Source organism: Pseudomonas sp. MWU12-2319 (genome assembly GCF_023242525.1).
GTDB classification, from domain to species: Bacteria; Pseudomonadota; Gammaproteobacteria; order Pseudomonadales; family Pseudomonadaceae; genus Aquipseudomonas; species Aquipseudomonas gingeri_D.
Genome location: NZ_JALJES010000004.1, coordinates 334289 through 391959, shown reverse-complemented (window position 1 = coordinate 391959; position 57671 = coordinate 334289). Strand labels below are relative to the sequence as shown.

At 63.5% G+C, this 57671-nt stretch carries 46 protein-coding genes (2 of these 46 running past the window's edge); 20 read left to right on the top strand and 26 right to left on the bottom strand.

Annotation, left to right across the window (positions count from 1 at the left end; genetic code table 11):
* From M5C01_RS09385 to M5C01_RS09375, 3 genes are all read left to right on the top strand, one after another.
* Nucleotides 1-102 carry the 3' portion of a rubredoxin gene (locus M5C01_RS09385; protein ID WP_178129711.1) on the top strand. The gene continues 48 nt to the left of window position 1, outside the view, so the window shows 102 of its 150 coding nt (coding positions 49-150); its start codon lies beyond the left edge, outside the window; it ends in the stop codon at nt 100-102.
* Nucleotides 103-145: 43 nt separating this feature from the next.
* The gene (locus M5C01_RS09380; RefSeq protein WP_152736641.1) at nt 146-1294 is read left to right on the top strand and encodes an FAD-dependent oxidoreductase; all 1149 of its coding nucleotides are present in this window, start codon (nt 146-148) and stop codon (nt 1292-1294) included.
* A gap of 188 nt (nt 1295-1482) precedes the next feature.
* Nucleotides 1483-1758, top strand: coding sequence for an HU family DNA-binding protein (locus M5C01_RS09375; RefSeq protein ID WP_040071769.1), 276 nt, complete (start codon nt 1483-1485; stop codon nt 1756-1758).
* Nucleotides 1759-2072: 314 nt separating this feature from the next.
* Here the strand turns inward: M5C01_RS09375 and M5C01_RS09370 are convergent, their stop codons facing one another.
* From M5C01_RS09370 to M5C01_RS09355, 4 genes are all read right to left on the bottom strand, one after another.
* On the bottom strand, nt 2073-2366 hold the full coding sequence (locus M5C01_RS09370; RefSeq protein ID WP_152736643.1) for a hypothetical protein: 294 nt from the start codon (nt 2364-2366) through the stop codon (nt 2073-2075).
* Nucleotides 2363-2632, bottom strand: coding sequence for a hypothetical protein (locus M5C01_RS09365; protein WP_103499393.1), 270 nt, complete (start codon nt 2630-2632; stop codon nt 2363-2365). Before M5C01_RS09365 ends, M5C01_RS09370 begins: the two co-directional genes overlap by 4 nt.
* A complete protein-coding gene (locus tag M5C01_RS09360) occupies nt 2629-7071 on the bottom strand; it encodes an RHS repeat-associated core domain-containing protein (protein ID WP_248764301.1) in 4443 nt (1480 codons plus the stop codon). Before M5C01_RS09360 ends, M5C01_RS09365 begins: the two co-directional genes overlap by 4 nt.
* Nucleotides 7072-7328: 257 nt before the next feature.
* On the bottom strand, nt 7329-7667 hold the full coding sequence (locus M5C01_RS09355; RefSeq protein ID WP_247263079.1) for a hypothetical protein: 339 nt from the start codon (nt 7665-7667) through the stop codon (nt 7329-7331).
* Nucleotides 7668-7839: 172 nt separating this feature from the next.
* Here M5C01_RS09355 and M5C01_RS09350 point away from each other — a divergent pair, with 172 nt between their 5' ends.
* Nucleotides 7840-8307, top strand: a complete 468-nt coding sequence (locus M5C01_RS09350) for a helix-turn-helix domain-containing protein (RefSeq protein ID WP_152736880.1) — start codon at nt 7840-7842, stop codon at nt 8305-8307.
* Nucleotides 8308-8411: 104 nt separating this feature from the next.
* On the opposite strand, the gene M5C01_RS09345 is transcribed toward M5C01_RS09350, so the two are convergent.
* Complete coding sequence (locus M5C01_RS09345) at nt 8412-8834, bottom strand: hypothetical protein (RefSeq protein ID WP_152736644.1); 423 nt, start codon at nt 8832-8834, stop codon at nt 8412-8414.
* 508 nt (nt 8835-9342) lie between these two features.
* On the opposite strand from M5C01_RS09345, the gene M5C01_RS09340 reads away from it, so the two are divergent.
* Nucleotides 9343-9816: a type II toxin-antitoxin system antitoxin SocA domain-containing protein gene (locus M5C01_RS09340; protein WP_152736645.1), complete on the top strand. Its 474-nt coding sequence runs from the start codon at nt 9343-9345 to the stop codon at nt 9814-9816.
* Nucleotides 9809-10321, top strand: coding sequence for a hypothetical protein (locus M5C01_RS09335; protein WP_152736646.1), 513 nt, complete (start codon nt 9809-9811; stop codon nt 10319-10321). The genes M5C01_RS09340 and M5C01_RS09335 overlap by 8 nt, the downstream gene beginning before the upstream one ends.
* A gap of 145 nt (nt 10322-10466) precedes the next feature.
* Here the strand turns inward: M5C01_RS09335 and M5C01_RS09330 are convergent, their stop codons facing one another.
* From M5C01_RS09330 to tssA, 12 genes are all read right to left on the bottom strand, one after another.
* Nucleotides 10467-11078, bottom strand: a complete 612-nt coding sequence (locus M5C01_RS09330; protein WP_152736647.1) for a DUF1629 domain-containing protein — start codon at nt 11076-11078, stop codon at nt 10467-10469.
* A 12-nt stretch (nt 11079-11090) separates the two neighbouring features.
* Entirely contained in the window at nt 11091-15536 is a 4446-nt protein-coding gene (locus M5C01_RS09325) for an RHS repeat-associated core domain-containing protein (RefSeq protein ID WP_152736648.1), read from the bottom strand.
* A gap of 12 nt (nt 15537-15548) precedes the next feature.
* A complete protein-coding gene (locus M5C01_RS09320) occupies nt 15549-15983 on the bottom strand; it encodes a DcrB-related protein (protein WP_152736649.1) in 435 nt (144 codons plus the stop codon).
* Between the two features lie 15 nt (nt 15984-15998).
* Nucleotides 15999-17930, bottom strand: coding sequence for a type VI secretion system tip protein VgrG (locus M5C01_RS09315; protein WP_152736650.1), 1932 nt, complete (start codon nt 17928-17930; stop codon nt 15999-16001).
* A 138-nt stretch (nt 17931-18068) separates the two neighbouring features.
* Nucleotides 18069-20744 carry a type VI secretion system ATPase TssH gene (tssH, locus tag M5C01_RS09310; protein ID WP_152736651.1) on the bottom strand — a complete coding sequence of 892 codons (2676 nt, stop codon included), beginning with the start codon at nt 20742-20744 and terminating at the stop codon, nt 18069-18071.
* On the bottom strand, nt 20737-21789 hold the full coding sequence (tssG, locus tag M5C01_RS09305; protein WP_152736652.1) for a type VI secretion system baseplate subunit TssG: 1053 nt from the start codon (nt 21787-21789) through the stop codon (nt 20737-20739). Before tssG ends, tssH begins: the two co-directional genes overlap by 8 nt.
* Entirely contained in the window at nt 21753-23612 is a 1860-nt protein-coding gene (tssF, locus tag M5C01_RS09300) for a type VI secretion system baseplate subunit TssF (RefSeq protein WP_152736653.1), read from the bottom strand. Before tssF ends, tssG begins: the two co-directional genes overlap by 37 nt.
* A complete protein-coding gene (tssE, locus tag M5C01_RS09295) occupies nt 23609-24124 on the bottom strand; it encodes a type VI secretion system baseplate subunit TssE (RefSeq protein ID WP_100940046.1) in 516 nt (171 codons plus the stop codon). The genes tssF and tssE overlap by 4 nt, the downstream gene beginning before the upstream one ends.
* Nucleotides 24125-24279: 155 nt before the next feature.
* Complete coding sequence (locus tag M5C01_RS09290; protein WP_103495522.1) at nt 24280-24768, bottom strand: type VI secretion system tube protein Hcp; 489 nt, start codon at nt 24766-24768, stop codon at nt 24280-24282.
* Between the two features lie 81 nt (nt 24769-24849).
* Complete coding sequence (tssC, locus tag M5C01_RS09285; RefSeq protein WP_103495521.1) at nt 24850-26343, bottom strand: type VI secretion system contractile sheath large subunit; 1494 nt, start codon at nt 26341-26343, stop codon at nt 24850-24852.
* Nucleotides 26344-26358: 15 nt separating this feature from the next.
* Nucleotides 26359-26874: a type VI secretion system contractile sheath small subunit gene (gene tssB / locus M5C01_RS09280; RefSeq protein ID WP_103495520.1), complete on the bottom strand. Its 516-nt coding sequence runs from the start codon at nt 26872-26874 to the stop codon at nt 26359-26361.
* A gap of 81 nt (nt 26875-26955) precedes the next feature.
* Nucleotides 26956-27984: a type VI secretion system protein TssA gene (tssA, locus tag M5C01_RS09275; protein ID WP_178129699.1), complete on the bottom strand. Its 1029-nt coding sequence runs from the start codon at nt 27982-27984 to the stop codon at nt 26956-26958.
* 392 nt (nt 27985-28376) lie between these two features.
* On the opposite strand from tssA, the gene tagH reads away from it, so the two are divergent.
* From tagH to M5C01_RS09210, 13 genes are all read left to right on the top strand, one after another.
* Entirely contained in the window at nt 28377-29783 is a 1407-nt protein-coding gene (gene tagH, locus M5C01_RS09270; protein WP_152736656.1) for a type VI secretion system-associated FHA domain protein TagH, read from the top strand.
* A gap of 223 nt (nt 29784-30006) precedes the next feature.
* A complete protein-coding gene (tssJ, locus tag M5C01_RS09265) occupies nt 30007-30516 on the top strand; it encodes a type VI secretion system lipoprotein TssJ (RefSeq protein WP_152736657.1) in 510 nt (169 codons plus the stop codon).
* Between the two features lie 15 nt (nt 30517-30531).
* Nucleotides 30532-31866 (top strand): type VI secretion system baseplate subunit TssK, encoded by a 1335-nt coding sequence (gene tssK, locus M5C01_RS09260; RefSeq protein ID WP_152736658.1) that lies wholly within the window; start codon nt 30532-30534, stop codon nt 31864-31866.
* Nucleotides 31867-31872: 6 nt separating this feature from the next.
* The gene (locus M5C01_RS09255; protein WP_103495515.1) at nt 31873-33192 is read left to right on the top strand and encodes a DotU family type VI secretion system protein; all 1320 of its coding nucleotides are present in this window, start codon (nt 31873-31875) and stop codon (nt 33190-33192) included.
* A complete protein-coding gene (gene tssM / locus M5C01_RS09250; protein ID WP_178129700.1) occupies nt 33189-36692 on the top strand; it encodes a type VI secretion system membrane subunit TssM in 3504 nt (1167 codons plus the stop codon). The genes M5C01_RS09255 and tssM overlap by 4 nt, the downstream gene beginning before the upstream one ends.
* Nucleotides 36689-37342, top strand: a complete 654-nt coding sequence (tagF, locus tag M5C01_RS09245; RefSeq protein ID WP_152736659.1) for a type VI secretion system-associated protein TagF — start codon at nt 36689-36691, stop codon at nt 37340-37342. Before tssM ends, tagF begins: the two co-directional genes overlap by 4 nt.
* Nucleotides 37343-38071 carry a protein phosphatase 2C domain-containing protein gene (locus M5C01_RS09240; protein ID WP_103495512.1) on the top strand — a complete coding sequence of 243 codons (729 nt, stop codon included), beginning with the start codon at nt 37343-37345 and terminating at the stop codon, nt 38069-38071.
* Nucleotides 38072-38085: 14 nt separating this feature from the next.
* Entirely contained in the window at nt 38086-41148 is a 3063-nt protein-coding gene (locus M5C01_RS09235) for a serine/threonine-protein kinase (protein WP_152736660.1), read from the top strand.
* Nucleotides 41148-41864, top strand: a complete 717-nt coding sequence (locus tag M5C01_RS09230; RefSeq protein WP_103495510.1) for an ABC transporter ATP-binding protein — start codon at nt 41148-41150, stop codon at nt 41862-41864. Before M5C01_RS09235 ends, M5C01_RS09230 begins: the two co-directional genes overlap by 1 nt.
* On the top strand, nt 41861-43066 hold the full coding sequence (locus M5C01_RS09225) for an ABC transporter permease (protein ID WP_152736661.1): 1206 nt from the start codon (nt 41861-41863) through the stop codon (nt 43064-43066). The genes M5C01_RS09230 and M5C01_RS09225 overlap by 4 nt, the downstream gene beginning before the upstream one ends.
* Complete coding sequence (locus M5C01_RS09220; protein ID WP_152736662.1) at nt 43059-44786, top strand: SUMF1/EgtB/PvdO family nonheme iron enzyme; 1728 nt, start codon at nt 43059-43061, stop codon at nt 44784-44786. Before M5C01_RS09225 ends, M5C01_RS09220 begins: the two co-directional genes overlap by 8 nt.
* A gap of 85 nt (nt 44787-44871) precedes the next feature.
* Nucleotides 44872-45813, top strand: a complete 942-nt coding sequence (tagQ, locus tag M5C01_RS09215; protein WP_103495507.1) for a type VI secretion system-associated lipoprotein TagQ — start codon at nt 44872-44874, stop codon at nt 45811-45813.
* A gap of 140 nt (nt 45814-45953) precedes the next feature.
* Complete coding sequence (locus M5C01_RS09210) at nt 45954-46331, top strand: SCP2 sterol-binding domain-containing protein (protein WP_103495506.1); 378 nt, start codon at nt 45954-45956, stop codon at nt 46329-46331.
* Between the two features lie 218 nt (nt 46332-46549).
* Here the strand turns inward: M5C01_RS09210 and M5C01_RS09205 are convergent, their stop codons facing one another.
* From M5C01_RS09205 to exbB, 6 genes are all read right to left on the bottom strand, one after another.
* Nucleotides 46550-47950, bottom strand: coding sequence for an aminoacyl-tRNA deacylase and HDOD domain-containing protein (locus M5C01_RS09205; RefSeq protein ID WP_152736663.1), 1401 nt, complete (start codon nt 47948-47950; stop codon nt 46550-46552).
* 78 nt (nt 47951-48028) lie between these two features.
* The gene (gene recG, locus M5C01_RS09200; protein ID WP_178129712.1) at nt 48029-50104 is read right to left on the bottom strand and encodes an ATP-dependent DNA helicase RecG; all 2076 of its coding nucleotides are present in this window, start codon (nt 50102-50104) and stop codon (nt 48029-48031) included.
* A 5-nt stretch (nt 50105-50109) separates the two neighbouring features.
* The gene (locus M5C01_RS09195; RefSeq protein WP_103499764.1) at nt 50110-51030 is read right to left on the bottom strand and encodes a hydrogen peroxide-inducible genes activator; all 921 of its coding nucleotides are present in this window, start codon (nt 51028-51030) and stop codon (nt 50110-50112) included.
* A gap of 562 nt (nt 51031-51592) precedes the next feature.
* Nucleotides 51593-52342: an energy transducer TonB gene (locus M5C01_RS09190; RefSeq protein WP_152736665.1), complete on the bottom strand. Its 750-nt coding sequence runs from the start codon at nt 52340-52342 to the stop codon at nt 51593-51595.
* Nucleotides 52339-52764 (bottom strand): TonB system transport protein ExbD, encoded by a 426-nt coding sequence (gene exbD, locus M5C01_RS09185; RefSeq protein ID WP_100942193.1) that lies wholly within the window; start codon nt 52762-52764, stop codon nt 52339-52341. The genes M5C01_RS09190 and exbD overlap by 4 nt, the downstream gene beginning before the upstream one ends.
* A 6-nt stretch (nt 52765-52770) precedes the next feature.
* Nucleotides 52771-53757 carry a tonB-system energizer ExbB gene (gene exbB, locus M5C01_RS09180; RefSeq protein ID WP_152736666.1) on the bottom strand — a complete coding sequence of 329 codons (987 nt, stop codon included), beginning with the start codon at nt 53755-53757 and terminating at the stop codon, nt 52771-52773.
* A 192-nt stretch (nt 53758-53949) separates the two neighbouring features.
* Here exbB and M5C01_RS09175 point away from each other — a divergent pair, with 192 nt between their 5' ends.
* Nucleotides 53950-54807 carry an NAD-dependent epimerase/dehydratase family protein gene (locus tag M5C01_RS09175; RefSeq protein WP_152736667.1) on the top strand — a complete coding sequence of 286 codons (858 nt, stop codon included), beginning with the start codon at nt 53950-53952 and terminating at the stop codon, nt 54805-54807.
* 2 nt (nt 54808-54809) lie between these two features.
* On the opposite strand, the gene M5C01_RS09170 is transcribed toward M5C01_RS09175, so the two are convergent.
* The 3 genes from M5C01_RS09170 to spoT form a co-directional block, all read right to left on the bottom strand.
* The gene (locus M5C01_RS09170; RefSeq protein ID WP_103499219.1) at nt 54810-55544 is read right to left on the bottom strand and encodes a hypothetical protein; all 735 of its coding nucleotides are present in this window, start codon (nt 55542-55544) and stop codon (nt 54810-54812) included.
* Between the two features lie 86 nt (nt 55545-55630).
* Nucleotides 55631-56011 (bottom strand): RidA family protein, encoded by a 381-nt coding sequence (locus tag M5C01_RS09165; RefSeq protein WP_040071713.1) that lies wholly within the window; start codon nt 56009-56011, stop codon nt 55631-55633.
* Nucleotides 56012-56048: 37 nt separating this feature from the next.
* Nucleotides 56049-57671, bottom strand: partial view of a bifunctional GTP diphosphokinase/guanosine-3',5'-bis pyrophosphate 3'-pyrophosphohydrolase gene (spoT, locus tag M5C01_RS09160; RefSeq protein ID WP_103499220.1) — the 3' portion only. It continues 483 nt past the right edge of the window; 1623 of the gene's 2106 nt are visible here — the last part of the coding sequence; the start codon falls outside the window, past its right edge — the gene reads right to left on this strand; it ends in the stop codon at nt 56049-56051.

Here is a 57671-nt window from a genome sequence, read left to right as displayed (position 1 = left end):
GGCATTGTTGCCGGCACCCGCTGGGAAGACGTACCCGCCGACTGGCTGTGCCCGGACTGCGGCGTCGGCAAAATGGATTTCGAAATGATCGAAATCGGTTGATTGATCACTTTTTAAACCAATAACAATGGATCTGGAGAAAGGAATGAGCGCACCTGTCGTGATCGTCGGTACCGGGCTGGCCGGTTACAACCTGGCCCGGGAGTTTCGCAAACTCGACAGCGAAACCCCGCTGCTGCTGATCACCGCCGACGACGGGCGTTCCTACTCCAAGCCCATGCTGTCCACCGGCTTCGGCAAGAACAAGGACGCCGATGGCCTGAGCATGGCCGAGCCCGGGGCCATGGCCGAACAACTCAAGGCCGAGATCCGCACCCACACCCGCATCAGCGGCATCGACCCGGGCCACAAACGCCTGTGGATCGGCGAGGAAGCGGTGAACTACCGTGACCTGATCCTGGCCTGGGGCGCGGAAACCGTGCGGGTGCCGGTGGAAGGCGATGCCCCCGAGGCGATCTTCCCGATCAACGACCTGGAAGACTACGCGCGTTTCCGTGCGGCGGCGGCGGGCAAGCAGCGTGTGCTGCTGCTGGGGGCCGGGTTGATCGGCTGTGAGTTCGCCAATGACCTGATCCTTGGCGGTTACCAGGTGGAACTGGTCGCGCCGTGCGAACAGGTCATGCCGACGTTGCTGCACCCGGCGGCGGCCGCCGCTGTGCAGGCGGGCCTGGAAAGCCTTGGTGCGCGTTTTCACCTGGGCCCGGTGCTGACCCGCCTGCAACGCAGCGGCGATCACCTGGAGGCGCATCTGTCGGACGGCGCCACCGTGGCCTGCGACGTGGTGGTCTCGGCCATCGGCCTGCGTCCGCGCATCGACCTGGCCGCCGCCGCCGGCTTGCAGGTCAATCGCGGGGTGGTGGTCGATCGCTACCTGAAAACCTCCCACGCCAATATCTACGCCCTGGGCGATTGCGCCGAGGTCGATGGCCTGAATCTGCTGTACGTCATGCCGCTGATGAGCTGCGCCCGGGCGCTGGCCCAGACCCTGGCCGGCAATGCCACCGCAGTGAGCTACGGCGCGATGCCGATCACCGTTAAGACGCCGGTGTGCCCGCTGGTGGTGTCGCCACCGCCCCGTGGCAGCGAAGGCGTGTGGACGGTCGAAGGGCAGGGCGCCGACATCAAGGCCCTGTGCCGCGACACCAGCGGTCGGCTGCTGGGTTATGCCCTGACCGGTGGCGCGGTGATGGAAAAACTGGCCCTGAACAAGGAACTTCCGCCGTTGCTGGCGTAAATACCGGTCCTTCTGTCGTAAACACCCGCTTCTTGCCCCTACAAAGGTCGTAACGAGACTGGCGCGGGACCTTGCCTCGTGCCATCCTCACTCCCGTCTGCCGCAGAGTAGAGCCTGCGGCGCCTTGGGCGCTGTTCCGGAAGAACAGCACGGACATAACAACAAAAAACCGTCAAAGAGGCTTCATTATGCGTAAACCAGAACTCGCCGCTGCAATTGCTGAAAAAGCGGACCTCACGAAAGAACAGGCCAGCCGCGTGCTCAACGCCGTCCTCGAAGAAATCACCGGCGCGCTGCACCGCAAAGACAGCGTCACCCTGGTAGGTTTCGGCACCTTTCTGCAGCGCCATCGCGGTGCCCGTACCGGCAAGAACCCGCAAACCGGCGAGCCGGTGAAGATCAAGGCCAGCAATACCGTCGCATTCAAACCGGGCAAGTCGCTCAAAGATAGCGTCAACCCGTAAGCGTCAGGTACCACTCCCGGAGCAACGGGAGGGCTGTAGGAAAAATGGGCACGCCGATGGGATCGGGTGCCCATTTTTCATTCTGGCGGTGCTGTCGCAAGGCCCCCACTGTTCAGTGTCGAATCAACAATCTGCAGACGACCGGATAGCCATGTGGGAGCGGAGCTTGCGCGCGAAGAGGCCGGTGAGAACGCTAAAAGCTTCGCGGGCAAGCTCCGCTCCCACTTCAGGTACGTGTTCCGCCATCAGAATATTGTCGTGCCCAGCCTTTGTGTGCTGGCTTGTCGGGATGCCGCATTGCGGCGATGGCGGTTTCAGGGTTTCGGCAGGGCTGCCAGGCAAGCGTCGGCCGCATCGACCACCCCTTCCAACTGACTCTCCTCGGTGTAGGAGAAGTTGCCGTATTGGGCCATGGCCCGGCAGGTCGAGAGCTGTTCCAGGGCTTCGCGAACATCGCCGGCGGCTCTGAGTTCAGCCGTCTTGTCGATGAAAAACTGAGCGGACTCGTTGCGGCTTTTCTGCAATTGCGCGATCAGCGTGCCTAGGGCGGTGGACAACTGTCGTACCTGGTCGTCGAGGTCATCCTCCTCGTAGAGGGCGACCATCATGGGCGTTTCTGGCGCATGAGCAGTTTTTCGAAGTGAGTAATGAGATCGGTCCATTGTGGATAGGTCATGCCGTCGATGAAAAAGTCTCCCAGCCATTTGGGATGACAACGCATTGTCAGGTTCTTGATCGCTTCGTTGCGCTGACTGTCGTTGCTAGCCGGGTCCAGCACGATGTCTACCAGTGCCTGGATCTCATCGGCTTCGTCTTCATAGCCCGAGCGTCTCAGCAGGTCGCAGAGGGTGTCGTTGCATTCTTTGAGGTTCATAGTCGTTCCGTTGCTCCTGAATATCGTCCGCCGGCCGTAACGACTTGCCATCCGCCGCCGACCTTGTCCGCGCCCCATTGTGGTTGGGGAGCCACTCGGCCTTCCAGCAGGACCTGGTCGCGGGTCAGGGCGACCTGGCCTTCGTGTACCGCGCTGTTGCTGTTGGGCAGCGCCAGGTTCGCGCGTCTGTCCGCTGCGGTCGCGCCCGCCGAGCCACGGGTGACGTAGATTTGCGAAGCAGTGCCGGGTTTGTGCTCGGTGATGGTGAACACATCACCTTTCTTTCCTCGAGTGGCGTAGATCTGCCCCTGGAAGCTATCGACGGTTTCACGCTGGATTTTTTGGTTCAGCCCCCGGCTTTTCAGCAGCTTGCGCGCGGAGTTACGGGTAATCGGCACTTTGCCCGAAGGACCACAGCTTAGTCCAAGGGGGTCGACCCAGGTCAGTGGGTTCGGCGCATAGGCATACAGGTTGAGGCCGCCGGCCAGGCCGATCGGGTCGGGTGTGGTAAAGCGCCCGATATCCGGGTCGTAGAAGCGGAAGGTGTTGTAGTGCAAGCCGGTTTCCCGGTCCAGGTACTGCCCCTGGAAGCGCAGGTTCTGCTCCTCCAGGTAATGGGGCTCGCGTGTTTCGCTGACGGTATTGCCCCAGATCCGGTAGCGCGCCCGCCAGACCACATGGCCGTCGCTTTCCGTCAGTTGTTCGGGCAAGCCGCTCTGGTCATTGTGGTAATAACGGACTTTCTGCAAGGCGCCGCTGCCGTCGACCCGGGCCAGCGGCTCGTGGCCGTCGTCCGCGTAGAGGTAGAGGCTGCTCAGGCTGTGTCGGTGCTCCTGCAGCAGGCGCAGACCGTCCCAGGTGAATCGGGTCTCGCCCAGGGGGTAACCGTGGCTGTCATGCTCGCTCTTGGCGATGCGCCGGCCCAGTGGGTCGTAGCTCATGCGCACCACCGTTTCCCGCGCACCGTCCTGGTTGCGCACCTCGATCAGGCGGTGCTCGGCATCGTAGGCGAAGCGCTGGACCCGATGGCTGCCGCTACGCTTCTCGATCATCCGGCCGAAGGCGTCGTAGCGATAGCGCTTGTCCTGGTAGGTCAGCAGCTTGTTGTGCAGCACCCGGCCGCCTGTGGGGCCGTCCAGCAGATTGGCGGCGGCGTCGTAGGCGAAGGTCTCGTTCTGGCCCTGGACGCTGTCCTGGCTGGCGACGATGCGACCGCTGGCGTCGTGGTGCATCAACTGTCGATGGGTGCCGCCCGGCTGTTGTTCGAGGCGGCCGACCAGGTGATCGGCGGGATCGTAGTCGAAATGTTGCTGCGCCGGCGCGGGCAACGCCGAAGGTTGGCTGATCGGGCGGCGCAGGCGCGAACGCAGACGTCCGGCGCGATCGTATTCGCTGCGGGTATCGAGTTGACCTTGGGTGCGCAGCACCTCGCGGTGCAGGCGGTCACGCTCGAAGTCGCTGATGACCCGACCGTCCAGATTGATCTGGTGCAGATGACCACTGCCGTAATACAGCCGATTGAGCCAGCGACCATCCGGCAACTGCGTCTGGATCAGATTGCCCAATTCGTCGTAGTGATGCTGGAGGCTGCCCGCCGTGCTTTGTTCTTCCAGCAACTGGCCAAGGGCGTCGTAGGCGAAGCCCAGGCTCTGTGCCTGGCCGTCATTATCGGTAAAGGTGACCGCCGTCAGTTGATCCAGCATGTCGTAGCTGTATTCGGTGCGGCCGTCGTCGGTGATTTTCGCTGTCAGGCGCCCGGCAGCGTCGCGTTCGAGGTGATGGACAATCGGTGCGACCGGCGTTGTGGGGACCACCGCCAGGCCGCTGCCATGGGGTGCGGGCAGGGTATCGACGCGAGTGACATCGTTCCGGGCGTTGTAGGTGTAGCGGCGGGCGCTGCCGTCCAGGTCCTGCTGTTCCACCAGGCGGTCGCCGGCATCCCAGGCGAAGCGATAGCTTTCGCCGTTCTCATTGGTCAGCGCCTGTAAGCGTCCATAGGCGTCGTAGCTGAACTGCACCTGCCGACCGCTGGCATCGATGCGCTGGCGCACCTGGCCGCGCCGGTCATAGTGGTAGGCGATGGTCTGTCCGGCGGGGTCGATGTAGCCGATCAACTGGCCGTCGGCGTTGCGCTGGTACTGGTGCGTGCGGCCGTCCGGCAAGTGGCTGCTCAGCAAGCGGCCCTGGGGGTCGTAGTCGTACTGGGTGCGTTCGCCCAGGGCATCGGTGATCGTGCGCAGCAGACCGCGCTCGTCGTAACCCAGGCGTGTCGGGTAGCCGGAGCAGTCGATATGTTCGAGCAGTTGACCGAGGGGGCTCCAGCGCAGGGTTTTGCTTTTGCCGCTGGCGTCGATGATCTCGACGGTCTGGCCCTGGGCGTCGACGCGATAGCGGGTAACGTGACCCAGTGGATTGGTTTCCTGGATGCAGTTGCCACGGTTGTCGTAGCGGAACTGCCAGCTGTTACCCGCCGCGTCGGTTTCCACCAGCGGCAAGGCCCAGTGCTCCAGCCAAAGGGTCGATTCGCTGCGGCCCAGTGGGTCCTGTGTGGTGCACAGGTTGCCGGCTTCGTCGTAGCTGAATTGGTACTGACCGCCCTCGGGGTCGATGGCGCCGAGCAACTGGCGTTCGTCACTCCACTGGAACTGCCAGGTCTGGCCAAGGTTGTCGGTGTATTCGGTGATCTGGTGTTGCGGGTTCCAGCGCCGGGTGCTGGTACGCTTGAGGTTGTCGGTGACGCGGGTGGTCCCGGCGTCCAGGTCGTAGTCGAAGGCATATTCATCGCCTTCGTCGGTCCAGTGACGTACCACCCGCCATTCGCGGCCGTCGATCTGTGCCCATTGGTAGAAGCAGCGCAGGCCGACGGACAGTTGGTGCTCCACCAGCCGCTGGCCGTCATCGTAGGCGAAGCGCCGTTGCGCATGGCCGGTGGCATCCAGTACTTGCGCCAGGTCGCCGCGCAGGTCGTAGGTGTAGCTCACCAGCAATTCGTTCGGGCGATCCGGATACAGGCGCTCGATGTGGCTGACCCGGTTCGGCCATGTGTCGCTATAGATCAGCTGGGCCTGGACGAGATCGAAGGTGTCGCGTAGATGCAGCAGTCGTCCTGACTCGTCGTAGTCGAGATAGATCCGGTTGTCGTTGCGGTCGCCCAGTTGAGTCAGGCGCAAGTGAGCGGGCTCGCCGGGCTGGGCTTCGAAGAGACGATAGAGACCGTCGTCGCTTTCGATCAATAATTGACCATTGCCATGCCGGCGGACGCTCAAGCCTTCACCGGCACTGAACACCGCGCTGCCCAGGGGGATCGAGCCCATGTCGATACGCCGGGCCTGTTCGTCGGTGTAGATCAGCCGTTCGCCGCCCTCGGGGTGTGCTTCGACCTGCACGCTGACTTCATAAGGCACGCACCAACCCGCACCGAACAGCCCGTTTCGACGCTCGTCGCGGCTGTTGTAGAAGCGTTGCCAGTCGAGGCGCAGCAGCCCCGGCAGGGCGAAATCCAGGTCGTCCAGGCCACCCAGTACCTTGGCGCCGGTGGCGGCGTGTACCGGGTTCGGCGAGCCGGCGATGGCGTTGGTCAGCGCGCCGATGGCCTGGCTGGTGACAAAGGAATTGACCCCGGCCAACAGCATGCACGGCAGGTTGCTGAGAAATTTGCCCTTGCTGCCCTTGAGCATCATCAGCGCGGTGATGGCCAGGCCGACGCCCGGAGTCTTGCCGCTACGGATCTCACGCACCACCACCGAACCGCCGCCGATGGTGACGTTGGGTGAGATCAAGCCGGACGAAACGACGGTAGCGTCACAGGTACTGCGGTCGCCACTGCGCACGGCGGGCTGACCGTTGATGCTGACCTTTTCCGACCCTTCGGCGAGAAACTGCGGCGGCATCGGCGGATGCTTCATGCAGGTCACCAGATCCAGCGGCTTGGGCACGGCGCCGGGGGCGGGCGTCGCCACCGTGGGTCGCCACATCTGGGCAAAGAAGCCCTTGGCGATATCCAGGTAGCTGGCTTCAGGGGCGGGTTCCTCGCTGTCCGGTGTACCGGCCGCTTCGACATGGGACGGCACCGCACCGGCGGCGCGGGCGGCGGGAATCGAGTTGATCAGGGTGTTGGTGGAGCCAGTGAGGATGGTGGCCTGCACCGTGGGCGGAAAGAGGCTGTTGCCGATGCCCTCGCACATCTTGCTCAGGCCCTTGTCGGCACCGGTCTTGCTCATCGCCACGCCGACAATGACCCCGACCACGGCGCCCAGCACACAGGCCCCGAGGCCGCCGGTGGCGACGGTGATCCCGGTGGCGGCAACCACGGCTGCGGTGGCCAGTGCGCCGATGGCGACGTTGGCCGCGACCTCGAGCACGCCGCCGAGAATATCGGCCATCATCGAGGTATGGGACAACGCGTCGCCCAGGCGGGCAGCCCAGAGCGGGTCAGACATGAAAGGTCATCAAGACAGGTGGTCCATCATCAGGTCAAGAGCGGTGCGGAGTATGAATGATCTGATGTTGGTGGGAAATTATTCCTACTGCGATTGCGGGGGTGGATCACAGTTGTCGAGCAAATAGCGGGTGCACGCTCTCACAAACGCCGCACCCGCTTTTGTGGGAGCCGGCTTGCCGGCGATGACGTCCGGATAGACGGCGCGAGGCTTGCGGGCCTCATCGCCGGCAAGCCGGCTCCTACAAGGGTTGTATTTCAGCCTGCATTCACCTGAAGCAGCTGCAACGGAGCGTGCCTCTCGCCGGCCTCGATGAGCAGCCCATCGACCTTCTTCAGCGCCGTCAACAAGCTACCCACGCTGCGGGCATTGAGCCGCACGCCATCGGTGAAGGCCTTGTTGATCGAGACCATGACACTGGAAACGCTCTCGTCCGCCTGCGCCTCCAGCAAGTTGTCCCGCAGGTGAGTGATCAGCTCCTTGAAATGTGGATCGTCCAGGGAAAGGGGGGCTTCCAGATCGTGCTTCTTCAGGGTGCTGATCAGCAACCCCAAGGCCACGCTGGCCCGCATCAACGCTCTTTCTCGTGCATCCATTCGCTGTCTCCTGTGTCGAGGTCCGGCTCTAGTGACGACTCAAGGATAGACCACGCTGGGGATGGTGCTTTTGAAGGGGCGGGTGAGCGACGACTGGTCTGGTAGTAGCACTCTGCACCAGAGCGTTTCATTGTTTTTCCGTTGGGGCCGCGCGGGGTTTCGATCATTTAGGATGATGGTTTGGATATTTGAAAAATATCTGATTCTCGTAGAGGGTATTTCCGCCATGTTTGAAAAGCTGAACGATCAGGTAGCAAGCTCTGCTCGGTTGTTATCCGAATGCCATGAAAAAATCAAAGATGACAGTGATCTTAAAGATCGAATGGCGTTGATTGATGAGCTTTACTCACATGCGGACAGCGAAGATCATGCGGCTGCGCGCTTTGCGGAGTTGGTGGCTGATCGTGTGTATGAATATGAGGCCGAAACGGTTCTGCTCCCTTATTCCTCTCAGTCGCAAGCGTTGGCATTTTTGATGGATGAAAGAGGGATTAAGCAAAAGGATCTTTCTGCCATTGCGACTCAAAGTGCGATTTCTGAGATTTTGAACGATAAAAGAAAAATGACTGTTGCGCAGGTAAAGAAATTTTCCGAGTTTTTTAAAGTCCCTGCTGAATTTTTTATGCAGGGTGTTGTTTAGTTTGAGCGAGGTGTTATCCCGATAACGCGCTGAGAAATGACAGGCTGATTGTTACCGGGATTTTCAGAGGGGGCGGATAAGGCTCTGCTTACCGCCTGGGAAGTTTATGAAGGCGACGCAGGATTGGGCGAGGACGAACCCTCCAGCAATGCATCCACCACCGCCCGAGCCACTTCCACCGAATGCAGCATGCCCCAGAACAGCGCTCGTTCGACGGGGTTGGTATGCAGGCTGATTTCGTCGCCATTGAGTTCAGCCGTTTCGAGCAGTCGCGACACGTAGGTCAGCGCATCCTGGGCGTTGATGCCCGGTTGGATGGCAAACAGCGTGGGCTTGCAGGGATCTTCAGGGATGACGGGTTTGGAGGAAGTGACGGCGAGGGCACTGAGTAATCCTGGCGTATTTGCCGGACCCGACTCAGCCTCGCTGGAAGGGACGTCAGAGATTTTACGCAGATATACCGCCTTTTCGACCGTGCTAGGTGCTTGGCGAGTGAGAGGCAGATTGGGGGTAATGTTATTTGTCATTGTTAGGCTCCTTAAACAGCCGCTTTTGCGACGCTGTGTGCCTATTCACAACCGGGCTGCGAACCCCGTATCGCTGAGTTTTCGGCGACAAATAAACGGTAGCTTATCACTGGTGGTGCAGGCGATATCCCTCATACGCTGAAGTGTGTGGGAAATACGAATATTTTTTGTGGGGTGTTTCATCTATTGGCGGCGGGTGGGGCGAGCATGGTGTCGGATTGGTAAGTCTGTACCGCAGACTCCCATTTTTTTATTCGCAAAGTGAGCGTGTGATGAAACTTGCATAGCGAGCGGTACTCATTGCCGTGGCGTGAGTTATCAGGATTCGCCGCCTGTCCAGTGGGGCGTAGCGGTCATTTGTGATTCGCTGAGGAGATGGCGCTAGGGTTTGTAGGATAAGTGCTCCTGGAATGTAGAGCAAAAAATAGAAAGGACTCTCATGAAATTCGGTAGATTGACTCGCTATGGAGTGGGTGAGAATATGTGGTGGTAAACAGGAGGGATGATTATGGCGCTTCACAAAGCTCTGGATGTAGCGAATTGGTTTATAGCGAAGTGCGCTGAGTCGGGCGATCTCATTACACATTTGAAAGTTCAGAAGCTGCTTTATTATGCGGAAGCCTGGACTCAGACGCTTATTGGTAAAGAACTTTTTTCTGAACAAATTCAGGCTTGGGCTCATGGGCCGGTAGTTCCTGAAGTGTTTCAGGAGTTTAAGAAGCACGGATGGAATCCTCTGCCAGCTCCCGAAGATCAAAAAATCCCAGTCGTTTCCGCTGAGGCCGAAGACATACTGGTTCAGGTTTTTGACGCCTACGCTGACCTGCCTGCAAAAACACTTGAGGACATGACTCACAAAGATGCGCCATGGGTTAAAGCTCGAGGTAGTTTGAGCCCGGAGGAGCGCTGCGAGGTCATTATGCCAAAATCTGAAATTTGCGAATTTTTCAGAGCGAAGTATGCGGCGGAAATCGATGGCTAGCAGCAGGTTACCCAAGAATAAAGTAAGCGAGGAAGTAAGAATAATTGAGAAAGAAGACGTTGCTGCTACCACTGCGCTGGAAAGAAAAATATATGACCTTCCCGTCTTTAAGAAAGATGGCGCGCGTGAGGGACCATTAAATAAAAAACCGTACGTGGTTTTAAAGTATTTCCAAAAAGATTGGGAGTGTTTCTCCGCTTGGACAAAAGATGAGCTTGGTCAATTTTCTAATTTTCTGGCAACACTAGGTAGGCATACGTGGGACAGCGTATACAGGAGTGGAGGCAAGGGCCGGAATAAAGCGGGTTTGGGTTATACGCCCTATAAGGTTGAGGACATGAAAGCAGGTGGTCCCCATGTGAAAAAGGTCTTGGCCGGTCTTTCTCCTGAGATCAGCTTGATAGAGCTGCGTGTCAGTCAAAAAATGCGCGTTCATGGGTTTCAATCGCAATCGGCATTTTTTATGGTCTTATTAGACAGGGAACACAAAGTATTTCCAGGATGAATATATCTGGATTTTCTGGATGTTGTACTGAAGAGGGTAGGGAAAGCATGGGTTGTTCAACCAAGCAGGTTCGCCTACCCATTCGGGATTTTCTTTCAGGCACAAGAGCTTATTTTGCAGATGTCACCTGCCTATCGAGTAGCGCTTAGGCCCTATCAATTGAACCCACCTTCCCCGTATCGACCACCTCAGCACCTACCAGGTTAAGCTCTTTAAGTGCAGCAGCTGCGTGAGGCGAGAGAAATATGAATCCCAGCAAGGTGATTTCATCAATACTAAAAAAATCTGTGCTGACGTTTTCTTTGAGCGTCAGGCTGATGATATTTTTGATTTCACCGTTCGCCCGAAAGTTGATTTTCGACTGTGTCTGATCGATCACGTCAACAGCCTCTCTGTCTGCTCGCTGTTGGCGCATGAAAAAATATTTGCGTTGTGCGACCGAAATGCCTTTTGGATTGACGATCTCCAGTTCTGCGACTTCCCATCGAGAGGTCTTGAGGTTCTGGAAGACCTTCAGGAAACGCTCACTGACAATATGCCCTTCAAAGGCTGTGCAGAAATCAAAGTCATAGCGCTTGTCCTTGGTAATCAGCACCAGCTTTTCCGGGAGGGGAGCGAGTGTTTCGTCGGGGCCGGCGTCGTGCCAGTCGGCGTCCATCGAGTCGTCATAGGCGCCAGGGCTGAACGACTCATGAATGACGCCATCGATGAAGGTGGGACAGTTTTTGTCTTTCTTGAATGCAAGGGTGTAGAACATGAAAGCCTCTTGTCAGCAAAGTCGACCGGTACTGGATTTGGTTCGTATTCTTCCTGAAACAGTCTTTTTGCGAAGACTGCTTTGTAGTGATGAAACCTGTTGCTGTGCCTGCGCCTTGGTAATGATTTTTGCGTTATAGCGTGCTTTGATCCTGCCCAGCTTTCTGTCCACCAGGTCCGAATAGTCCTTGTGTGAACCGTTGTGGTAAACCGGCCTGCCCATGGCGCTAGCCTTTGCTTGGCTATCTGGCATCAGCAGACCATTGGGGGCCGTGTCCCGAGTGCCGCCCATACCAATGGAGTTCATGAACTTGTCATGTCGCTTCCATACTGCCACCGGGATGACATGCTGGGCTTGCATGTTGTCACCAACGACGCCTCCCAGAGAGGTATCAAGGACAGAGCTAGGACTCCAGCCCCACGGGTCTGTCCAACCTATTGGGTTGGGTCCATAACTATAGAGGTTCAGGCCACCTGCCAATCCGATCGGATCAGATGTCGTAAACCGCCCCACATCCGGATCATAGAACCGGAACGTGTTGTAGTGCAGCCCCGTCTCCCGGTCCAGGTACTGACCCTGGAAGCGCAGGTTCTGTTCCTCGATGTAATACGGCTCGCGTATCTCCTCAAGGGTGTTGCCCCAGACCCGATACCGGGCTTGCCACACCGTCGCGCCATCGGCCTCCGTCAGTTGCTCGGGCAATCCGCTCAGATAGTTGTGGTAGTAACGCACCTTCTGCAATTCCCCGCTGCCATCGACCCGAGCCAGCGGTTCATAACCGTCGTCGGCATACAGATACAGGCTGGTCTGGCTATTGCGATGTTCCTGTAACAAACGCAGCCCATCCCAGGTAAAACGCGTTTCGCCCAGCGGATAGCCGTTGTTGTCGTGCTCGGTCTTGCCGATACGCCGCCCAAGCGGATCGTAGGTCATGCGCACAATGGTTTCCCGCGCACCGTCCTGATTGCGCACCTCGATCAGCCGGTGTTCCGCGTCATAGGCAAAGCGCTGCACCCGATGACTGCCGCTGCGCTTCTCGATCATTCGCCCAAACCCATCGTAGCGATAACGCTTGTCCTGATAGGTCAGCAGTCTGTTGTGCACCACCAGTCCGGCACTGGCTGACGGTCCGTCCAGCAGGTTGGCGGCGGCGTCGTAGGCGAAGGTTTCGCCTTGGCCCTGCACGCTGTCCTGGCTGGCGATGATCCGGCCCGTGGCGTCGTAATGCAGTAACTGGCGTTGATCGCCCTGTGGCTGGCGGTCGAGGCGGCCGATCAGGTTGTCGCTGGGGTCGTAGTCGAAATGCTTCTGCGCTGGCGCCGGCAAGGCTGATGGCTGGCTGGAAGGGCGGCGCAAGCGTGAGCGCAGGCGTCCAACACGGTCGTATTCGCTGCGGGTGCTGAGCTGGCCCTGGGTGCGCAACACCTCGCGGTGCAGGCGATCACGCTCGAAATCGCTGATAACCCGGCCGTCCAGATTGATCTGGTGCAGATGCCCGCTGCCGTAATACAGCCGGTTGAGCCAGCGCCCATCCGGCAACTGCGTCTGGATCAGATTGCCCAGCTCATCGTAGTGATGCCGCAAGCTACCCGCCGCGCTCTGTTCTTCCTGCAACTGGCCCAGGGCGTCATAGGCAAAGCCGAGCTTTTGTTCATTACCGTCGTTGTCGGTAAAGGTGATGGCGATGAGTTGGTCCTGCGGGTTGTAGGCGTACTCGGTACGCCCATCATCGGTGAGCTTGGCGATCAGCCGACCCACCACATCACGTTCCAACTGGTGGACGATGGGGGCCACCGGCTGCGTCGGTACCAGCGCTAGCCCATTTCCAAACGGTGCCGGAACGTATTCCACGCGGATCGCGTTATCCAGCATGTCATAGGCATAACAGCGGGCGCTGCCGTCGAGATCGCGTTGTTCGATCAGGCGGTCGCCAGCATCCCAGGCAAAGCGATAGCTCTCGCCATTCTCATTGGTCAGCGCCTGTAAACGCCCATAGGCGTCATAGCCGAACTGCACCTGCCGGCCATGGGCATCGATGCGTTGGCGTACCTGGCCGCGACGGTCGTACTGATAACCGGTGCTGTGCCCGGCCGGGTCGACATAACCGGTGAGCTGGCCGCTGCCGTCGCGCAGGTACTGTTCGACGCGACCGTCCGGCAACTGGCTCTGCAACAGACGACCCTGGGCATCGTGCTGATAGGTCACGCGTTCACCGAGGGCATCGGTGACCACCTGCAGATGACCGCGCCGGTCGTAGCTGAAGGTGGTCGGCGAACCCGAGCAGTCGACATGGCGAATCAACTGCCCCAGGTCGTTCCACTGCAAGGTTTTGCTTTTACCGGTGGCGTCAATGATCTCGACCACCTGACCCTGGGCATCGAAACGGTATTGGGTGACTTGCCCCAGCGGATCGGTCTCGTGGGTGCAGTTGCCACGCGGGTCATAGCGGTATTGCCAGCTGTTGCCCGCCGCGTCGGTTTCCACCAGCGGCAACGACCAGTGTTCCAGCCACAAGGTCGACTCGCTGCGCCCCAGCGGATCGACGCTGGCGCTGAGATTGCCCGCTTCGTCGTAGCTGAACTGATGCCGCCCGCCCTGGGGATCGGTGGCGCCGAGCAGTTGGCGCTCGTCGTTCCACTCGAATTGCCAGGTGTGGCCGAGGTTGTCGGTGTATTCGGTGATCTGGTGCTGCGGATTCCAGCGACGGGTACTCCCACGCTTCAAGCCGTCAGTAACACGGGTGATGCCGTTGCTCAGGTCGTAGTCGAATAAATACTCGTCGCCGTCATCGGTCCAGTGCCGAATCACTCGCCACTCAAGGTGCTCGACCTGCGCCCACTGATAGAAACAGCGCAATCCGGTGGGCAACTGGTGCTCGACCATCCGCCGCCCATTATCGTAGGCAAAGCGCCTTTGCACTTGGCCTATAGGATCGCGCACTTCGGCCAGGTCGCCGCTGCCGTCGTAGTCGTAGCTGACCAGCACTTCGCGCTGTTGATCGGCGTACAGGCGTTCGATCTGGCCGACCCGCCGAGGCCATTGAGCGCTGTAGATCAGCACCACTTGCACCAGATCGAAAGTATCGCGCAGCCTAACCAGCCGCCCCGACTCGTCGTAGTCGAGATAGATCCGGTTGTCGTTGCGGTCACCCAACTGGCTCAGGCGCAAGGTCGAAGGATCGGTCAGGGTCGGTTCGAACAGACGATACAAGCCGTCATCGCTCTCGATCAGCAGTTGTCCATTACCGTTGCGCCGCACCGCGAGGCCGTCCCCCGGACTGAACACCGCGCCGCCCAACGGAATCGAGCCCATATCGATACGTCGCGCCTGTTCATCGGTATAGATCAGCCGCTCGCCGCCTTCGGGATGCACCTCGATACGCACGCCGACTTCATAGGGCAGGCTCCAGCCTGTACCGAGCAATGTGTCGCGACGTTCATCACGACTGTTGTAGAAACGCTGCCAGTCGATGGGCAGGATGCCGGGCAGGACAAAGTCCAGCTCGTCCTCGCCGCCCAACACCTTGGCACCCGTCGCGGCATGCACCGGGTTCGGCGAACCGGCGATGGCATTGGTCAGCGCACCGATGGCCTGGCTGGTAACGAAGGAATTGACCCCAGCCAGCAGCATGCACGGCAGGTTGCTGAGGAACTTGCCCTTGCTGCCCTTGAGCATCATCAATGCGGTGATGGCCAGCCCGACGCCGGGTGTCTTGCCGCTACGGATCTCACGCACCACCACCGAACCGCCGCCAATGGTGACATTGGACGAGATCAGCCCAGCCGAAACCACGGTGGCATCGCAGGTGCTGCGATCGCCACTGCGCACGGCGGGTTGCCCGTTGATGCTGACCTTTTCCGAACCTTCGGCCAGAAACTGCGGCGGCATCGGCGGATGCTTCATGCAGGTCACCAGGTCCAGCGGTTTGGGCACCGCACCGGGTGCCGGTGTCGCCACCGTGGGCCGCCACATCTGCGCGAAAAAGCCCTTGGCCATATCGAGGAAGCCCGGTTCCTCGGCCTTGTCACCCTCGCTGGGAGCGGCGTCTTCGCTCTCGGGCGTCCCCGCCGGCGCGACATGGGACGGCACCGCACCGGCGGCGCGGGCGGCTGGAATCGAGTTGATCAGAGTGTCGGTGGAGCCGCTGAGAATCGTCGCCTGCACCGTGGGCGGAAAGAGGCCGTTGCCGATGTCCTCGCACATCTTGCTCAGGCCCTTGTCGGCGCCGGTCTTGCTCATCGCCACGCCGACAATGACCCCGACCACCGCGCCGAGGACACAGGCGCCCAGCCCGCCGGTCGCAACGGTGATCCCGGTCGCGGCAACCACCGCTGCCGTCGCCAGTGCGGTGATGGCCACATTGGCCGCCACCTCCAGCACACCGCCGAGAATATCGGCCATCATCGAGGTATGGGACAGTCCATCGCCCAGCCGGGCGGCCCACAGTGCGTCAGACATGCACGGCTTCCGTCACACCACCCGGTCGAATTGCAGGGACTGCTTGATCGTCGCCCAATGCGCCGCTTCGGCATCCCCCAACCTGTCAGCCTTGACGTAACTCAGGGCGAGCATCTTGCGGGTGCCCGGCAACACCAGCGCGAGCTGGTACTGGAAGACCTTCTCCGCACCCTTGCTGAACTGGCTGCGCAGCTCGATGCCATCCACCGACTGATCTGCCCCCAGGCGCACGGCCTGGCCCGGTTGGTAGCGCAGTTCCTGGACCTGTTGCTCCAGGCGCTTGAGCTGGGCGTCGAAGTTGCTTTGCAGGGTTTCACCCTCGGCCAGCTGGCTGCGACTGACGATCAGCGAAGTCCCCAGCTCCGGAAACTTGAGGATATTGATCGAGGCGTCCAGCAGCTCGCTCTCGGGCAGGGCGAACTGGAATTCATTGAGGCGGTAGGTCATGGCTCGCGAATCTCGTTATTTGGGCTTGGGGAACATCGCCTCGACGCTGGCGTCGATGCTGCCTTTGACGCCTTGGCCTTCGGGCGACGCGCCGGGGCCGCCGCCGTTGTTCAGGTGCAGGGTGCCGCCGGTGTTGAACTCGGCATCGCCCGAGGCATGGAAGCTGATCTGCACGCCGCTGAGGTTGATCTGGCCGCTGGCATTCAGCTCCAGCACGCTTTCACCGCAGACCAGGCGCAGGTTTTCGCCGACCTCGATGACATAGCTCTGGCTGATGCTGTCGGTCTTCTTGCGGCCCACCACCAGGATGTCGTCGTCCTTGACCGCGCGCAGGCGCACCGAGCCGATGGTCACCGTCTCGTCGCGCCCCACGCTCTTGTTGCGGTCGTGGCCCACCGCATGGCTCTCGTCGACCTCGACCACGATGTCCTGGTTGCGCTCGGCATGGATGTACAGCTGCTCGGCGCCTTTCTTGTCTTCCATGCGGATTTCGTTGAAGTTGGCCGGGCTGCCGCCCTTGCTCGAACGGCTTTTCATGCCGCTTTGGGTGGCGTTGGCGGGCAGGTCGTAGGGCACCGTCTGTTCGGCGTTGTAGACCCGGCCGGTGATGATCGGCCGGTCGGGGTCGCCTTCGAGGAAGCTGACGATGACTTCCTGGCCGATCCGCGGAATCTGCATCGAGCCCCAGTTCTTGCCGGCCCAGGCCTGGGACACGCGAATCCAGCAGGAGCTGTTTTCGTTGGACTGGTCGTGACGGTCCCAGTGGAAGTGCACCTTGACCCGGCCGAACTGGTCGGTCCAGATTTCCTCGCCGGCCGGGCCCACCACCACGGCGGTCTGCGGGCCCTTGACGGTGGGCCGCGCGGTGTTCGCCAGGGGGCGGAAGCTCTGTTGCGCGTCGATGCAGCTCAGGCTGCTTTCGAACTGCGCGCCGGCCCCTGTCGCGCCGGACTCCAGGTTTTCCTGGGCGATGTAGTAACGGGCGCCGACGATCAGGTATTCGCGGTTCTGGTCCTGGCGGCCGAAGCCGGTGAGGCTGAACAGGTGCCCGGAACCCACACCACGGGCATTGCCGTTGAGCTCGACCCGTTCATGCAGACTCTGGATCGCTTCGATACGGGTGCGCGCGTAGTGCTCGCCGTCCTGGCTTTGCACGTAGGTGCCGGGGTAATCGTAGAGCGGATAGTCACCGGCGGTGTGTGGGCGCGGCATCGCCGAACGCACGTCGATCCGCGCGCTGGGGCGCTGGAAGTCGTAGTCGTTGAGTTCCAGGGAGCCGGGCTGGACTTCCTGGGCCAGGTGCCAACCGTTGAGGTGATCGCGTTCGCGATGCTGGCCGTCCGGCGGGTAGTAGGGCAGGGATTCGTAGCCCGGGGCGCTGTGGTGGGCGCCGTAGGCGTCGGCCAGGACCAGCACGTGGCGGTCCTTTTCATGGCGGAAGTAGTAGTAGATACCTTCCTGTTCCATCAGCCGGCTGACGAAGTCGAAGCTGCTTTCGCGGTACTGGACGCAGTATTCCCACTCGCGATAGGGCTGGCTGAGGGCGTCTTCGAAGTCGGAGAAACCGAGGTCGCGGAACACCTGCTTGATGATCTGCGGGATGCTCTGGTGCTGGAAGATCCGGCAGTCGGAGGTACGGGTCAGCAGCCAGAGCCAGGGGCGCAGGGTCACCGAGTAGCTGGCGAACTGGCCCTGGCTGACGTTCTGGCTGCAGCGGGCGACGATGCCGTGGAAGTGGCGCAGGCCGCCCTGGACCTGTAGCGACAGGCTCATGGGCTTGCCCAGCAACTGGTTGAGGTCCAGGGCGCCGTCGTTGGAGGTCAGGTGCAATTCGTAGTCGAACAGCCGCCCCAGCTCCTCGCCGCCGCCGAAATCCTTGAGCAACAGGACATCCGGCCCGAGGGGGCTGTTGATCTGGGCCAGGCGGGTGGCTTGGGTGAATAGCATGGGTTATCTCTGGGTATTGTGGTGTTCGGGCGGGCCTCTTCGCGGGCAAGCTCCGCTCCCACAGGTCTTCTGTCGTACACAAAATACGGGAACGACACAGACACTGTGGGAGCGGAGCTTGCCCGCGAAGACGTCGGATCAGGCGCCCGCGTCGCTGAACTGGTAATGCAATTCGTTATCCCGCTCACTGATCCGCACCCCCGCCAGCGCCTTGCCTTCGAGCATGCGCGTGAGGAATTCGCGACTCATGTCCGGTAGCAGGCTGTTGGTCAGGATGGTGTCGATCATCCTGCCGCCGCTCTCCGTCTCGGTGCAGCGCGAAACGATCAGGTCGACCACCCCGTCGTCGAAATCGAAGGCCACCTTGTGGGTGCTTTCCACGCGTTTCTTGATCCGTCCCAACTGCAAGCGGGTGATCGCCTTGAGCATGGTGTCGCTCAGCGGATAGTACGGAATGGTCACCAAGCGCCCCAGCAACGCCGGCGGGAAAATCTCCAGCAGCGGCTGGCGCAGCGCCTTGGCGATCTCCTCCGGGTCCGGCACGTTGTCGGCGTCCTTGCACAGATGCGAGATCAGTTCGGTACCGGCGTTGGTGGTGAGCAGGATCAGGGTGTTCTTGAAGTCGATCACCCGGCCTTCGCCGTCCTCCATCACGCCCTTGTCGAAAACCTGGAAAAAGATCTCGTGCACGTCCGGGTGGGCCTTTTCCACCTCGTCCAGCAACACCACGCTGTAAGGCTTGCGCCGCACGGCTTCGGTCAGCACGCCACCTTCGCCGTAACCGACATAGCCGGGCGGGGCGCCCTTGAGCGTCGAGACGGTATGGGCTTCCTGGAACTCGCTCATATTGATGGTGATGACGTTCTGCTCGCCGCCGTACATGGCTTCGGCCAGGGCCAGGGCGGTTTCGGTCTTGCCGACGCCCGAGGTGCCGGCGAGCATAAACACGCCGATCGGCTTGCTCGGGTTGTCGAGGCCGGCGCGGGAGGTCTGGATGCGCTTGGCGATCATCCGCAGGGCATGGTCCTGGCCGATGATGCGCTTCTGCAGATGCTGGTCGAGGTTGAGCACGGTTTCCAGTTCGTTGCGGGCCATGCGGCCCACCGGAATGCCGGTCCAGTCGGCGACCACCGAGGCCACCGCCTGGTAGTCCACGGTCGGCAGGATCAGCGGGGTTTCGCCTTGCAGGGCGCTGAGGCGCTGTTGCAGGTCGACCAGTTTTTCCCGCAGCGCGTGGCCCAGCTCGATATCGCTGTCCACCACGCCGGCGCTTGCGCGCAGCTCGGCGCGGGTGGCGAGCAGTTCGTCCACCAGGGCTTTCTCATCGGCCCAGCGCACTTCCAGCTCGGCCAGGCGCTCGCGTTCGGCGTTCAACAGGTTCTCGCTGTTGCTGCGGCGGGCGGCGGTATCGACGCCGATGGCATGTTCGCGGGCAATGATCTGCAACTCGATTTCCAGCGCTTCGATACGTCGACGGCTGTCATCCACTTCAGCGGGCACCGCATGCAGGCTGATGGCAACCCGGGCACAGGCGGTGTCCAGCAGGCTGACGGATTTGTCCGGCAACTGGCGCGCCGGGATATAGCGGTGCGACAGCTTCACCGAAGCTTCCAGCGCTTCGTCGAGGATCTGCACCTGATGGTGTTTTTCCATGGTCGAGGCAACGCCGCGCATCATCAGCAGGGCCTTGTCTTCCGACGGCTCGGCGACCTGCACCACCTGGAAACGGCGGGTCAGGGCCGGGTCTTTCTCGATGTGTTTCTTGTACTCGGCCCAGGTGGTCGCGGCCACGGTGCGCAAGGTGCCACGGGCCAGTGCCGGTTTCAGCAGGTTGGCCGCGTCGCCGGTGCCGGCGGCGCCACCGGCACCCACCAGGGTGTGGGCTTCGTCGATAAACAGGATGATCGGCTTGGGCGAGGCCTGGACGTCTTCGATGACCTGGCGCAGGCGCTGTTCGAACTCGCCTTTCATGCTTGCGCCGGCCTGCAGCAGGCCGACATCGAGGCTGCGCAGCTCCACATCTTTCAAGGCCGGCGGCACGTCACCGGCGACGATGCGCAGGGCGAAGCCTTCGACCACGGCGGTCTTGCCGACGCCGGCTTCGCCCGTGAGGATCGGGTTGTTCTGGCGGCGGCGCATGAGGATATCCACCAGTTGGCGGATCTCTTCATCGCGACCGACGATGGGGTCGAGCTTGCCGCTGCGGGCCTGTTCGGTCAGGTCCACGGTGAAACGCTTGAGGGCTTCCTGTTTGCCCATGGCGCTGGGGGCCATGGCGCCGCTGGCTTCGCCCGGCACCGCCCCGGCGGTGAAGCCGTCGCTGGCACCCAGGTGATTTTCCGGCGAGTCGCCGACGTACTCGTCAAAGCGTTCGCTCAGGGCTTCGACCTTGATCTTGTCGAACTCCGACGACAGCGCCAGCAAGGCATGGCGCAGGCTCGGGGTCTTGAGGATGCCGAGTATCAGGTAGCCGGTGCGTACCTGGCTTTCGCCGAACATCAGGCTGCCATAGACCCAGCCGCGCTCCACCGCTTCTTCGACGTGGGACGAGAGGTCGGTGATCGAGGTCGAACCCCGTGGCAGGCGGTCCAGGGCGTCGGTCAGGTCGCGGGCCAGGCGCGCCGGTTCGATGTTGAACTGGCGGATCAGGCGGTGCAGGTCCGAGTCCTGCAATTGCAGCAACTGATGCAGCCAGTGGCTCAGCTCCACATACGGATTGCCCCGCAGTTTGCAGAACACCGTGGCGGCTTCGATGGCCTTGTAGGCGACGCTGTTGAGTTTGCCGAATAACGCGGCGCGGCTGATTTCACCCATGGTCCGGGCTCCTTGAATGGTGGGCCGAGGTGGCCTGATCGGCGTAGTGCCGGGCCAGGATCAGGTCCTTGGCGTCTTCTTGGGGTTGGCCGAGCCAGGTGTTGAAACCCAGGCGGAATTGGCCGTTGAGTTGCAGCTTGGGCACTTGCGGCTGTTCCAGGACCAGGTTCAGGTCCCAGTCCAGCTCGTGCCCCAGGTATTCGGCGACCCAGGCCACCAGGTGGCGGAAGGGTTCACCGTCGGGCAGCAGGCCCATGTAGTCGGCCAGCTTGAGCGGGCCGACGCGGATGCGGAATTTGTGCTGGCGGTCCCAGACATGCTGGCCCAGGCAGAAGTCGACGCCCAGCTGGTGCGCGCTGACGCCGACACGGCTGCGCTCCGGCAGGTGCAGCCATTGGCCGACGTACTCCTCGATCTGCACCGGCAGCCCGAAATACTCCTGGAGGATGGCGCGCAGGCCGTCGGGGTAGCGGGTCTGGGCGGCGAGGTGGCCGCTGAAGTGCAGCTTGGCGGTGTCCGGGATCAGTCCCTGTTTCAGCAGGCTGGGCATGCCCCTGCCACTGAGGGCGGCCAGGCGCGCGGACCAGTAGTCGTCGTCCGGACGGTCATGGCTGACGGTCGGCCGCGCTTCGGCCCAGGCCCGGTAGAACAGGCTCAGCAGGCGATGGTGGAACACATCGAGGAAGCGCTTGCTGGTGCTGTCGGCATTGTTGCGCTGGCGCTCGCGCATGTACTCGGTCAGGTGCAGCGGCAACGGGCCGTTGGGGCCGCCGAGGCCGAAGAAGAACTGTTCGAGTCGCGCCGGCGTGGTCTCGCTGGCCGGTGTCATCGACGCCAGGGTCGCCGGGGCGAAGGCGCAGTCGAGCTGCTGGCCGAGGCGCAGCGGGTCGTCGGCCAGGCGCTGGGAGTGGCCGAAGCGCGGCAGGTGCGGCGATTCGCACTCGATACGCCGCAATGCCTGGAAGAAGTCGTATTCCCAGGGTTCGGCCTGCATCGCCGTGAGCGTGCTCACAGGGTCGGACGGCGTCCGGGCTTGGCTTTCCATCGCATGATCTCGCCGCGTTCGGTGGTACGGATCACCGTCTCGGTAAAACTGTTGATCGACACGTAGCGTGCCAGGAAGCGTTCGAACACCGCGCCGAGGAGGAACACCCCGGTGCCGCGAAACGCGTTTTCATCGAATTCCAGGGTGATCTCCAGGCCACGTCCGAAGACGATCGGCCCGGGCATCGGCAGGCGCCGGGTGCAGGGTTTGCTGCTGACCTCGCGCAGGCCCTCGATCTGCAATTGCAGGGCGGCGTCGTTGCTTTCGCCGTACAGGCGCAGCAATTCGCGCAGGGCTGCGGCGCCCTGGCCGGCTTCGCTCAACGACAGGTAGTTCAGCGACAGCTGGCTGATCAGGCGCCAGGCCTGGTTGTCATGGGCATGGCTGGCCCGAGGGCGGCTGGGTCCGGCCAGGCAGCGGATCGCCGAGACCGGGGCGCTGTCGGCCAGGGTGAAGTCGCTCTTGCCGCTGCCGACGTTCATGAACAGCGGCAGGTCGCGGTTGGTGCACAGGGCGCTGACGCCCAGCTGGCGCAGGTCGTGACCGTAAGGTGCCTGGCGGTTGTCCACCAGGCTGATGAAGGTTTCACTGCCGACGTAGGTCGAGCGGGTGCCTTTGCGCCGTTGTTCGCTGGACAGCACCCGGGGTTCGCGACGCAGGGTGTAGTAGGCCTGGTCGCGGCCATAGCGGGATGGATCACGCACGGCATAGAACGGCAGGAACGGCTGGTCGGGCCCGGTGCCGTGGCCGGTGACGCCGGTCAGCGAGTGGATCTCGAAGTCCATGGGCCGGGTGCGGTCGGCGATCACATGGTGTTCGTTGACCCGCTCGGACAGGTGGATACGGTCCACCCGACGTGGGAACAGGTTGATCGCCGGGGTGCAGAAGGGCACGAACTGCGCGGCGCCGACGCTGCTTTCCAGGCTCGGGTCAAAGCGCTCGAAGAGCACGATCAGTTCCAGTTCCTGGCCGGCGCAGCGTTTGACCGCGCGGCCCAGTTCGGCGAATTCGACGAACAGGTAGCGCTGGGGCAGGGCGAAGTATTCCTGCAGCAGCCGATAGCCCTGGAAGGCTTGGGCCACCACCGGCATCGCCGCTTCGCGGTCGTCGAAGCCGCAGGGGCGCAGGGCATCGGCGGGCAGGCGTTCGACCCAATCCCCACCGGGGGCACGGGCGAACACCGCGCAGGCATTGCCCAGCAGTTGCTCGTAGAGGCGAAACGGCTGCTCGTCGGCACCGTTGAGGTAGAGCGGCAGGCTGTCCAGGTCGAGCTGGTTGAACGGCAGTTCGGCGCCGCTGCGCAGGGTCAGGCGCAGGCCGGCCTTGGCCTTCGGCTCGCTGGCGGCCAGGCGCCCGAGCACCGCCGACGGGTTGCCGAAGTACTCGGCATGGCTGACCTGCAACGGCCACAGCGTCACCGCGTGGGCGCTGCGGTACTCGCAGGAAGTCTGGGTGTCCTTGCCCAAGGTGGCGCGCAACACGCTGTCCCGGGGCAGGGTGAAACCGCCGGCCAGGGAGCCTTCGTCCGGATCGGTCTGCAACTGCACCACGGTCATCGACGGTGTCGGCGCCAGGTAGTGCGGGTAGGCGATTTCCAGCAGGTTGTGGGTGAAGGTCGGGTATTCGGCATTGAGCTTGAGCTGCACCCGCGCGGTGAGGTAGGCGAAACCTTCCAGCAGGCGCTCGACGTAGGGGTCGGCGCAATCGAGCCCGGACAGCGTCAGGCGTCCGGCGATCTTCGGGTATTCCTTGGCGAACTCGGCGGCGCTTTCGCGCACGTGTTGCAGCTCCTGGTTGTACAGGTCGAGCAGGCGCGGGTTCATGAACGTCTCCGTTGCTCGGCGGGCACCACGCGGACATGGCCGGATTCCAGGTCGAGGTCGGTGCGCAGCAGCAGCGGCAATGAGGCCGGCAATGCCCAGAGATCGCCTTCGATCTCGAAGCTCAGGGCGTTGTGGTTCATCTCGCCGTGGGCGACCTGGGCCCGGACCCGCAGCGTATGGCTGAGGATGCGCGGTTCGAAGGTGGTGATGGCGGTGTGGATCAGGCCTTCGAGGGCGGCCACATCGATGCTCGACGCGCTGTTGCCCGCCAGCGCCGGCAGGCCGTAGTTGATCACCGAAGTGCCGGCCGGGGTGTGCAGGGTGGCGTCGGCGTCGAGCAGGCTGGTGCTGTTGAGCAGCCAGGTCAGGTCACGCAGCACCGAGGCCTTGAGTTGGCTCAGGGACAGCACGCGTTTGTCGCTGCCTTCCTGGAGATTGCCCGGTTCGTCGTCGGTCAGGCGGTCGAGCAGCGACGGTTGCAGGCGTTCGCGCAGGGTGAGGTCGCTCGGCACGTTGCTCATCGCGCGACGTCACAGGGGCTGGACACTGCGCGGCGGCGGCGCCACTGAACGGGAAACGAAGGCTTGGCCATGCTCGGACACCGGGAATGAATCGAATTCGGGGTAACACCGCACGCCCCCGACGCTGAGCGCCAGGGGCGCAGGGGTCAGAGCTTGATGTTCGAGCGGATGTTCCAGCCGAACTTGACCGGGCCGCCTTGCTTGGAGCCGTCGGCTTTCTGCTCCTGGTACTCGACCTTGACCTGGGCGAAGTTCAGGGTGACGTTTTCGGTCAGGCGATCATCGCTGCCCGAACCGCCGGTGCTCAGGGACGTGACCAGCACTTCTTCCAGGTCGATCTTCATGTACTCGACCTGGCTTTCGCCGCCGGCCTTGCGCACCACCAGGGTGACCTTGTCGATGTGCTTGCCGCTGGCGCAATGCATCATCAGGTTCGGCGAAGCCTTGTCGACGTACTTGGTCAACGACAGGTCCTGGATATTGACCTTGCCGGCGCCGCCGCCACCGCCCATATGCATGTTGCCGGACTGGGACATGCCCCAGCTCCAGTTGAGGACGTCGATTTCCTCTTTGTGGGCCTTGTCCTGGGACTCGCCCTTGATGTCGCCGATCTTGATGAAGATATCAACAGCCATGTTTTCTCCAGTGTGGTCTTCACCACGATGTGGTTAGCCAGGACCCGCCGCGTGAAGCGGCGGGTTCGCTGTGGTTGCGGGTTACGCGCCTTTCGCCGAGGGCAGCTTGGACACCAGGCGCAACGACACCGTCAGGCCTTCGAGCTGGTAGTGCGGGCGCAGGAAGAACTTGGAGGTGTAGTAACCCGGGTTGCCCTCGACGTCCTCGACCACCACTTCCGCCGCCGCCAGTGGGTGCTGGGCCTTGGTGGTTTCGGTGGAGTGGGCCGGATCGCCGTCCACGTAGTTGAGGATCCAGTCCTGCAACCAGCGCTGCATCTCGTCCTTCTCTTTGAACGAGCCGATCTTGTCGCGCACGATGCACTTGAGGTAATGGGCGAAGCGGCAGGTGGCGAACAGGTACGGCAGGCGCGCGGCCAGGTTGGCGTTGGCGGTGGCGTCCGGGTCGTCGTATTCGGCCGGTTTCTGCAGCGACTGGGCGCCGATGAACGCGGCGAAGTCGGTGTTCTTCTTGTGCAACAGCGGCATGAAGCCGTTCTTCGCCAACTCGGCTTCGCGACGGTCGGAGATCGCGATTTCGGTCGGGCACTTCATGTCCACGCCACCGTCGTCGGTGGGGAAGGTGTGGGCCGGCAGGTTCTGCACTTCGCCGCCGGATTCGACGCCGCGAATCCGCGAGCACCAGCCGTAGTGCTTGAACGAACGGTTGATGTTCGCCGCCATGGCGTAGGCCGCGTTGGCCCAGGTGTACTTGGCGCTGTCGGCGCCGTCGGTGTCTTCTTCGAAGGCGAAGGCTTCCACCGGATCGGTCTTGGCGCCATAGGGCAGGCGTGCCAGGAAGCGCGGCATGGTCAGGCCGATGTAGCGCGAGTCTTCCGATTCACGCAGCGAACGCCAGCCGGCATATTCCGGGGTGGTGAAGATCTTGGTCAGGTCGCGGGGGTTCGACAGTTCCTGCCACGAGCCCATGCCCATCACGGTCGGCGAAGCGGCGGCAATGAACGGCGCGTGCATCGCCGCGCAGACCTTGGACAGCTCGCCGAGCAGCTCGACATCCGGTGGCGACTGGTCGAAGTAGTAGTCGCCCACCAGGCAGCCGTAGGGCTCGCCGCCGAACTGGCCGTATTCCTCTTCGTACATCTTCTTGAAGATCGGGCTCTGGTCCCAGGCCGTGCCCTTGAATTTCTTCAGGGTCTTGTGCAGCTCCGGCTTGGCGATGTTCAGCACGCGGATCTTCAGTTGTTCGTCGCTTTCGGTGTTGTTGACCAGGTAGTGCAGGCCGCGCCAGGCGCTTTCCAACTGCTGGAACTCAGGGTGATGGATCACCTGGTTGACCTGGGCGGTGAGCTTGGCGTCGATGGCGGCGATGATCGATTCGATGGACTTGATGGCGTCGTTGGACACCAGGTCGGTCTGCGCCAGGGCCTGTTCGGCCAGGGTGCGCACGGCGCCCTCGACGGCTTCGCGGGCGCGCTCGGTCTTGGGTTTGAATTCCTGCATCAGCAGGTTGGCGAATTCGCTGGGCTCGGTGGTGGTGCCGGGCAACGCCTGATTGTCTTGCTGCAACTGGGTCATGATCGTTCGTCCTGATTAAGCGCTGGGCTCGGAGTCCTGGGGCTTTGGCGCACTCGCCAGGGCCTGGAGCAACGCCGGATCCTTGATGGCCTTCATGATGATTTCTTCGGCGCCGGTCTTGCCGTCCATGTAGGTCAGCAGGTTGGCCAGTTGAGTGCGGGCTTCGAGCAGCTTGTTCAGGGCATCGACCTTGCGCGCGACGTTGGCCGGGCTGAAGTCCTCCAGGCTTTCGAAGGTGATGTCCAGGCTCAGGTTGCCTTCGCCGGTCAGCTCGTTCGGCACGTGGAACGCCACCCGTGGCTGCATGGCCTTGAGGCGCGAGTCGAAATTGTCGACGTCGATTTCCAGGAACTTGCGGTCGGCCACCGCAGGCAGCGGTTCGGCGGGCTTGCCGGCGAGGTCGGCCATCACGCCCATGACGAAGGGCAACTGGACCTTTTTCTCGGCGCCGTAGAGTTCTACGTCGTACTCGATCTGGACCCGTGGCGCGCGGTTGCGCGCAATGAATTTCTGAGAGCTGGTGTTCGCCACGTTGTTGCTCCTGGTCGCTCAAGCGACGGTGTTGGCGTTATCGGTGGTTGCCGTTAACTAAGCGGCGCGGTCTCGGCGGGCTTAGTCGCCCTCGGGGCCCCGCAGGTTTTCAAATTGGGACAGGCCGTCGGGAATCAGGTTGCGCACGATGGTCGCGAAGTCGGCGTGCACCAGGTTTTTCGCCCGGTTCAACAGCACCGGCAGCGGGCTGGAGGGCTCGTGGCGGGCGTAGTAGTTCAGCAGTCGCTCGAGGCTGCGCAGGACATCGTCGCGGTTGCCGATTTCGCCCGGTGGCGCGCCGCGCGGGGCGATCGGGGCGGCGCTGTCGCTGCCATGCACGGTGGGCTCGGACTCGTATTCGGTCGCGGTCGACTCGCCGGTGTCAGTGCCGGGCGCGTATTCGGCGAGGATCTGCAAGGCCAGCTTGAGCGGCTGGCGCAGGGCGCTGAGATCCACGCCTTCGGCCGAGCCGACCTGGTCGCTGACGAAACGCTCGATGGCGTCGACGGTGCCGCGGGCTTCGTTGAGTGCGGTGCGTACGGCGGCAAGCTGCTCGGGGTCGCTGTCGCGCAGGGCGCCGGACAGTTCGTCGGCGTTCAGGCTTTCGTCGGAGAAAGCTTGCAGGCCGCTGGCATTCAGCGCCGCGCGCAGGGTCACGGTGCCGAAGGCCCGGGAGCGGGTCAGCACGCTTTCGCGCAACAGGCGGATATTGGTTTCGCAGGCCAGCCCCGAGAGCGCGTTGATCCGCACCGTGGGGTCGTTGTCGTCATCGGCGTCGAGCAGCGGATAGAGTTCGGCCCAGTACTGCTGGAGCATCTGGCTGACCAGGGCCAGGGCATTGGCGAGTCCCGGAAAACCGTCGAGGGCCAGGGCGCTTTGCACGAGAAAATGGCTGATGCGCAGGTCCTTGCTGCGTTGCAGGAGCGCCGTGCTCGACTGCTCGATGGCGCGCCACGCCGGCGGTTCGGCCGCTTGCACCGAGTCGCCCATGATGCGCTCGGGTTTACCTTGGGCATCACGCTCCAATTGCAAGAATTGCGCGTCATATTCCAGGTCCTCGCCACAAGGCGAGTTCGCTGAAACAGCGGCGAGCAACAACGGCACATCCACCAAATTCGATCTCCTTATCGGCCTGCTGGATAGTCAGGCATTTGTTCCGAAAGTTCCTTCAGAAAACTCTCATATTTCTCGTGGGTATATACAGGGTGATATCATTGAGCTATCACTTGTAAACAAGAAGTTGTGCATTTTTGGTGTAGTAGTTATAGCTTGTCAAGGTAAGCTATCGGCCCTTTGTTACCGTTGTGACACACTCGTCAAGGCTGTCGACTGCTGAGTCAGAGCGTGTGCGTTTTTAACAATTTTGTAGGTAGAATTCGCTAGATTCGGCGAACTGGCTGAAAAAGATAGGTTTTTTAGCGGATTTTCGTGGCCATGGCGGGGCTCGGCGCAAGGTGTTTGTGCCGGGTGGCTCGCGCGTGGATGTACTGCAAGGAGGCGCAATGTCGCTGTGTTTGACTATCACTAGTTATCACAAGATCACCCCTGGTCAATGTCCGGAGAAATCCATGGACACCGGGGTGATGGCAATTGGCCGTAGTTCCGAGAATGACTGGGTTCTTCCCGATCCGGAGCGGCTGGTTTCCTCGAAACATTGCGTTATTCAATACAAGGATGGTCGTTACTATCTGACGGACACCAGTACCAATGGCGTGGAGTTAGTTCAGGCCGGTATTCGTTTGCGTCGAGGTAACAGCGAACCGTTGCAGGACGGCGAGATCATCCGCATCGGTGAATACGAGATCCGTGCGCGTATTGATTTCAACCTGCAGCTGGCGCAGGACAGCCTGTCGGGGGGCGATTCGTCCAACAGTTTCGAAGCGTTGATGGGGCGTGCGGCCGCTGTTCCGGTCGCCTTGCCGGTGAGCACCCCGGCCGCGCATTTCCAGGGCGGTTCGGCGATGGATACGCTGCCGGACCTGTTTGATTTCCTGGCGCCGTCGAGCATTCCACCCGCGACCCAGTCGGACCATGTGCCGGCGCAGCAGCATGACTTTCGACCGCCCACGCCGGTGATCAGCCCGGCACCCGTGGTGCTGCCGAAAGCGCCGGGCGCCGGGGTGATTCCCGAAGACTGGGACTTGTTTGGCGACACGCCCAAGGCGCCGGCCAGCGCGCCGATTGCGGCGCCTGTTCCTGTGGCGATTGCCGAGGCTGTCGCCGAGCCGACACCGATTCCCATGCCCACGCCGACAGTGGCCCCGGTCAGCCAGCCGGCACCCGTGGCGGTGTCGAGCGGTGCGCCCCAAGCCGATTTGCTGCAAGCCTTCCTGCGTGGCGCCGGCCTCGACCAGTTGCGTATCGACACCGCCCAGGTGGAGGCGCAGATGGAAGCCATCGGCCGCAGCTACCGGCTGATGGTCGAGGGCCTGATCGATGTGCTGCGGGCCCGCAGCAGTCTCAAGGGCGAGTTCCGCATGCAGCAGACGCTGATCCGCCCGGTGGAAAACAACCCGCTGAAATTCGCCCCGAATGCCGATGAAGCGCTGCTCCTGCTGCTGCGTCATGGCAACCAGGCGTTCATGGCGCCGGACCAGGCGGTCAGCGACAGTTTCGACGATCTGCGGGCGCACCAGATGGCGGTGATGGCTGGGGTGGAAGCGGCGATCAAACACCTGCTCAAGCGTTTCGAACCGTCGGAGCTGGAGACCCGCATGGGCAAACCCGGCGGTTTGTCGAACCTGTTCAGCGGTTCGCGCCAGGCCCAGTACTGGCAGCAGTTCACCGAGCTGTACACGAATATTTCCCGTGAGGCCGAAGAGGATTTCCAGGATTTGTTTGGGCGGGAGTTCAGTCGGGCGTATGAGGAACACAGTGCGCGGTTGCGCAAGGGATTGGGGAGCCTGTAGGCGCGGGGGGGGGGCCCGGGTTGTGGGTGGCGGTTTCAAGGGCCTCTTCGCGGGCAAGCTCCGCTCCCACAATAGAACGAGTCGTACGCAGGTTTTGTGTCCGGCGCAAAACCTGTGGGAGCGGAGCTTGCCCGCGAAGAGGCCAGTACCGGCACCACAGTTCTGAAGGTTGGTTGCAAAACAGGATTTAACGGAAAGTTCATAACGTCATTGAGGACGCAGGATGATTCACCGAGTTTTACTGGCCGCAGCCCTCACGCTGCTGCTCGGCGCATGTGCCAAGGACGCGGCTGCCCCAGCGCCCGTCGACGCCCCCGTGGCCGATAGCGCCACCGCTTCCCTGCATTTCCAAGCCATTGGCGGGCTCAACCCCGGCGCCGACGGCGTGCCCGCACCCGTGCGCGTGCGGATTTTCGAGTTGAAGAACAGTGCCAACTTCAACCGCGCCGACTACTTCGCCCTGGCCGACCGCGCCCAGGCGACCCTCGGCGCCGACCTGATCGACCAGGATGAAGTCCTGGTCCAGCCCGGCGAGCAACTGGATATCGAACGAGCCCTCAACCCCGCGACCCGCCAGGTCGGCCTGGTGGTGGGCTATCGCGAAGTCGACCAGGCGCTCTGGCGCACGCTGCTGGTCATCACGCCCAAGCAGCTCAACGACTATCAGATCAGCCTCGATGTGCGCGCCGTACGCAGCGCCATTGTCGTGACCCCAACCCGCACCGCCCCCTAGGCAAACGGAGAAGCCATGTCCTGGAACAATCGAGTGGTCTGGTCGGAAGGCATGTTCATCGGAACGCAGCACTTCCAGCAGCATGACCGCTATCTGGAGAACCTGATCGACGCGCGCAGCCGACCCTTGGCCGTCGGTGCCTGGGGTTTTTCCGAGCTGCTGATCGACCAGGGTTTGCTGGCCCAGGGCAAGCTGGCCATCGTCTCGGCCCGGGGCCTGCTGCCGGATGGCACGCCGTTCAATATCCCTCACGATGACCTGGCACCGAGCCCGCTGACCATCGATGAAAGCCTGCGCGACGGCCTGGTCTACCTGGCCTTGCCGCTCAAGCGCGCCGGCTCGCGGGACACCGTCGACGAAGGCGAGGCGCTGGGTGGTGCGCGTTACCTGAGCCAGGTCCGCGAAGTCCGTGACGATAACGCGCCGTTCGAGAACCGCGCGCCGGTGGCCTTGGGTTCGCGGGCCTTGCGTCTGTTGACCGCCGAAGATGGCCTGGGCGATTACGCCGCCATCGGTCTGGTGCGGGTCAAGGAAAAGCGCGCCGACCGCGCCCTGGTCCTCGACGACAGCTACGTGCCGCCGGTACTCGATGTGACGGCAAGCAAGCCGCTGACGGCATTTCGCAGCGAACTGCTGGGCCTGCTGCACCAGCGTGGCGAAGCCCTGGCCGGGCGCGTGGTGGCCTCGGGCGCCGGCGGTGCCTCGGAAATTGCCGATTTCATGCTGCTGCAACTGGTCAACCGCGCCCAGCCGCTGATCAGCCACCTGAGCCAGATCAGTCCCCTGCACCCGGAGCGCCTGTACAGCGAGCTGGTCAGCCTGGCCGGCGAGTTTGCCACCTTCTCCAGCAGCGGTCGGCGCCCGGCCACTTTCCCGGCCTATCAACACGATGACCTGGCGTTGAGCTTCGCGCCGGTCATGCAGGCCCTGCGCGAAGCCCTGTCGATGTTGATCGACAGCAAGGCGACGCCGATTCCGATTGTCGAGAAAGCCTATGGCATCCACGTCGCAATGCTGGCGGACCGCGGCCTGATCGACAACGCCAGCTTCATCCTCGTGGTGCGCGCCGATATCCCCAGCGAAACCCTGCGCGGGCGCTTCGCCCAGCAGAGCAAGGTCGGTTCGGTGGAGCACATCCGCGATCTGGTCAACCTGCAACTGCCGGGCATCGGCCTGCTGCCGCTGCCGGTGGCGCCACGGCAGATTCCGTTCCATGCCGGCTCCACCTACTACGAACTCGACCGGGGCAGCGAGCACTGGAAACAGCTGCAGAACTCCGGCGGTTTCGCCTTCCATGTCGCCGGCGATTTTCCCGGCTTGAACCTGGCCTTCTGGGCAATCCGAGGATAAGCCGCGATGAATGCCAACGATGATCTGTCGGGCCAGCCCTTGCCCGCCAACGACCGTACCCAGTTTATGCCGCGCCCCGGTGGTCGGGCGCCTGAGCCTGCCCGTGCCGAACCGGCGGCCCCGCTGTCGGTGCCGGCCGCGCCGCTGCCGATCGGCCAGTCCCAAGGCCTGAACCCGCTGGAGAGCGCTGCCGGTCCTTTGCTGGCGCTGTTGACGCGTCTGCGCAACACCATCGCCCATCCGGCGCCGGCCAGCCTGCGGGCGCAATTGCTGGCTTATCTGCGCCAGTTCGAAGAGCGTGCCGAAGGTGCCGGTATGGCCCGCAACGAGGTGCTGCTGGCGCGTTACGCGCTGTGCACCGCCCTCGACGAAGCGGTGCTGAGCACGCCTTGGGGCAGTGCCGGCGACTGGGGCAAGCAGAGTCTGCTGATCACCGTGCACAACGAAGCCTGGGGTGGCGAGAAGGTTTTCCAGTTGCTCGACCATTGCCTGCAAAGTCCGCGCGAACGCCTGTATCTGCTGGAGCTGTTGTACCTGTGCATCTGCCTCGGATTCGAAGGCCGCTACCGGGTGATGATCGACGGTCGCAGCCAGCTCGATGCCCTGCGCGAGCGCACCAGCGCGGCGATCCGCAGTGCCCGTGGCGAATATGAGCGCGAGCTGTCGCCGCATTGGCGCGGCCTGACGGTGGTGCGGGATCGCCTGAGCCAGTTCATGCCGCCCTGGGTCGGTATCGCCGTCGGCCTGGCGCTGTTGCTGGTCCTGCTGTTCGGCCTGCGCCTGAAGCTGGCCGCCGACGCCGAGCCGGTGTTTCGCAATATCCATGCCCTGGGCGAGATCCCGGTGCAGACCATCGACCGTCCGGTGATCCAGCCCAAGGTGGTGGAACGGCCACGCCTGGCCGGTTTCCTCGCCGATGACATCAAGGCCGGCAAGGTCGCCGTGGAAGACAAGGTCGACCGCTCGGTGGTGACGATTCGCGGCGACGAACTCTTCGCTTCGGCCAGTTCCAGCATTGTCGACGACTACCAGCCGCTGATGCTGCGCATCGCCGATGCCATTCGCAACGTGAAAGGCCAGGTGCGGATCACCGGGCACAGCGACAACCGGCCCATCGCCACCCTGCGTTTCCCGTCCAACTGGGCATTGTCCCAGGCCCGGGCCGAGCAGGTGCTGCAGATCCTCGCGGCGAAAACCGGCACGCCTGCACGCTTCAGCGCCGAAGGGCGTAGCGACACCGAGCCGCTGGCTTCGAACGCCACGGCCGAGGGCCGGGCGAAGAATCGTCGGGTGGAAATCACAGTCTTGGCGGAGGGCGTCGAGTGAAGGCGTTTTTCAGTTTTGTCGTTCGCTGGGTGATTCCGCTGTTGGGGCTGATCGCCCTGAGCCTGATCATCTGGTTTGTCGGTCCGCTGCTGGAAGTGCTGGTGCCGGAAGGTCGGCGCTGGACGCTGATCATCCTGATCTTCGCGGTGTGGATCGCTTACCGCGTGTTCCGTCTGATCCAGGCCCGGCGCCAGGCCGCCAAGGTCATGCAGAGCCTGGCCGCGGAGACCCCGCCGGACCCCGCCAGTGTTGCCACCGCCGAAGAGCTGGCGACCCTGCGCCAGCGCATGGCCGAGGCCCTGGCGCTGCTCAAGAAAGCCAAGCTCGGCGGTGACGAACGTCGCAACCTCTACGAGCTGCCGTGGTACGTGATCATCGGCCCGCCGGGTTCGGGCAAGACCACCGCGCTGGTCAACTCCGGGCTGCATTTCCCCTTGGCCGCGCAGTTCGGCGCCGGGGCCATTCGCGGTGTCGGCGGTACGCGCAACTGCGACTGGTGGTTCACCGACGAAGCCGTGCTGCTGGATACCGCCGGCCGCTACACCACCCAGGACAGCCATGCCCAGGTGGACAAGGCGGCCTGGCTGGGTTTTCTCGGCCTGCTGAAAACCCAGCGTCCGCGGCGTCCCATCGACGGCGCCTTTATCGCCATCAGCCTGTCGGACCTGCTGCTCAGCACCGAGGCCGAGCGGGCCGCCCATGCCACGGCGATCCGCGCCCGTATCCAGGAGTTGTACACCCAGCTCGGTGTACGTTTCCCGATCTACCTGATGCTGACCAAGCTCGACCTGGTGCCAGGGTTCATGGAGTTCTTCGATGGCCTGAGCAAGGAAGAGCGGGCCCAGGTCTGGGGCATGACCTTCGACCTGGACGACGGCAAGAACGCCGCCGGTCCGCTGGCGAGTTTTCAAAAAGAGTTTGCCGGGCTCGAGCAGCGCCTCAATGCGCGGCTGGTGGAGCGTCTGCAACAGGAACGCGACCCGGCGCGGCGCGACCTGATCTACGGTTTCCCCCAGCAGTTCGGCGCGTTGAAGACCTGTCTGCAGGATTTCCTCGACGGCGTGTTCAAGCCCAATGCCTATGAAGATCGCGCCTTGCTGCGCGGGGTGTACTTCACCAGCGGCACCCAGGAAGGCAGCCCCATCGACCGCCTGATCGGCGCCATGGCCCAGAGCATGAACCTCGACCGCCAACAGCTGGCGCGCCAGAGCGGCAGCGGGCGCAGCTACTTTATCGAGAAGCTGTTCACCGCCGTGGCCTTCGCCGAGCGCGGGCTGGTGGGGGTCAACCCCAAGGTCGAACAGCGGCGCAAATGGTTGGCCCGTGGGGTGCTGGCGACCACGGTCGCTGTGGTGCTGGTGGTCGGTACGCTGTGGTGGGTGAGTTTCCGCGCCAACGAGGCCTATATCACCCAGGTCGACCAGAAGGTCGCGCCCCTGGGCCAGAGCGTGCAGGAACTCAGCCCGGCGCAACGCGATGTGCTGGCGGTGCTGCCGTTGCTCAATGCGGTCAAGCACCTGGCCGGCGATGCGCCAAACTGGGCCGAAGGCCTGGGCCTGTACCAGGGCGATATGCTCGAAGCCGAGTCCGCCAGCGTCTATCGCAAGTTGCTGATCGCGGTGTTCGCACCGCGCCTGCTGACCCGGGTCGAAGAACAACTGCACGGCGGCGGCAATTCGGACTTCCTCTACGAAGGCCTGAAAGCCTACCTGATGCTGGCCGACAACGAGCATTACGACCCGCAGTTCATCAAGGCCTGGATCGCCCTCGACTGGGACCGCAGCCTGCCACGGGATCTGCCGCCGGAGCAGCGCGTCGCTCTCGGTGAGCATCTGCAAGCCTTGTTCGAACGCCGTCCACCGAATGCCCGGCTGGACGAACGGCTGATCGACGACCTGCGCCGCCAACTGCAACAACTGCCAGTGGCGCAACGGGTCTATGACCGGGTCAAACGCCAGAAGCTGCCGGAAGGTGTGCCGGATTTCCGTCTGAACGAGGCCGCCGGGCGGGATGCGGCGCTGGTGTTCAGTCGCAAGAGCGGCAAGCCCCTGGGCGATCCCCTGAGCGGCTTCTTCACTGCCAAGGGTTATCGCCAGGCCTTTCTGCTGACCAGCCTGAACCAGGCCAATACCGTTGCCGAAGAGCAATGGGTATTGGGCCGCGACCCGGCTGAACAGCAGAATGTCGCCAGCCTGGCGGCGGATGTGCGGCGCCTGTATTTCCAGGACTACCTGCGCCAGTGGGATGCCTTGCTCGCCGATATCGACTTCGTGCCCATCACCAGCGTGGCCCAGGCCTCGGATGTGCTGCGGGTGATTTCCGGTCCGACCTCGCCGCTGAAAAAGCTGCTGGTGGCGGTGGCCAAGGAAACTGATCTGCAACAGGACGAGCGTCTGCTGGCGGCCCAGGGCAAGCCGGTCGCGGGCAATGTCGATCAACTCAAGCAGCGCCTCGGTTCCCTGCTCGGTCAGGAACAGGCGACGGGCAATGCTGCGCCGGTGGAGACGCAAGACCCGGTGAGTGCGCACTTCGCCGAACTCAATGCCCTGGTCAACAAGGGTGAAGGCGAGCCGGCGGCCATCGATGCCTTGCTGGCGGACCTGAATGCGCTCTACGTGCAGGTCAGCGCCATGTCCGGTGCCAGTGGCGATGCCCTGCTCGGTGAGGCGAAGAACCAGGCCTCGGCTGCCGCCACGCGGGTCAGCCTGAATGCCGAACGCCAGCCACCGCTGGTCCAGGGGCTGGTCAAGTCGGTGGTTACTTCCACCACCAACAGCATGATGGGCGGGGTGCGCAATCAACTGAACGCGGCCTGGACCAGCGAAGTGGTCAACGTCTACCGACAATCCCTCAGCGGCCGTTATCCGCTGGCGCCCGGCAGTGCCCGGGATGCGACGCTGGAGGACTTCGGCCTGTTCTTCGGCGTTGGCGGGGTGATGGACAACTACTTCCGCAAGTATCTGCAGCCCTATGTCGACACCTCGGCGACCCCTTGGCGCTGGCAGCCGGGGGCAGCGCAGAAACTCGGGATTGCCCCTGGTGTGTTGCAGACCTTTCAACGCGCGGCAGCGATTCGCGATGCGTTTTTCCGCTCGGGCGGTACCCAGCCGACCGTACGTTTCGAACTCAAGCCGGTGGCGATGGATGCGTCCATCACCCAGTTCCAGCTTGAACTCGACGGCCAGCAGGTCGGTTATGACCACGGCCCGAGCCGGCCGGTGGCGATGCAATGGCCGAACCCCGGCAGCGTCGGCGTGGTGCGCCTGTCGATCACGCCGCCGTCGGCCAGCGGGCGCTCCGGGATCACCCTCGACGGGCCCTGGGCCTGGTTCCGCCTGCTGGAGCAATCGGACTTGGTGGCCGGCAACGCGCCGGATCGTTTCAACCTGCGCTTGCGGGTGGATGGCGCCAGCATCTCCTACGAGTTGCGCGCCAGCAGTGCCTTCAATCCCTTCAAGAGCCGCGTGCTCAATGGCTTCAGCCTGCCGGAGCGGTTATGACAACGGTGGGTTTCTACGGCAAGCTGGCCAGTCGCGGCGATTTTGTCAGTCGCGGTTTGCCGCAGAGCTTTATCCAGCCCTGGGATGCCTGGCTGGCCTCGGGCTTGCTCGCCAGCCAGCAGCAACTCGGTGCTGACTGGTTGGGTGTGTACCTGGTCAGCCCGCTCTGGCGTTTTGTGCTGGCGCCGGGCGTCTGCGGGCCGGACGCGGTGGCCGGGGTGTTGATGCCGAGCATCGACCGGGTCGGCCGCTATTTTCCACTGACCGTGGCCGTGGCCCTCGATTCCGAGCACGCCCTGGCGGCGGTGGTCGGCGGCGCGGATGCCTGGTTCGAACGGGCCGAAGCCCTGTTGCTGGCGACACTGGAGGAAGACGCCGGTTTCGAGGCTTTCGACCAGGGTGTCCAGGACCTGGGTGGCCTACCGTTCGCCAACAAGGCACCGAGCAGCGAGTTCGCCGGCCTGCAACGCTTTGCCGCGCTCGACGCAGCGAGCCGCGCCAGCGCCCTGGCCGAACAGGCCTGTGTCGGCAGCAGCCTCTGGTGGGGACGTGGTTCGCAGCGGATCGAGGCCGGCCTGATGCGCTGCGCGGGCCTGCCGGCGACCGCCGATTTCGGCAGTTTCCTTTTGGGCAGGGGGGCGTCGATCTAAATGGCACAGACACCTGCAATCACTTACCAGTCGGCCAGCTACAGTCATGTCGGCATGGTCCGCCAGATCAACGAAGACGCCTTCCTGGAGCTGCCCGGCGCCGGGCTCTGGGTAGTGGCCGACGGCATGGGCGGGCACGCGGCGGGGGACTACGTCAGCAGCCTGATCGTCGACACCCTGCGGCGCATCCCGCCCTCGGACGCCCTGGGGCTCTACACCTCGGCCTTGCGTTCGCGCCTGGCCGAGGTCAATGCCGCCGTGCGCGAGGAAACCGCCCACCGTGGCGTGGCGATGATGGGCAGCACCGTGGTGTTGTTGGCGGTACGTGGGGCCGAAGGCGTGTGCCTGTGGGCCGGCGACAGTCGCCTGTATCGCCTGCGTGACGGCCAGTTGGAGAGCATTTCCCGCGATCACAGCTATGTCCAGGACCTGCAGGACAGCGGCCTGCTCAGCGAGGCCGAGGCGCGGGTGCACCCACGAGCAAACATCGTCACCCGGGCGATTGGCGTGGAGGCGCAAGTGGAGTTGTCGATGGTGCCGTTCCAGGTACTGCCCGGCGACACCTACCTGCTGTGCAGCGACGGCTTGAACAAGACCGCCGAAGACGCCGAGATCCGCGACGTGCTGGCCCATGCCGACCCCTATGACGTGGTCCGCAGCCTGGTGCACCTGGGCCTGACCCGGGGCGCCCCCGACAACATCACGGCGATTGTCGTCAAAGCCACCTGAAGACCCCCGACACCATGGACATTCTGATTCCCGGATTCGATATAGGCGAGGAGATTGGCGAAGGCGCCATGGCAACCGTCTATCTGGCGACCCAACGGTCGCTGGAGCGCAAGGTGGCGCTGAAAGTGATGGCGGCCGCCCTGGCCGCCGACCCGACCTTCTGCGAGCGTTTCCTGCGCGAAGGCCGGACCCTGGCGCGGCTGTCGCATCCGAACACCGTGACCATCCACGATATCGGCAATGTCGGCGAGCTGTATTACATGGCCATGGAATACCTGCCCAACGGCACGCTCAAGGAGCGGATCGCGGCGGGGCTGAGCCCTGAGCAGGGTTTGGCATATGTCCGCCAGATCGCCTCGGCCCTGGGCTATGCCCATGCCCAGGGGCTGGTGCACCGCGATGTGAAGCCGGCCAACATCCTCTTTCGCGCCGACGGTACCGCGGTGCTCTCGGACTTCGGCATCGCCAAGTCGCTGGATGATCGCACCCAGTTCACCCAGGCCGGGTTTGCCGTGGGTACGCCGAGCTATATGAGCCCGGAACAGGCCCGGGGCCAGGACCTCGACGGGCGTTCCGACCTGTATGCGCTGGGGGTGGTGCTCTATGAAATCCTCGTCGGCAAGTTGCCCTATATCGGCACCGATGCACTGTCCACGGCCTTGGCGCACCTGACCGAGCCGCTGCCGGAGTTGCCGCTGCAGCATGGGCGCTACCAGGAAGTCCTGCGCCAGCTGTTGGCCAAGGACCCGGCGGAGCGTTTCGCGGATGCGGCGGCCCTGCTGCGGGCGCTGGATAACCTCCCGGCGGAAAATCTTGATGCCACTCTGCTCCAGCCGTTGGCGATTGTGCCGCCGACTCCGACTGCACCACCCGCCAGCGACCTGGGCGGACTGACACCGGTGTCGATCGAGATTCCCACTGTGCCCCCGACACCTGCGCCGCCACCAAGACCCGCGGCTACGCCGGTGCTCGACCGTTCCGCCGAGTCCGGACAACGGCGTGGCCCGGTGCTGACGCTGGTCGCCGTGGCGGTAGCCGCCGCCCTTGGTTTGGCGGGCGCCGGTTACTGGTGGTTGGGGCGTGACAGCCATCCCGCGACGCCGAGCACAGCGGCGCAGCCACCGGCAAAAACACCGTCGGTGCTGAATCCGCCACCGGCTTCGAACCCGCTGCCGGCCCAGCCACCTGGCGTGACCCAAGCCGTGGCGGCGGATCTCGACGGCGGCCAGCGCCCCTTGTTGATGGCCGGCAAGAAGACCCTGTTCCAGCGGGTCCTGAGCAAGCCCGGGGCGAGTTTTGCCAGCGAGCCGGGGGCCAAGCCGGACAAGCCGCTGCCGGCGTTCTCGGTGCTCTATGTCTACCAGCGCAAGACTGTCGACGGCAGCGCCTGGCTGCGGGTCGGTGCCGCCACTGACGGTCGCAGCGAAGGCTGGTTGCCCCAGGATGCGGTCAGCGACTGGAAGCAGAGCCTGGTGCTGAAATTTACCGAGCGTTCCGGGCGTTCGCCGGTGATGTTCCTGCGCGACGCCGCCGATATCGACAAGCTGCTGGCCAATCCTTCGGCGGCGAAGAACCTGTTGCTCAATGCACAGAAAAATCCCCAGGATGACCAGCGCGTCCTGGCCCTGGAGCCGGCCGCCAGCGCGGTGCCGCAGAACCAGTTCTACCTGCTGCCGATTTTCGATTCCCGCGAAAGCCTGGATGAAAACGGCCAGCCGGTGCAGTTGCTCAATGTCGCCTCCATCGACCCCGGCAGCACGCCGAAAGCCGTCGGCAACGGTACCGTGCCGGCCGTCGCGGCCGACACCTTCCGCACCGCCATCGTGCTGGTGGTGGACACCACGGAGTCGATGCAACCCTATATCGATCAGGTCCGCGACGTGGTCCACGAGCTGCAAAGCCAGATTGCCCAGCGTGGCGAGCTGGACAGCGTGAGCTTCGGCCTGATCGGCTTTCGCAACAATATCCAGAAGACCCCGGGCCTGCAGTACCTGACCAAGACCCTGGTGACCCTCGACCAGGGCCGCGATCCCGAGCGCTTCCTGGAGTTGGCGCGGGATGTGAAGGCGTCGACGATCTCCAGTCACTCGTTCAACGAGGACTCCTTCGCCGGGGTCATGCAGGCGGTCGACGGCATGGACTGGTCGGGCTACGGCGGCCGGCTGATCCTGCTGGTCACCGACGCCGGTTCGTTGCGCAAGAACGATCCCTACAGCAGCACCAAAATGAACGAAGCGGAGATCCGCCAGGCCGCGCTCGGCAAGCAGATCAAGATCTATGCGCTGCATCTGCGCAGCGATGCCGGGAAAAAGAACCATGCCTTCGCCGAGCAGCAGTACCGCACCCTGACCGCCGACGCCAACCCGCAGATCGGCGATTTGTATATCCCGGTCCAGGGCGGCGACGTGCACAAGCTGGGCGAGCGGGTCGGCGAGATCGGTTCGGTGTTCGCCAACCTGGTGCACCAGGTGCGCGGCAACCAGACCCAGGCCGTGCCGCTGCTGGCCGCTTCGCCGAGCCTGGCGGACAAGACGGCGGCCATCGGTTATGCCATGCACATGGATTTCCTCGGCCACAAGGCCGCCAGCCAGGCACCGCAACTGGTCAGCGCCTGGACCGCCGACCGCGACCTGACCAACCCGGCGCTACCGGCGTTCCAGGTCTGCGTGATGCTGACCAAACTGCAACTCAACGAGCTGCAACAGTCGCTGAAACTGATCGTCGACGCGGCGCGCAAGACCCAGACCTCGCCCAAGGATTTCTTCCAGGAAATCGCCAGTGCCAGTGCTTACATGAGCCGCGATCCGCAGGCCCTGCGCAAGGGCGGCAACCTGGCCGACGGCGGCCTGCTCGGCGAGTACCTGGAAGGCCTGCCGTACCGCAGCAAGTCGCTGAACATGACCCAGGACCTGTGGCTGTCGCTGAGCGTGGCCGAACAGGAAGACTTTATCGACGAACTGGACTCGAAGATCCGCCTCTACGAAACCTTCCACAACGATGTGGCCAATTGGGTCCGGTTCGGCGATGCCGAGCCGGGTGATGCGCTGTACCGCGTACCGTTGTCGACGTTGCCGTGATGATCAGTCTGCGAGAAGTGCGCAAGACGCGGGGCGAAGGCGCCCAGCGTTACAGCCTGGAGGTGCCGCGCCTGAGCCTGGCGCCCGGCGCGCAGTGGGCGGTGGTCGGGCCCAGCGGTTGCGGCAAGAGCACCTTGCTCGACCTGCTGGCGCTGGTGTTGGCGCCGGACCGGGCGGGGTTGTTTGCCTTCGACGATTCGGCGGGTGCGCAGGATATTGCCGCGCTCTGGCGTCAGGGCCAGCACGATCGCCTGGCGGACCTGCGCAGCCGAAAGCTCGGCTATGTGCTGCAGACCGGCGGCCTGCTGGGGTTTCTCGATGTGCGCGGGAATATCGCCTTGTCGCGTCGGCTTCTGGGGATGAAGGAGGACGGCAGCGTCCAGCGGCTCGCCGAGCAACTGGAAATCGCCGATCAACTGGACAAGAAGCCCCAGGCGCTTTCAGTAGGCCAGCGCCAGCGGGTCAGTTGTGCCCGGGCCCTGGCCCATGGCCCACGGCTGCTGTTGGCCGATGAGCCGACGGCAGCCCTCGATCCGCTGAATGCCGGACGGGTCATGCAGTTGTTGCTGAACCAGGCTCGGGAGCAGGGCGCCTGTTGCGTTATCGCGACCCATGACGAAGCCCTGGTGCGCGACCTCGGCGTGCCGGTATTGCGGATTGCCTGCCAGCGCGATGGCGACGGTGGTGTGACGGCGATCCTGGAGCAGACGCCATGACCCGCGCCGCCCTGATCGCCGGCCTGGCCTGGCAGGACTATCGCACCGACTGGCGGCTGTCGGCCTGTGCGGTGCTGGCCCTGGTGGCGGTGATCGCGCCGTTGCTGGTGCTGTTCGGCCTCAAGTTCGGCCTGGTCAGCAGCCTCACCGAACGCCTGGAGCGCGACCCGACGGTGCGCGAGATCATTCCCCTCGGCGGCGGGCGTTTCAGTGCGGCGTTTATCGCCGGGCTGGGGCAGCGTGAAGACGTCGCCTTTGCCTTGCCGCGAACCCGGCAGATCGCCGCGACCGCCGATCTTTCGACCAGCGGCCAGGGGCCGGTGGTCAATGTGGAAATGCTGCCCACCGCCGAGGGCGATCCCTTGCTCGGCGCCTTGCCCGCGCCGGTCGGCCTGGCGGCGATGCTGCTCAGCCAGACGGCGGCGGAGAAGCTCGGGGTGAAGGCCGGCGACTGGTTGCAGGTGTCTTTCGGCCGGCAGGTGGCCGGTCGCCTGGAAAGCCGCCACACACAGATTCAGGTGCAGGCGGTGTTGCCGCTGGAGGCCTTCGAGCGTGATGCGTTGTTCGCCCCGCTGGGTCTGCTGGAGGCCGCCGAGGATTATCGCGACGGCCTTGGCGTGCCGGTGCTTGGCTGGGCCGGGGAACCGGCGGGCACCGCCGCGCAACGGGTCTATCCGGGGTTTCGCCTGTATGCCCGCGGGCTGACCGATGTCGAGCCGCTGCGACGTTATTTCGCCGAGCGCAACCTGCTGGTCTCGACCCAGGCCCAGACCATTGCCCAGGTGCAATCCCTGAGCCGCAACCTCGGCATCGTGTTCTGGGTCATCGCTGCATTGGCCCTGGCCGGTGCCTTCGCGGCGCTCTTCGCCGGCGCCCTGGCGGCGGTCGAGCGCAAGCGCCGCGAGCTGTCGGTGTTGCGTCTGCTCGGGCTCGGCACCCGCGCACTGCTGCTGTTCGTGGTGCTGCAAGCGCTGTACAGCGGCCTGTTTGCGGTACTGCTCAGTGACGTGCTCTACGGCGTGGCGGAGTGGGGCCTGAACCTTTTGTTCGTACAGGCGGCCGGCGAGTACGCCAGCCGCCTGTTGTTGCCGCACTACCTGCTGGCACTTTTCAGCGTGTTGGCGGTCTGTGCTCTGGCTGCCGCCCTGGGGGGCTGGCGCGTGGCGCGGATAGAAGCTTCGGAAGGAATCAGAGATGTATAAGTTGCGCGGCGCGGCCCTGGCGGTTCTCATCGCTTCCCTGTGCCTGGGGGCCTGGGCGCGGGCCGATGAGGACAGCGAAAAACTCGACAACCCCAAGCCCCTGGCCGATGACATCAGCCTGCCGCTGCCCTGCGAGGGCGAGATGGTGTTTCGCGCGGTCTATGTATTGGCGCGCGGCACCCTCGATGACCGTGAGATCAGCCTCGGCTATCCCTTCAGCGAGGATGAACCGGGCTACAAGCAGTCGTTTATTTCCGGCTATCGCCGCGACTTTATCAACGGTCAGTTCACCCTCAAGGACCTGCCCGGCGCCTGGCAGAAATCCATTGCCCCGACCCTGCCGAAGACCGACGCCGACTCGCCGCTCAAGCCGATGTTCTATTTCATCGGCAAGTACCCGGTCACGGCGCGCCAGTACGCCCTGGTGATGGCCCAGGCACAAGCCCTGGCCAGCGGCGAGCCGGCACCGGTCTGCGATGCGCCGAGCGGCGTGGCCGGGCGCCTGCCCAAGGTCAAGGTCTCGCGTTTTGACGCCGAGCGTTTCTCGGCGGTCTACAGCGCCTGGTTGATGAAGTATCACCGCGACCTGCTGCCGGTCAGCGGCCGTGGCTCGTCGGCTGACGACGGTGGCCTGGGCTTTGTCCGCCTGCCCACCGAAGTCGAGTGGGAGTTCGCTGCCCGTGGCGCCCAGGCGGTCAGTCGCCAGGACCTGGAAGGCCGCCTGTTTCCACGACGGGCGCCGGGGAGCGACAGCGACGGGCCGCTGTCCGACTACGCGGTGTTCAACCAGGTGGCCGGCGGCACCGGCCAGGCGGCGCGGCTGATGCCGATCGGCACCAAGCTGCCCAATCCCATCGGTATGTTCGACGTGATCGGCAACGCCGCGCAGATGGTCCAGGAATCCTTCCAGCTGGTGCATGCCGGACGCCGCCAGGGCACCTACGGCGGTTTTGTGGTCAAGGGCGGTAACTACCTGGAAGGCGAGGGCACGTTGTTTACCGGCATGCGCCGCGAGTACCCGCTGTTCGCCGCCGACGGCACCGAGCAGAGCAACGAGACCACCGGTTTCCGCGTGGCCGTCGGCGCGCTCTCGGCGCCGCGCTCGCGCTACAAGGAGCTGTTCAGCCAATGGCAGCAGGAAGGCCGGCTGGCGTCCCTGACCGACGCCATCGACGACGCCCAGGACCCGACCAAGCGCCTGGACGGGATCATCTCCGCCAGCACCGACCCGAAGCTGCAAGCCGAGCTGGGGCTGGTCAACGAAGAGCTCAAGCGCAACGTTTCGTTGATCGCCCGCCAGCGGGAAGAGGCGGCCGGCAACCTGATCCAGTCGGCGGCCCTGGTGGCCGAGACCGTGAATAACTACAACATTCGCCTGACCAACCTGAAGAAGAGCCACCAGCAGGCCGTCGACGCCAAGGACGAGGCCGCCGCCAAACTGTTCGCCGGGGCCATCGAGAACGGCACCAGCGCCTTGGACGGCGCGGTGGCGATCTATATCGACAACCTGGCAACGGCCACGCGCTACACCGATGCGGTGATCCAGGCGCAGTTCCAGCGGGTCAAGGAAGAACTCAATCGCAAACCCGTGCTCGGCAACAGCCTGGTCGCACGGGCCACCTTGTTCGTTCGTCATGTCGGGGATTACCGCAAGCAACAGCGGGCCGATCCGGCGGCGATCTTGAAAGCGTTACTCGCATCGACCGCCCAGCAGCCATGAGCGGTCGGTATCCGGCGAGTGTAGAGGGGACTCGGACGGCAGGGTGCCGTACCGGGCAAGTCAAAACCAAAAAAGGGAAATAAACATGATCTTCTCCAGCAAACCCCTTGTTTCGACCTCCAAGTGCCGTGCCGCGCTGTGGGTTGCCGCCGGATTCAGCACCGTGCTGATGGGCGGTTGCGCCACTTCACCAACCTCGAAAGTCGGCGCGACCACCAAGGTCGAGTTCTACCCGACCTGCTACGAGCCGGTGCAGCACCTGCGTGCGACTGACTCGGACATGACCAAGTCGATCGCCACCGGCGCGGTGATCGGTGCGTTGGGCGGTGCCGCTCTCGGCGCGCTGACCGGCGACGACTCGGCCAAGCGTGGCCGCAATGCCGCCATCGGTGCGGCCGGCGGTGCCCTCGCGGGCGGCGCGGCGGGTTACTACACCGAGAAGCAGAAGCAGATCACCGATGACAACCAGCGCATCGGCTCCTATGCCCAGGACATCAACAAAAGTGCCGCCGACATGGACCGCAACACGGCCTATGCCAAGGCGTCGCAGAGCTGCTACCAGCGTGAGTTCGCCAACCTGGTGTCGGCACGCAAGGCCAAGACCGTCGGCGACGCCGAAGGTCGCAAGCGCCTGGCGGAAATCGTTTCGGGCCTGAAAGAGTCCAATGACCTGATCGTCGCCGTGAACGGGCGTTCGGCCGAAGACCTGAACAACTACACCCAGGCCTATGAGCAGGATCTGCGTCAGGTCGGTGTGCAGCGTACCGACGTGGTCACCGTGGCGACCGCCGACAGCAACCCGGTCGTGCCGACCACCACCAAGGGCAAGAAGGTGAAAGTGGCGAAGAAGGCGGCGCTGCCGGTCGTGCCTAAGGAAGCGGTCGCCACCGAGAAGACCCTCCAGGACGCCAACGCCAAGAAAGCCGTCAGCCAGGACGTGGCCACCAGCGGTCAGTCCCAGGTCAACAGCATGTGCAAGAACCCGGACCTGGGCGACTGGGCACCGGTGCCTTGCCCGAACGCCTAAGCGACGGATCGTCTGACAATTTGTCGGTATAAGCGTTAAACGCCTGCCGATCTCCCGGGTAAAACGGGAGATCGGTGGCGTTCTTCAGGTAAAGCGCTACACTGCGCCGGCCGTTAATCTTTTCTGCCGAGGCTGTGTGCATGAAATTTCGTTTTCTTCTCTGGGCACTGGGTCTGTTGATGGCCCGGGCCAGCCGTAAAAACCCCGCCTTCCAGCAGCAACTGGCCGACAAGGCCCTGGTGTTCCAGCTGCAGACGCTCGACGGCAAGGTTGCCCGTCACTTTATCGTCAAGGATCAGCGCATCAGCAGCCGCTCCGGGACTTATCCGGAGCCTGCGTTTGCGATTGCCTTCAAGGATGCCGCCTATGGCTTCGCCACGCTGCAGGCGAAGAACAAGCAACTGGCGTTCATGACGGGGATTCAGGACAAGTCGATCCAGATCAAGGGCAATCCGGCGTTGGTGATGTGGTTCCAGGGCTTGATGAAGTACCTTAAGCCGCGGAAGAAAAAAGCCTGAGTCGGCTCTGATTTTCACCACATGGCTGGAAATCGGCGCCGAATTGTAGGGGTAGGGCTTGTCGGGACGCTGCACCGCCGCGAAGCTTTTGGCGGCCTCAAGGGCCTCTTCGCTGGCAAGCCAGGCTCCTACAGTTCCGTGTCGTTCGCACAATTTGTGATCGGCGCTGAAACTGTAGGAGCAAGCTTGCTCGCGATAGCGGTGTTCCAGACTCCGCTTTATCCCTGGCTGAACTGCGAAGCCAGTTCGCGCAACAGCACTTCGGCTTCCAGCACCTTGTTCACCACATCGTCGGCCTTGTCGCGGGACAGCCCCAGGCGTTCCAGCAAGGCATCCGGAATCTCTTCATCCGGGCCCGAGCCGATATTGCGGCTGCGCAGCAGGCGTACCGACAGGCACACCAGGTTCGGATAGGCGGCATAGTCGCCGTCGTAGCCCGGATCGTGCTGGAAGCGCAGCGCGGTGGACAGCTCCTCCGGCATATCCCAGTAACGCATCAGCCAGGCACCGATCTGCTCGCGGCTGATACCCAGCAAATGCTGCTCGATATAGCTGTGGCACAGGTGCGGATTGACCTCCAGGTGCCGGCAGATCAGCGAGAAATGCGGCGGGAAGACGTGGGCCAGCAGCAGGTAGCCGAAGTTGTGCAGCAAGCCGGCCAGGTAGGTCAGGCCCGCTTCCGGGCGCTGGGCGCGGGGCATGGCGCGGGTCAGGCCTTCGATCACCGCGGCGGTGTAGATCGATTGCTGCCAGTAAGGCGTGCTGTGTTGCGGGTGGTCCTTGGGCAGGCTCAGGGTCTTGCCCAGGGCCAGGCCCAGCGCCAGGTTGATCACCAGGTCGAAACCGAGCACGCGGACAATCGCATCTTCCACCGAGCGGATCTTGCCTGGCGAGGCGTAGTAGGGCGAGGCCGCCCAACTCACGACCTGGGCCGCCAGCGACGGGTCTGTTTCGACCACGCCGGTGATGTCGTCGATGGTCGCGTCGGGGTCGACCCGCAGCTTGATGATCTTTTGTGCGGTTTCCGCCAGGGGCGGAATCTCGATGGTCGCTTCCAGGCGCTGCTGGATCCGCCGCGCGGTGAAGGCTTGCACGGCCTGGGTGATTTCCTCGCGGTCATCATGAGGGCGGTCGAGGTTGGGGCGGATACTGGATACGGCTTCGCCGAAACTGGCGGCGCTGGCCTTGCTCAGCATGCCCTTGAAGTCGTCGCTGGAAATTTCCAGCAGCAGGCCGGCTTCACCGGAGTCGATCAGCAGGCTCGGTACACGCAGCAGTTGCTCTTCGTACAGGCACGGCGAACTGGTCAGTCCGGGCAGGCCCGGCAGCAGATGCAGGTTGTGTTTGCCGAGCATGCGTTCCATGCGTTCGGTGGGCACCGCCGTCAGGCGCCGGCCGGTCAATTCGGTCAGGCGGTTGAGGTCGAGCAGTTGGTCCTGGGGAAACAGGACCATCAGTGCACCGACTGCATCGTCGAGCAGCACGGCCTGGACCTTGCGCGCGGCCGGCAGACCAGGGTGGTCCAGGACTTCGCTATAGCGGATGGCGAGCTTGTCGAGCAGCAGCCGGACCACAGACGGGGTGTGCGGGGTTGCATCGATGAGGGCAACTTCTGTCATGGTCTGTATCCGGGTTCCTACAATTTTCCCAGTATAACCAGCTTGGCCGTCCTAATGGTCTATAAACTGTGAGGTCTATCACACTTGGCCGTATTGCTGGCCATGGCGCAGCCAGCGGTCGAGCAGCGGGCTGACATGCTGCGGCCAGCGTGCCATCAGGGCTTGCGCGGCATCGCGGACCGCCGGCAGCAGATCGGCGTCGCGCATCAGGTCGGCGACCTTGAATTGCAGGAGCCCGGTCTGGCGGGTGCCGAGCATTTCCCCGGGACCGCGCAGCTCCAGATCCTTCTCGGCGATGATGAAGCCGTCGTTGGTCTCGCGCATGATCCCCAGGCGTTGGCGACCGATCTGTGACAGCGGCGGATGGTAGAGCAGCACGCAGTGGCTGGCGGCGCTGCCCCGGCCGACCCGGCCACGCAGCTGGTGCAGTTGCGCCAGGCCCAGGCGCTCGGGGTTCTCGATGATCATCAGGCTGGCATTGGGCACGTCGACACCGACTTCGATCACCGTGGTTGCCACCAGCAGTTGCAGGGCGCCGGCCTTGAATTCAGCCATCACCGCCGCCTTTTCCGCCGGTTTCATACGTCCGTGGATCAAGCCGACGCGCAGTTCGCCGAGGGCTGCGGTGAGCTCTTCGAAGGTGGTTTCGGCGGCCTGGCAGGTGAGTTCCTCGGATTCCTCGATCAGTGTGCAGACCCAATAGGCCTGGCGGCCTTCGGCACAGGCGGCACGCACCCGTTCCACCACTTCGAAGCGCCGGCTGTCGGTCACCAGCACGGTGTTCACCGGCGTGCGGCCTGGCGGCAGTTCGTCGAGGATCGAGGTGTCGAGGTCGGCATAGGCGCTCATGGCCAAGGTCCGCGGGATTGGCGTGGCGGTCATGATCAACTGGTGCGGGCACATCCGTCCGCCGACGCCTTTCTGGCGCAGGGCCAGGCGTTGCTGGACGCCGAAGCGGTGCTGTTCGTCGATGATCACCAGGGCCAGGTTCTTGAACTGCACTTCGTCCTGGAACAGCGCGTGGGTGCCGACCACCATCGGCGTGCCGCCAGCGATCTGCTCCAGGGCGGCGACCCGGGCCTTGCCCTTGAGCTTGCCAGCCAGCCAGGCGGTTTCGATGCCCAGCGGTGCCAGCCAGCGCTGGAAGTTGATGAAGTGTTGTTCGGCCAGGATCTCGGTCGGTGCCATCAATGCCACCTGGTAGCCGGCTTCCAGGGCCTGCAAGGCGGCGAGGGCGGCGACCACGGTCTTGCCGGCGCCGACGTCGCCCTGGATCAGCCGCAGCATCGGCTCCGGCTGGCTGAGGTCATAGGCCACTTCGTTGCCGACCCGTTGCTGGGCGCCGGTCGGCGGGAAGCCGAGGTTGGCGAGAAACTGCCCGGGCAGCCGTTGCGCTTTTGGCAGGGCCGGTGCGCGCAGGGCCTTCAGGCTTTCGCGCAGGCGTTGCTGGGACAGCTGATGCGTCAGCAGTTCCTCGAAGGCCAGGCGGTGTTGGGCCCAGTGATGACCGAGGGCGAGTTCGTCGACATCGGCATCGGCGGGTGGTTGGTGCAGATAGCGGATGGCTTCGTCCAGCGGCGCGAGATGATAGTCGCGGGCCAGTTCCTGGGGCAGCCAATCCGGCAGGCTGCGCGGGCCGAGCATCGCCAGGCTTTGCTGGCAGAGTTGGCGCAGGCGTTGCTGGGTCAGGCCTTCGGTCAGCGGGTAGATCGGCGTCAGGGTGGTGTCCACCGGCGGCGGTTCGTCGCCGCTGATGGCGCGGTATTCCGGGTGGTAGATTTCCAGGCCGGAGGCGCCGGGGCGGGCTTCGCCGTAGCAGCGGACATGGGTGCCGCGCTTGAGGCCGTCCTTTTGCGCTGTGCTGAAATGGTAGAAGCGCAGGCTCAGGCTACCGGTGCCGTCGTTGAGGCGCACCAACAGGCTGCGGCGCTTGCCCATGACCACATCGGCGCCGCTGACCACGCCCTCGATCACCGCGTCCTGGCCCGGACGCAGGGCGCCGATGGGTACCACACGGGTGCGGTCCTGGTAGCGCAGGGGCAAGTGGAAGAGCACGTCCTGGAGATTCTCCAGGCCGACCTTGGCCAGCTTTTCGGCCATGGCCTCGCCGACACCCTTGAGTGCCGTGACCGACACTTGCGACAGTTCAGCCACGTCGATCAGCTCGCTGCGGGAGGCTTGGCCACCGAGCACAGGCGGATCGAGTCGGCGAGGATTTCAATCGCCTTGGGCCGCGGGAAGCTGGCGCGCCAGGCGATGGCCACGGTGCGGAACGGCACCGGCGGCGTCAGCGGACGTACTTCGATCACGCCGGGAGCGTAGTGATGGCTGTCCACGGCCGACAGCGGCAGAACCGAAATGCCCAGGCCGGAAGCGACCATATGGCGGATGGTTTCCAGCGAGCTGGACTCGACCGTGGTGTGCCGGGCCGCATCGCCGCCCTTGGCCAGGGTCGGGCAGGCTTCGAGGACCTGGTCGCGGAAGCAGTGGCCTTCGCCCAGCAGCAACAGGCTCTTGTCGTTGAGCAGGGCGCTGTCGATGGTTTCCTTCTTGGTCCAGGGGTGCGAGGCCGGCATCAGGACGTAGAACGGTTCGTCGTAGAGCGGCAGGGTCAGCACATCGGCTTCATTGAACGGCAGGGCGATGATCACCGCGTCCAGTTCGCCGTTGCGCAGCTTGTCGCGCAGCACGTGGGTGAAGTTTTCTTCGATATACAACGGCATCTGCGGGGCGACCCGGTGCAGTTGCGGAATCAGGTGCGGGAACAGGTATGGGCCGACGGTGTAGATGGCGCCGACTTTCAGCGGGGCTGTCAGCTGGTTTTTCCCGGCCTGGGCCAGTTCGCGGATGCCCTGGGCCTGCTCGAGGACCTTCTGCGCCTGGGCAACGATGGTTTCGCCGACGGGGGTCAGGCGCACGGCGCTCTTGCTGCGCTCGAAAATCAGCACACCGAGTTCGTCCTCGAGCTTTTTCACGCCGACCGACAGGGTCGGCTGGCTGACATGACAACGCTCGGCCGCGTGGCCAAAGTGTTGTTCCTGGGCGAGAGTGACGATATAGCGTAGTTCAGTAAGAGTCATAGCGAGCGTCCATGAGGTTGCCGGGCCAAGCATAACGGCTGCAATCGATAGACGCACGTTATCAGACGCAGGAAGAACGACGATTGTCGTTCAGGGCGGTTTTAGTGGGTTTTTGTTCGGGCGGTAGGACGTGAACTTGTGTGAGGGCGTGGCGGAGATTTTGTGGGAGCGAAGCTTTTGGCGGCCTTGAGGGCCTCTTCGCTGGCAAGCCAGGCTCCTACAGTTCTGGGTCGTTCGCACAATTTGTGATCGGCGCCGGACTTGTAGGAGCAGGGCTTGCCCGCGAAGCTTTTGGCGACCTTGAGGGCCTCATCGCTGGCAAGCCAGGCTCCTACAGTTCTGGGTCGTTCGCACAATTTGTGATCGGCGCCGGACTGTAGGAGCAGGGCTTGCCCGCGAAGCTTTTGGCGACCTTGAGGGCCTCTTCGCTGGCAAGCCAGGCTCCTACAGTTCTGGGTCGTTCGCACAATTTGTGATCAGCGCCGGACTTGTAGGAGCAGGGCTTGCCCGCGAAGCTTTTGGCGGCCTCAAGAGCCTCTTCGTTGGCAAGCTCCTGCGGTGTCTAGCGGTTGCGCTTGTCGATGGAGTAGACGAACGGCGCGACGATCTCGATGCTGCCGTTGGTCAGCATATCGGCCGGCGGCTTGGGCAGCGGTTGGGCGCGACGGATCATTTCCAGGGTGGCCCGGTCCAGATCGGCATTGCCCGAGCGGCCCACCAGCTCATACGAGAGCACCTTGCCTTCGGCATCGACCACGAAGCGCAGGCGGTTCAGACCTTCCTTGCCCCGTGACTGTGCAGCCGGCGGGTACTTCTTGTACTTGCTCAGGTGAGCCAGCAAGGTGCCTTCCCAACTGGCTTTCGCCGCGATCTGCTGGGGCGAAGGGCCCGGCGCCGGTGCCGCGGATTTCTCCGCTGGCGTGTTGGTCGGCGGCGTATCGGAAGGTTTCTCTTCCGTCGGCTTTTCCTTCACCGGCTCGGGCTTCGCCTGGGGCTTGGGCGGCTGCGGCTTGGGTTTCGGCTTGACCGGCTTGGGCACCGAGATCGTCGGCTTCGGCGCTTCGGCCAGCTTGGGCAACGGCAGCTCTTCCACCGGCGCGGGCGGCTGTGGTGGCGTGATGACCTTGGGCGGTGCCGGTGGCGGTGGAGCCGGGGGCAGTGGCGCCAGTTCGACCATCATCGCCTGGGGCGGCAGCTCGATGGGCTTGGACACCGACCAGTTCAAGGTGGCGATGATCGCCACCGCATGAATGCCCAGCACCAGGCCCAGGCTGGCGCCATAACGCGTCAGCTTTTGGCGCGTATTGATCATTTCTTGGCTGCCGTCTCGAGTCCGACCAGGCCGACCTTCAGGTAACCGGCGGCGCGCAAGGCATCCATCACGCGCATCAGGTCGCCATAGTCCACGCCTTTATCGGCCTGGAAGAAAATGGTCGTGTCCTTCTTGCCGTGGGTCCGGGCGTCGAGGGTCGGGCCCAGGGCCTCGGCCTTGACTTCGTCTTCACCGAGGAACAGGCGCTGGTCGGACTTGACGCTGAGGAACACCGGCTTTTCCGGTCGCGGTGCCGGTTTGGCGGTGGACGCGGGCAGGTCGACCTTGATATCCACGGTGGCCAGGGGGGCGGCCACCATAAAGATGATCAGCAGTACCAGCATCACGTCGATAAACGGCGTGACGTTGATTTCGTGGTTTTCGGCGAGATCATCGCCGCCTTCGTTCAAATGCAGGCCCATGGCTGATTACCCCACTTTCACCATGTGCGGCGCGTGTGCGGGGCGCTCGGACGGCTGGTGGTCGAGGTCACGGCTGACCAGCAGCAGGACCTGGGCGGAGGCGTCGGAGACCTGGGCCTTGTAGCCGGCGATGGAGCGGGCGAAGACGTTGTAGATCACCACGGCCGGGATCGCTGCGACCAGGCCGAAGGCAGTGGCCAGCAGGGCTTCGGCGATACCCGGCGCGACCACGGCAAGGTTGGTGGTCTGGGTTTTCGCGATGCCGATAAAGCTGTTCATGATGCCCCACACGGTGCCGAACAGGCCGACGAAGGGCGCGGTGGAACCGATGGTGGCGAGCACGCCGGTGCCGCTGCTCATGGTGCGACCGCAGGCGGCGACCAGGCGTTCGAGGCGGAAGCTCACGCGCTCCTTGATGCCTTCTCTTTCGCGGCTGTTGACCGACAGGTGCATTTCTTCCAGGGCGTCGTGGACCAGCAGGTGAGCGAGGCTGCCCTCCTGGTTGGCGGTCTCGCTGGCCTCCTTGAGGGTGCGGGCCTTTTTCAGGGCGAGCATCTCACGGCGCAGGCGACGCTTGGCGCCCAGCAGCTCGAAGCCTTTGGCGACCCAGATGGTCCAGGTGATGATCGAGGCGATGGCCAGGCCGATCATCACGATCTTGACGATGATATCGGCGTTCTTGTACATGCCCCAGGGTGACAGGTCGTGGGCCATGCCCAGGCTGTTGTCCTCGGCAGGCAGCGCGTCGGCATCGCCGGCGGGTGCGGCATTCTCGGTCTGGACTGGAACGGTGGCGGTCGGTGCGACGACAGGCGCGGCATGATCGGCCGGGGCCGGAACGACCGTCGCCGCAGGGGCGTGGGGCGCGGCTTCGTCGGCGAAGGTCAGGGTCGGCGCCAGCAACAGGCTGAGCAGCAAAGCCGCCGTCGAGCGCCAGGCGCGCGAGGTGCTATGGGGCTGGGGTGACGAAGCGGGGCGTTTATTGCGTGTCATGCTGGCCGGACCTGAGAGAAGATATGAAGAGGGTCTTGTCCTTCCAGGCCTCGTGGGGCCGAGAACATTTGGACGTGCATTATTGCAATTAATTCTTGTTAACAAAAGTAATAGCTTCTCTTTTTTTCTTCCATTGCTAACCGCTGGTCAATTTTCAGCACTCGTTTGTGGCTTTTTTCCTGGAGATCCGTGATGTCTGCTCCTTCTGTTCTGATTGCCGGTTGCGGCGATGTCGGTAGTCGCCTGGCGACGCAGTTGCTCGCCCAGGGTTGGCACGTCCATGGCCTGCGCCGCTCGATCGCGCGTTTGCCGGAGGGTGTCGTCGGGGTGGCGGGCGACCTGTTCGCCGAGCAGCGGCCTGACCGCTGGCCGAGTGGCCCGCTGGATTACCTGGTGTATTGCGCCGCGGCGACCGATCACGACGAGGCGGGTTATCGAGCAGCCTACGTCGATGGGTTGCGGCATGTATTGAGCTGGCTCAGGCAATCGGGCCAGCAGCCGCGGCGCCTGCTGTTCGTCTCCAGCAGCAGCGTGTATGTGCAGCAGAGCGGTGAGTGGGTCGACGAGACTGCGCCGACCGAAGCCGAAGGTTATTCCGGGCGCTTGATGCTGGAGGCCGAGCAGGTGGCGCTGGACAGCGGCATTCCGGCGACACGGGTGCGCCTGACCGGTATCTACGGTCCGGGTCGCGAGTGGTTGTTGACCCAGGTCCGGCGCGGTTATCGGGTGGCGGTGGAGCCGCCTTTATATGGCAATCGGATTCATGCCGACGACGCGGCCGGACTGTTGGCGTTTCTGCTGGAGGCTGATCGGGCCGGGAAGGTGTTGGAGGATTGTTATATCGGTGTCGATGATGCGCCGGCGCCCTTGGCAGAGGTGGTGGGCTGGTTGCGCGAATACCTGGGGGTGACCGAGTGGGCCGAGGGCGCCAGCGTTCGCCGCACCGGCAGCAAGCGCTGTAGCAATGCCCGGGCGCGGGCCCTGGGTTGGGCACCGCGTTATCCGAGTTTCCGCGAGGGTTATGCGGCGATTCTTGAGGGGCGTTGCTGAGGTTACTTCTCCAGCAACCACTGGCGAGGACCGGGGTTGAGCTGCGGCTGTTCATCGGCCTGGGCCGAGTTCAACGCCTGGAAGATTTCCAGTTGCTTGCCCTTGCGCACGAAGATCCAGGCGGCGCCCTTGCCGCCTTGCTGCAACCAGATGCTGTCGTTCTCGCCGCTCATGGAGGCGCAATCGCCGGCCAGGCACAGCGCGTAGCGATCGGCACCGGGCAAGCCTTCCAGGCGTCCGTCCGGCAGGAATTTCACCTGGCCGCCTTCGCCCGGGCCACTGCTGATCTTCCAGTCGCCACCCATGTAGGCCGCGTACAAGGCCTGCTCGAAGCTGGCACCCACCGGCGCGTTGGCCGGCAGTTCGGTCTGGGCCCGCACGAATGGCTGTTCAGGCTCCGAATCGCTGGCACTCTGGATCAGCTCCTTGCCGTCACGCGCCAGCGCAGTCCCGGCGCTGCCATAGAAGTCGACATGCCACTGCTTGCCGTCCGCGCGCACATGGCCCTCGGGGCGCTCGAAACCGTTGCTGTAGCGGGCCTGGCCGTTACGGGTGTCGATGCTCCATTCCAGGTTCGGCCCGTAGGTCTCCAGGGCTTCGCGCAAGCTGCCCTTTTTGACGGCGGCATCGATGGCGGCCTGGTTGATCCAGGTGCCGCTGATGTCGTATTTGGCAGGGTCGCTGGCGCAACCGCCGAGCAGGAGGGCAAACACCGAGAAGGCAAGCGCTTTGCGCATGGTGGAATCCTTTGCAGACGAAGCTGGCGCAGCGGGAGGGCTGCACCAGGCAGTGCGGGGTTGTTCGAGGGCGGCGTGGCTGGCAGTTACTCGAGGACCAGGATTGCGTCCATCTCGACCTGCGAGCCGCGTGGCAGGGCGGCAACACCGATGGCGGCCCGGGCCGGGTAAGGCTGCTGGAAGTACTTGCCCATGATCTCGTTGACCTTGGCGAAGTGGCTCAGGTCGGTGAGGAAGATGTTCAGCTTGACGATGTCCTTGAACGAACCGCCGGCGGCTTCGGCCACGGCCTTCAGGTTTTCGAAGACCTGTACGGTCTGGGCTTCGAAGCCTTCCACCAGTTCCATGGTTTTCGGGTCCAGGGGAATCTGGCCGGACATGTAGACGGTGTTCCCGGCCTTGATCGCCTGGGAGTAGGTGCCGATGGCGGCCGGTGCCTTGTCGCTGCTGATAACGGTCTTGCTCATGAACGGGTTCCTTGTAATGGACGGCTACGTTGGGGAGCTATGCGCGCATGCGGGTGATGCGGATCACCCCGGTCAGGGCGCGCAGTTTCTTGATCACGCGGGCCAGGTGCACGCGGTCGTGTACGCTGACCACCAGTTGGACCACGCTGATGCGACCATCGCGTTCGTCCATGCTGATTTTCTCGATATTGCCGTCGGCGGCATTGACGCTGCTGGCCAGCAGGGCGATCAGGCCGCGCTGGTGTTCCAGCTCGACGCGCAGCTCGACGTTGAATTCGCCGGTGACATCCTTGGCCCAGGAGAGCTGGATGCATTTTTCCGGATTGTGGCGGATTTCGCTGATATTGCGGCAGTTGTCCAGGTGCACCACCATGCCTTTGCCAGCGGACAGGTGGCCGACAATCGGGTCGCCCGGGATCGGCGTGCAGCACTTGGCGTAGCTGAGTACCAGGCCTTCGGTGCCACGGATCGCCAGCGGCCCTTCGGGGCTGGGCAATTGTTCGCCTTCGCCGAGCAGGCGACGGGCTACCACATAGGCCATGCGGTTGCCCAGGCCGATGTCTTCCAACAGGTCTTCGATCAGTTCCAGGCGGTATTCGTGGAGCATGGCCTGCACGCGCTCGCCGGAAATCTTGTCCAGGGCGCTGTCGAAACCGTTGAGCACCTTGTTCAGCAAGCGCTCGCCCAAGCTGATGGATTCGGAGCGGCGTTGCAGCTTCAGGGCATGGCGGATATGGGTGCGGGCCTTGCCGGTGACGACAAAGTTGAGCCAGGCCGGGTTCGGGCGCGCGCCGGGGGCGCTGACGATCTCCACCGTGGAGCCGCTTTGCAGCGGTTCGGACAGCGGTGCGAGACGGCGATTGATCCGACAGGCAATGCAGCTGTTGCCGACATCGGTGTGCACCGCGTAGGCAAAGTCCACTGCCGTGGAGCCTTTTGGCAGCTCCATGATCCGGCCCTTGGGCGTGAACACGTAGACCTCGTCCGGGAACAGGTCGATCTTCACGCTTTCGATGAATTCCAGGGAGTTGCCGGCCCGTTGCTGCATTTCCAGCACGCCCTTGACCCACTGGCGGGCCCGGGCATGGGTGCCCTTGGGCTGCTCGTCGCCGCTGGACTTGTACAGCCAGTGGGCGGCGATGCCATTGTTGGCCATCTCTTCCATCTCGCGGGTGCGAATCTGGATCTCGATCGGGACGCCGTGCATGCCGAACAGGGTGGTATGCAGCGACTGGTAGCCGTTGGCCTTGGGAATCGCGATGTAGTCCTTGAAGCGGCCGGGCAGGGGTTTGTACAGATTATGCACAGCGCCGAGGACCCGATAGCAGGTGTCGACCTTGTCGACGATGATCCGGAACGCATAGACGTCCATGATCTCGTTGAAGGCCCGGCGCTTGCCGCGCATTTTGGTGTAGATACCGTACAGGTGCTTCTGCCGTCCGCTGACCTCGCCCTGGATACCGTCGACGGCCAGGCAGTGGCTCAGGGACTCTTCGATCTTGTTGACGATTTCCTTGCGGTTGCCCCGGGCGCGCTTGACCGCCTGGTAGATCCGCGCGGAACGCATCGGGTGCATGGCCTTGAAGCCGAGGTCTTCGAATTCGATGCGGATCGCATGCATGCCCAGGCGGTTGGCGATGGGGGCATAGATCTCGAGGGT

Coding starts and splice junctions, on each gene's coding strand:
- M5C01_RS09195 (WP_103499764.1), bottom strand. CDS start 51,030: ATGACTCTTACTGAACTACGCTATATCGTCACTCTCGCCCAGGAACAA.
- tssJ (WP_152736657.1), top strand. CDS start 30,007: ATGATTCACCGAGTTTTACTGGCCGCAGCCCTCACGCTGCTGCTCGGC.
- M5C01_RS09210 (WP_103495506.1), top strand. CDS start 45,954: ATGAAATTTCGTTTTCTTCTCTGGGCACTGGGTCTGTTGATGGCCCGG.
- tagH (WP_152736656.1), top strand. CDS start 28,377: ATGTCGCTGTGTTTGACTATCACTAGTTATCACAAGATCACCCCTGGT.
- M5C01_RS09325 (WP_152736648.1), bottom strand. CDS start 15,536: ATGTCTGACGCACTGTGGGCCGCCCGGCTGGGCGATGGACTGTCCCAT.
- M5C01_RS09375 (WP_040071769.1), top strand. CDS start 1,483: ATGCGTAAACCAGAACTCGCCGCTGCAATTGCTGAAAAAGCGGACCTC.
- exbD (WP_100942193.1), bottom strand. CDS start 52,764: ATGGGCCTGCATTTGAACGAAGGCGGCGATGATCTCGCCGAAAACCAC.
- M5C01_RS09290 (WP_103495522.1), bottom strand. CDS start 24,768: ATGGCTGTTGATATCTTCATCAAGATCGGCGACATCAAGGGCGAGTCC.
- tagQ (WP_103495507.1), top strand. CDS start 44,872: ATGATCTTCTCCAGCAAACCCCTTGTTTCGACCTCCAAGTGCCGTGCC.
- tssK (WP_152736658.1), top strand. CDS start 30,532: ATGTCCTGGAACAATCGAGTGGTCTGGTCGGAAGGCATGTTCATCGGA.
- exbB (WP_152736666.1), bottom strand. CDS start 53,757: ATGACACGCAATAAACGCCCCGCTTCGTCACCCCAGCCCCATAGCACC.
- M5C01_RS09230 (WP_103495510.1), top strand. CDS start 41,148: ATGATCAGTCTGCGAGAAGTGCGCAAGACGCGGGGCGAAGGCGCCCAG.
- M5C01_RS09320 (WP_152736649.1), bottom strand. CDS start 15,983: ATGACCTACCGCCTCAATGAATTCCAGTTCGCCCTGCCCGAGAGCGAG.
- M5C01_RS09345 (WP_152736644.1), bottom strand. CDS start 8,834: ATGACAAATAACATTACCCCCAATCTGCCTCTCACTCGCCAAGCACCT.
- M5C01_RS09355 (WP_247263079.1), bottom strand. CDS start 7,667: ATGGATGCACGAGAAAGAGCGTTGATGCGGGCCAGCGTGGCCTTGGGG.
- M5C01_RS09330 (WP_152736647.1), bottom strand. CDS start 11,078: ATGTTCTACACCCTTGCATTCAAGAAAGACAAAAACTGTCCCACCTTC.
- M5C01_RS09365 (WP_103499393.1), bottom strand. CDS start 2,632: ATGAACCTCAAAGAATGCAACGACACCCTCTGCGACCTGCTGAGACGC.
- M5C01_RS09370 (WP_152736643.1), bottom strand. CDS start 2,366: ATGATGGTCGCCCTCTACGAGGAGGATGACCTCGACGACCAGGTACGA.
- M5C01_RS09255 (WP_103495515.1), top strand. CDS start 31,873: ATGAATGCCAACGATGATCTGTCGGGCCAGCCCTTGCCCGCCAACGAC.
- M5C01_RS09225 (WP_152736661.1), top strand. CDS start 41,861: ATGACCCGCGCCGCCCTGATCGCCGGCCTGGCCTGGCAGGACTATCGC.
- tssF (WP_152736653.1), bottom strand. CDS start 23,612: ATGAACCCGCGCCTGCTCGACCTGTACAACCAGGAGCTGCAACACGTG.
- M5C01_RS09335 (WP_152736646.1), top strand. CDS start 9,809: ATGGCTAGCAGCAGGTTACCCAAGAATAAAGTAAGCGAGGAAGTAAGA.
- tssG (WP_152736652.1), bottom strand. CDS start 21,789: ATGGAAAGCCAAGCCCGGACGCCGTCCGACCCTGTGAGCACGCTCACG.
- M5C01_RS09350 (WP_152736880.1), top strand. CDS start 7,840: ATGATGGTTTGGATATTTGAAAAATATCTGATTCTCGTAGAGGGTATT.
- M5C01_RS09220 (WP_152736662.1), top strand. CDS start 43,059: ATGTATAAGTTGCGCGGCGCGGCCCTGGCGGTTCTCATCGCTTCCCTG.
- M5C01_RS09190 (WP_152736665.1), bottom strand. CDS start 52,342: ATGATCAATACGCGCCAAAAGCTGACGCGTTATGGCGCCAGCCTGGGC.
- M5C01_RS09165 (WP_040071713.1), bottom strand. CDS start 56,011: ATGAGCAAGACCGTTATCAGCAGCGACAAGGCACCGGCCGCCATCGGC.
- M5C01_RS09340 (WP_152736645.1), top strand. CDS start 9,343: ATGGCGCTTCACAAAGCTCTGGATGTAGCGAATTGGTTTATAGCGAAG.
- M5C01_RS09380 (WP_152736641.1), top strand. CDS start 146: ATGAGCGCACCTGTCGTGATCGTCGGTACCGGGCTGGCCGGTTACAAC.
- tssC (WP_103495521.1), bottom strand. CDS start 26,343: ATGACCCAGTTGCAGCAAGACAATCAGGCGTTGCCCGGCACCACCACC.
- M5C01_RS09170 (WP_103499219.1), bottom strand. CDS start 55,544: ATGCGCAAAGCGCTTGCCTTCTCGGTGTTTGCCCTCCTGCTCGGCGGT.
- tagF (WP_152736659.1), top strand. CDS start 36,689: ATGACAACGGTGGGTTTCTACGGCAAGCTGGCCAGTCGCGGCGATTTT.
- M5C01_RS09360 (WP_248764301.1), bottom strand. CDS start 7,071: ATGTCTGACCCGCTCTGGGCTGCCCGCCTGGGCGACGCGTTGTCCCAT.
- tssH (WP_152736651.1), bottom strand. CDS start 20,744: ATGGGTGAAATCAGCCGCGCCGCGTTATTCGGCAAACTCAACAGCGTC.
- M5C01_RS09240 (WP_103495512.1), top strand. CDS start 37,343: ATGGCACAGACACCTGCAATCACTTACCAGTCGGCCAGCTACAGTCAT.
- M5C01_RS09315 (WP_152736650.1), bottom strand. CDS start 17,930: ATGCTATTCACCCAAGCCACCCGCCTGGCCCAGATCAACAGCCCCCTC.
- M5C01_RS09235 (WP_152736660.1), top strand. CDS start 38,086: ATGGACATTCTGATTCCCGGATTCGATATAGGCGAGGAGATTGGCGAA.
- M5C01_RS09205 (WP_152736663.1), bottom strand. CDS start 47,950: ATGACAGAAGTTGCCCTCATCGATGCAACCCCGCACACCCCGTCTGTG.
- M5C01_RS09175 (WP_152736667.1), top strand. CDS start 53,950: ATGTCTGCTCCTTCTGTTCTGATTGCCGGTTGCGGCGATGTCGGTAGT.